At 37.4% G+C, this 55378-nt stretch carries 56 protein-coding genes, 3 tRNA genes and 2 rRNA genes; 5 read left to right on the top strand and 56 right to left on the bottom strand.

Features of this window, described 5'->3' with window-relative positions; translation table 11 throughout:
* Positions 1-645: 645 nt before the first annotated feature.
* The 18 genes from BFM98_RS18995 to BFM98_RS18910 all read right to left on the bottom strand — a co-directional run bounded on the left by BFM98_RS18995 (position 646) and on the right by BFM98_RS18910 (position 20461).
* Positions 646-927, bottom strand: coding sequence for a hypothetical protein (locus BFM98_RS18995; RefSeq protein WP_048395308.1), 282 nt, complete (start codon positions 925-927; stop codon positions 646-648).
* Between the two features lie 210 nt (positions 928-1137).
* The gene (gene lysS / locus BFM98_RS18990; protein WP_175400778.1) at positions 1138-2640 is read right to left on the bottom strand and encodes a lysine--tRNA ligase; all 1503 of its coding nucleotides are present in this window, start codon (positions 2638-2640) and stop codon (positions 1138-1140) included.
* A gap of 179 nt (positions 2641-2819) precedes the next feature.
* Complete coding sequence (dusB, locus tag BFM98_RS18985) at positions 2820-3860, bottom strand: tRNA dihydrouridine synthase DusB (RefSeq protein ID WP_048395312.1); 1041 nt, start codon at positions 3858-3860, stop codon at positions 2820-2822.
* An 87-nt stretch (positions 3861-3947) separates the two neighbouring features.
* A complete protein-coding gene (gene folK / locus BFM98_RS18980; RefSeq protein ID WP_054548584.1) occupies positions 3948-4460 on the bottom strand; it encodes a 2-amino-4-hydroxy-6-hydroxymethyldihydropteridine diphosphokinase in 513 nt (170 codons plus the stop codon).
* Positions 4460-4825, bottom strand: coding sequence for a dihydroneopterin aldolase (gene folB / locus BFM98_RS18975; RefSeq protein ID WP_004229125.1), 366 nt, complete (start codon positions 4823-4825; stop codon positions 4460-4462). The genes folK and folB overlap by 1 nt, the downstream gene beginning before the upstream one ends.
* Positions 4825-5679, bottom strand: coding sequence for a dihydropteroate synthase (gene folP / locus BFM98_RS18970; protein WP_004229126.1), 855 nt, complete (start codon positions 5677-5679; stop codon positions 4825-4827). The genes folB and folP overlap by 1 nt, the downstream gene beginning before the upstream one ends.
* A gap of 13 nt (positions 5680-5692) precedes the next feature.
* Complete coding sequence (pabC, locus tag BFM98_RS18965; RefSeq protein WP_066038168.1) at positions 5693-6532, bottom strand: aminodeoxychorismate lyase; 840 nt, start codon at positions 6530-6532, stop codon at positions 5693-5695.
* A complete protein-coding gene (pabA, locus tag BFM98_RS18960) occupies positions 6533-7114 on the bottom strand; it encodes an aminodeoxychorismate/anthranilate synthase component II (RefSeq protein ID WP_048395320.1) in 582 nt (193 codons plus the stop codon).
* The gene (gene pabB, locus BFM98_RS18955; RefSeq protein ID WP_066038167.1) at positions 7111-8520 is read right to left on the bottom strand and encodes an aminodeoxychorismate synthase, component I; all 1410 of its coding nucleotides are present in this window, start codon (positions 8518-8520) and stop codon (positions 7111-7113) included. Before pabB ends, pabA begins: the two co-directional genes overlap by 4 nt.
* A 150-nt stretch (positions 8521-8670) precedes the next feature.
* Positions 8671-9600 (bottom strand): cysteine synthase A, encoded by a 930-nt coding sequence (gene cysK / locus BFM98_RS18950; RefSeq protein ID WP_004229133.1) that lies wholly within the window; start codon positions 9598-9600, stop codon positions 8671-8673.
* Positions 9601-9848: 248 nt separating this feature from the next.
* The gene (locus BFM98_RS18945; RefSeq protein WP_048395323.1) at positions 9849-10820 is read right to left on the bottom strand and encodes a peptidyl-prolyl cis-trans isomerase; all 972 of its coding nucleotides are present in this window, start codon (positions 10818-10820) and stop codon (positions 9849-9851) included.
* Positions 10804-11685 (bottom strand): Hsp33 family molecular chaperone HslO, encoded by an 882-nt coding sequence (hslO, locus tag BFM98_RS18940; protein ID WP_009373570.1) that lies wholly within the window; start codon positions 11683-11685, stop codon positions 10804-10806. Before hslO ends, BFM98_RS18945 begins: the two co-directional genes overlap by 17 nt.
* 21 nt (positions 11686-11706) lie before the next feature.
* On the bottom strand, positions 11707-12474 hold the full coding sequence (locus tag BFM98_RS18935; protein WP_048395343.1) for a type III pantothenate kinase: 768 nt from the start codon (positions 12472-12474) through the stop codon (positions 11707-11709).
* 251 nt (positions 12475-12725) lie between these two features.
* A complete protein-coding gene (locus tag BFM98_RS18930; protein ID WP_083225412.1) occupies positions 12726-13559 on the bottom strand; it encodes an aldo/keto reductase in 834 nt (277 codons plus the stop codon).
* A gap of 153 nt (positions 13560-13712) precedes the next feature.
* Positions 13713-15740, bottom strand: a complete 2028-nt coding sequence (ftsH, locus tag BFM98_RS18925; RefSeq protein ID WP_048395325.1) for an ATP-dependent zinc metalloprotease FtsH — start codon at positions 15738-15740, stop codon at positions 13713-13715.
* A gap of 281 nt (positions 15741-16021) precedes the next feature.
* On the bottom strand, positions 16022-16564 hold the full coding sequence (hpt, locus tag BFM98_RS18920) for a hypoxanthine phosphoribosyltransferase (protein WP_004229145.1): 543 nt from the start codon (positions 16562-16564) through the stop codon (positions 16022-16024).
* 67 nt (positions 16565-16631) lie between these two features.
* A complete protein-coding gene (tilS, locus tag BFM98_RS18915) occupies positions 16632-18038 on the bottom strand; it encodes a tRNA lysidine(34) synthetase TilS (RefSeq protein WP_066038166.1) in 1407 nt (468 codons plus the stop codon).
* A 29-nt stretch (positions 18039-18067) separates the two neighbouring features.
* A complete protein-coding gene (locus tag BFM98_RS18910) occupies positions 18068-20461 on the bottom strand; it encodes a SpoIIE family protein phosphatase (RefSeq protein WP_066038165.1) in 2394 nt (797 codons plus the stop codon).
* A gap of 418 nt (positions 20462-20879) precedes the next feature.
* On the opposite strand from BFM98_RS18910, the gene BFM98_RS18905 reads away from it, so the two are divergent.
* From BFM98_RS18905 to BFM98_RS18890, 4 genes are all read left to right on the top strand, one after another.
* A tRNA-Gly gene (locus BFM98_RS18905) sits at positions 20880-20954 on the top strand.
* A gap of 11 nt (positions 20955-20965) precedes the next feature.
* A tRNA-Met gene (locus tag BFM98_RS18900) sits at positions 20966-21042 on the top strand.
* 4 nt (positions 21043-21046) lie between these two features.
* Positions 21047-21118, top strand: a tRNA-Glu gene (locus BFM98_RS18895).
* Positions 21119-21283: 165 nt separating this feature from the next.
* On the top strand, positions 21284-21535 hold the full coding sequence (locus tag BFM98_RS18890; RefSeq protein WP_048395329.1) for a hypothetical protein: 252 nt from the start codon (positions 21284-21286) through the stop codon (positions 21533-21535).
* A gap of 86 nt (positions 21536-21621) precedes the next feature.
* On the opposite strand, the gene BFM98_RS18885 is transcribed toward BFM98_RS18890, so the two are convergent.
* From BFM98_RS18885 to metG, 25 genes are all read right to left on the bottom strand, one after another.
* On the bottom strand, positions 21622-22059 hold the full coding sequence (locus BFM98_RS18885) for a S1 domain-containing RNA-binding protein (protein ID WP_048395331.1): 438 nt from the start codon (positions 22057-22059) through the stop codon (positions 21622-21624).
* Positions 22060-22193: 134 nt separating this feature from the next.
* Positions 22194-22598 carry an FtsB family cell division protein gene (locus tag BFM98_RS18880; protein WP_048395333.1) on the bottom strand — a complete coding sequence of 135 codons (405 nt, stop codon included), beginning with the start codon at positions 22596-22598 and terminating at the stop codon, positions 22194-22196.
* A gap of 17 nt (positions 22599-22615) precedes the next feature.
* Complete coding sequence (gene yabQ, locus BFM98_RS18875) at positions 22616-23107, bottom strand: spore cortex biosynthesis protein YabQ (protein WP_048395335.1); 492 nt, start codon at positions 23105-23107, stop codon at positions 22616-22618.
* The gene (gene yabP / locus BFM98_RS18870) at positions 23104-23403 is read right to left on the bottom strand and encodes a sporulation protein YabP (RefSeq protein WP_004229167.1); all 300 of its coding nucleotides are present in this window, start codon (positions 23401-23403) and stop codon (positions 23104-23106) included. Before yabP ends, yabQ begins: the two co-directional genes overlap by 4 nt.
* A gap of 147 nt (positions 23404-23550) precedes the next feature.
* Positions 23551-23841, bottom strand: a complete 291-nt coding sequence (locus BFM98_RS18865) for an RNA-binding S4 domain-containing protein (protein WP_048395337.1) — start codon at positions 23839-23841, stop codon at positions 23551-23553.
* A 4-nt stretch (positions 23842-23845) separates the two neighbouring features.
* Positions 23846-25306 carry a bifunctional methyltransferase/pyrophosphohydrolase YabN gene (yabN, locus tag BFM98_RS18860; protein WP_066038164.1) on the bottom strand — a complete coding sequence of 487 codons (1461 nt, stop codon included), beginning with the start codon at positions 25304-25306 and terminating at the stop codon, positions 23846-23848.
* Positions 25307-25314: 8 nt separating this feature from the next.
* The gene (locus BFM98_RS18855) at positions 25315-26937 is read right to left on the bottom strand and encodes a putative polysaccharide biosynthesis protein (RefSeq protein WP_066038163.1); all 1623 of its coding nucleotides are present in this window, start codon (positions 26935-26937) and stop codon (positions 25315-25317) included.
* 158 nt (positions 26938-27095) lie between these two features.
* Positions 27096-27632, bottom strand: a complete 537-nt coding sequence (gene spoVT / locus BFM98_RS18850) for a stage V sporulation protein T (protein ID WP_004229174.1) — start codon at positions 27630-27632, stop codon at positions 27096-27098.
* 315 nt (positions 27633-27947) lie between these two features.
* On the bottom strand, positions 27948-31460 hold the full coding sequence (gene mfd, locus BFM98_RS18845) for a transcription-repair coupling factor (RefSeq protein WP_066038162.1): 3513 nt from the start codon (positions 31458-31460) through the stop codon (positions 27948-27950).
* Between the two features lie 140 nt (positions 31461-31600).
* Entirely contained in the window at positions 31601-31828 is a 228-nt protein-coding gene (locus BFM98_RS18840) for an anti-sigma-F factor Fin (RefSeq protein WP_016993788.1), read from the bottom strand.
* Positions 31829-32069: 241 nt separating this feature from the next.
* Complete coding sequence (gene pth / locus BFM98_RS18835; protein WP_016993791.1) at positions 32070-32636, bottom strand: aminoacyl-tRNA hydrolase; 567 nt, start codon at positions 32634-32636, stop codon at positions 32070-32072.
* Between the two features lie 146 nt (positions 32637-32782).
* A complete protein-coding gene (locus BFM98_RS18830; RefSeq protein WP_066038161.1) occupies positions 32783-33379 on the bottom strand; it encodes a 50S ribosomal protein L25/general stress protein Ctc in 597 nt (198 codons plus the stop codon).
* 253 nt (positions 33380-33632) lie between these two features.
* Positions 33633-34592 (bottom strand): ribose-phosphate diphosphokinase, encoded by a 960-nt coding sequence (locus BFM98_RS18825; protein ID WP_004229183.1) that lies wholly within the window; start codon positions 34590-34592, stop codon positions 33633-33635.
* Positions 34593-34616: 24 nt separating this feature from the next.
* The gene (gene glmU / locus BFM98_RS18820; protein WP_066038160.1) at positions 34617-35987 is read right to left on the bottom strand and encodes a bifunctional UDP-N-acetylglucosamine diphosphorylase/glucosamine-1-phosphate N-acetyltransferase GlmU; all 1371 of its coding nucleotides are present in this window, start codon (positions 35985-35987) and stop codon (positions 34617-34619) included.
* Between the two features lie 261 nt (positions 35988-36248).
* Positions 36249-36551: a septation regulator SpoVG gene (gene spoVG, locus BFM98_RS18815; protein ID WP_066038159.1), complete on the bottom strand. Its 303-nt coding sequence runs from the start codon at positions 36549-36551 to the stop codon at positions 36249-36251.
* Positions 36552-36771: 220 nt separating this feature from the next.
* Positions 36772-37146: a RidA family protein gene (locus BFM98_RS18810; RefSeq protein ID WP_004229189.1), complete on the bottom strand. Its 375-nt coding sequence runs from the start codon at positions 37144-37146 to the stop codon at positions 36772-36774.
* On the bottom strand, positions 37143-37976 hold the full coding sequence (purR, locus tag BFM98_RS18805; RefSeq protein WP_004229190.1) for a pur operon repressor: 834 nt from the start codon (positions 37974-37976) through the stop codon (positions 37143-37145). Before purR ends, BFM98_RS18810 begins: the two co-directional genes overlap by 4 nt.
* Positions 37977-38032: 56 nt before the next feature.
* Positions 38033-38899, bottom strand: coding sequence for a 4-(cytidine 5'-diphospho)-2-C-methyl-D-erythritol kinase (ispE, locus tag BFM98_RS18800; protein ID WP_066038158.1), 867 nt, complete (start codon positions 38897-38899; stop codon positions 38033-38035).
* Between the two features lie 220 nt (positions 38900-39119).
* Complete coding sequence (locus BFM98_RS18795) at positions 39120-39299, bottom strand: small, acid-soluble spore protein, alpha/beta type (RefSeq protein ID WP_004229193.1); 180 nt, start codon at positions 39297-39299, stop codon at positions 39120-39122.
* A gap of 113 nt (positions 39300-39412) precedes the next feature.
* Positions 39413-39673, bottom strand: coding sequence for a biofilm formation stimulator Veg (gene veg / locus BFM98_RS18790; RefSeq protein ID WP_004229199.1), 261 nt, complete (start codon positions 39671-39673; stop codon positions 39413-39415).
* Positions 39674-39830: 157 nt separating this feature from the next.
* The gene (gene rsmA / locus BFM98_RS18785; RefSeq protein WP_048395444.1) at positions 39831-40712 is read right to left on the bottom strand and encodes a 16S rRNA (adenine(1518)-N(6)/adenine(1519)-N(6))-dimethyltransferase RsmA; all 882 of its coding nucleotides are present in this window, start codon (positions 40710-40712) and stop codon (positions 39831-39833) included.
* The gene (gene rnmV / locus BFM98_RS18780) at positions 40705-41271 is read right to left on the bottom strand and encodes a ribonuclease M5 (protein WP_048395443.1); all 567 of its coding nucleotides are present in this window, start codon (positions 41269-41271) and stop codon (positions 40705-40707) included. Before rnmV ends, rsmA begins: the two co-directional genes overlap by 8 nt.
* Before the next feature lie 220 nt (positions 41272-41491).
* Positions 41492-42703, bottom strand: coding sequence for a resuscitation-promoting factor (locus BFM98_RS18775; protein ID WP_066038157.1), 1212 nt, complete (start codon positions 42701-42703; stop codon positions 41492-41494).
* A 135-nt stretch (positions 42704-42838) separates the two neighbouring features.
* On the bottom strand, positions 42839-43609 hold the full coding sequence (locus BFM98_RS18770) for a TatD family hydrolase (protein ID WP_066038156.1): 771 nt from the start codon (positions 43607-43609) through the stop codon (positions 42839-42841).
* 253 nt (positions 43610-43862) lie between these two features.
* Entirely contained in the window at positions 43863-45854 is a 1992-nt protein-coding gene (gene metG / locus BFM98_RS18765) for a methionine--tRNA ligase (RefSeq protein ID WP_483306199.1), read from the bottom strand.
* Between the two features lie 334 nt (positions 45855-46188).
* On the opposite strand from metG, the gene BFM98_RS18760 reads away from it, so the two are divergent.
* Positions 46189-46467, top strand: coding sequence for a transition state genes transcriptional regulator AbrB (locus tag BFM98_RS18760; protein ID WP_004229214.1), 279 nt, complete (start codon positions 46189-46191; stop codon positions 46465-46467).
* Positions 46468-46697: 230 nt separating this feature from the next.
* Here the strand turns inward: BFM98_RS18760 and rsmI are convergent, their stop codons facing one another.
* From rsmI to BFM98_RS18695, 13 genes are all read right to left on the bottom strand, one after another.
* Positions 46698-47573 (bottom strand): 16S rRNA (cytidine(1402)-2'-O)-methyltransferase, encoded by an 876-nt coding sequence (gene rsmI / locus BFM98_RS18755; protein ID WP_048395435.1) that lies wholly within the window; start codon positions 47571-47573, stop codon positions 46698-46700.
* Entirely contained in the window at positions 47570-47833 is a 264-nt protein-coding gene (locus BFM98_RS18750) for a GIY-YIG nuclease family protein (RefSeq protein WP_004229219.1), read from the bottom strand. Before BFM98_RS18750 ends, rsmI begins: the two co-directional genes overlap by 4 nt.
* A complete protein-coding gene (locus BFM98_RS18745) occupies positions 47817-48566 on the bottom strand; it encodes a tRNA1(Val) (adenine(37)-N6)-methyltransferase (RefSeq protein ID WP_054548597.1) in 750 nt (249 codons plus the stop codon). The genes BFM98_RS18750 and BFM98_RS18745 overlap by 17 nt, the downstream gene beginning before the upstream one ends.
* A 63-nt stretch (positions 48567-48629) precedes the next feature.
* Positions 48630-48986, bottom strand: coding sequence for a DNA replication initiation control protein YabA (yabA, locus tag BFM98_RS18740; protein ID WP_004229222.1), 357 nt, complete (start codon positions 48984-48986; stop codon positions 48630-48632).
* 27 nt (positions 48987-49013) lie between these two features.
* On the bottom strand, positions 49014-49829 hold the full coding sequence (locus tag BFM98_RS18735; RefSeq protein WP_048395431.1) for a PSP1 domain-containing protein: 816 nt from the start codon (positions 49827-49829) through the stop codon (positions 49014-49016).
* Entirely contained in the window at positions 49822-50826 is a 1005-nt protein-coding gene (gene holB / locus BFM98_RS18730; protein WP_048395429.1) for a DNA polymerase III subunit delta', read from the bottom strand. The genes BFM98_RS18735 and holB overlap by 8 nt, the downstream gene beginning before the upstream one ends.
* Before the next feature lie 143 nt (positions 50827-50969).
* Entirely contained in the window at positions 50970-51410 is a 441-nt protein-coding gene (locus tag BFM98_RS18725) for a YaaR family protein (RefSeq protein WP_004229228.1), read from the bottom strand.
* 109 nt (positions 51411-51519) lie between these two features.
* Positions 51520-51849: a cyclic-di-AMP receptor gene (locus BFM98_RS18720; protein ID WP_004229230.1), complete on the bottom strand. Its 330-nt coding sequence runs from the start codon at positions 51847-51849 to the stop codon at positions 51520-51522.
* Positions 51850-52126: 277 nt separating this feature from the next.
* The gene (gene tmk, locus BFM98_RS18715) at positions 52127-52756 is read right to left on the bottom strand and encodes a dTMP kinase (RefSeq protein WP_066038154.1); all 630 of its coding nucleotides are present in this window, start codon (positions 52754-52756) and stop codon (positions 52127-52129) included.
* A 17-nt stretch (positions 52757-52773) separates the two neighbouring features.
* Complete coding sequence (locus tag BFM98_RS18710; protein ID WP_455709786.1) at positions 52774-54198, bottom strand: aminotransferase class I/II-fold pyridoxal phosphate-dependent enzyme; 1425 nt, start codon at positions 54196-54198, stop codon at positions 52774-52776.
* A 278-nt stretch (positions 54199-54476) separates the two neighbouring features.
* Positions 54477-54914 carry an SRPBCC domain-containing protein gene (locus tag BFM98_RS18705; protein ID WP_066038152.1) on the bottom strand — a complete coding sequence of 146 codons (438 nt, stop codon included), beginning with the start codon at positions 54912-54914 and terminating at the stop codon, positions 54477-54479.
* 105 nt (positions 54915-55019) lie between these two features.
* Positions 55020-55135: ribosomal RNA gene (gene rrf, locus BFM98_RS18700) — 5S ribosomal RNA — on the bottom strand.
* Positions 55136-55205: 70 nt separating this feature from the next.
* Positions 55206-55378, bottom strand: a 23S ribosomal RNA gene (locus BFM98_RS18695); the annotation flags it as partial.

The following is a 55378-nucleotide window of genomic DNA, read 5'->3' as shown; positions in this document are numbered from 1 at the left end:
AAATTGTGTTTCGTTCACTAGCAAAACTAGCTACTTAAAACTTTATTGATTACGTTTTGCTTGTTCAGTTTTCAAGGTTCATTTAGCAACCATCTCTCGACAGCAACTTTTAAATTATAACATTTCTTCACTTCGTTGTCAACACTTTTTTTAAAATGTTTTTTCAAATCAGCGGAGACAACTTTTAAATTATATTATAATCAATTATTCATGTCAACATCTTTTTTCAAATTGTTTTTGAAGTTCAATGTTGTTGATTGCATCGTCTTAACGACAAGTAATAATTTATCACGTTAGAAAAAACTTCGCAAGTATTTTTTATACAAAATCTAATTTAATTTAACAAACTTGCTTTAATAAGCAAATTTGTGTATTTACGAGAATCGTAAATCATAGTATCTTTCCTTATTTATTATTTGTTTTACTATACATCTCTTTCTATTAAATCTCAATATCTTAAATTAAAATACTACTTACTTTTCAAGTTAAACATAGCTCATAAAACTTAGTGTAAAATTACTTCCTAAATAAAACTACAAATCTAATTAGTTGTTTAGGTCAAAGAAGGTTTTTAAAAATTGCATTATGAAAATAAGCAGGCGCTAAAGTAGAAGTACTTTAGCGCCTGCTTATTTCTAATAGTCCCTATTTTATTTCATTACCTTGAGGGTCAACTATATTTAAGCACCACAAGAAGTTATCCCATGCAGAATACCAGCCACTAAAGATTTCAGAAGAATCGTCCCAACGAACATCAAATTTCTTATGGCCATCTATTTCTACTAAATATAAAGTAAGATTCTCGTCTTTTTTAGCAACGACTAATTTCATACCATGCTCGAGCTCTTCCTCCGTAAATGGAACATCAGAAACAGAACGTAATTGTGCCTGTTCAAATACTTGTTTGTTAATAATTTTGTAATTCATTATAAGCCCCCAATAAAATACTTCTTTTTATACTTATTGTATTTGATTTGAAAAACATAGAACTATAAAAGTATAACCTAAATATAATCTACGTTTAAACAACTTAATTTTTTCATTGAGCAAAAAGAAGAGAACTCACCTATCCTGTGAATTCTCCTCTTAATTCATTGAATGCTCTTTAGCAGCTCTATAAAGAGCCTACGCAGTAATTTATTTTGTAATATGACGCATTGTTGGGAACAATAATACATCACGAATTGATGGTGAATTTGTTAGTAGCATAATTAAACGGTCAATACCTATACCTAAACCACCTGTTGGAGGCATACCGTATTCTAATGCTTCAATGAAATCATTGTCCATTTCATGCGCCTCATCATTACCTGCTTCTTTTTCTGCTAATTGTGCTTCAAAGCGTTGGCGTTGGTCGATAGGGTCATTTAACTCCGTGAAGGCATTGGCGTGCTCACGACGAACGATAAATAACTCAAAGCGATCTGTAAAACGCTCGTCCTCTGGATTTTTCTTCGCAAGAGGTGAGATTTCTACAGGGTGACCATATACAAATGTAGGCTGTACAAGCGTCTCTTCTACTTTCTGTTCGAAGAATTCATTGATAATATGACCTACTTCGTGAACATCCTTCACTTCAACTCCATGCTCTTTAGCAAGTGCTTGTGCTTGTTCTTTTGTCATCGGCTGCCAGAAGTCTACACCTGTTGCCTCTTTTACAGCGTCAACCATATGAACTCGTTTCCAGCCTACAGCAAGGTTGATTTCATCTTCACCATATTGAACAGAAGTTGTACCGAGAACTTCTTGAGCAACATGTGCAATAAGGTTTTCAGTTAGAGACATGATATCTTGATAATCAGCATATGCTTCATATAGTTCAATCATTGTAAATTCAGGGTTGTGGCGTGTAGAAATTCCTTCATTACGGAACACACGTCCGATCTCGTAAACTTTCTCTAAACCACCAACTATTAAACGTTTTAAATGCAATTCGATGGCAATTCGCATATATAATTCCATATCAAGGGCATTGTGATGCGTAATAAATGGACGAGCTGCTGCGCCACCTGCAATTGTGTGAAGCATTGGTGTTTCTACTTCTAAGTATCCAGCATTATCTAAATAATTTCGGATTGCACGAATAATTTTCGAACGCGTGATAAATGTCTTTTTGCTATCTTCGTTTGTCATTAAATCTAGATAACGTTGACGATAACGTTGCTCAACATCCTGTAAGCCGTGGAATTTCTCTGGCATAGGACGTAGCGCTTTTGTAAGGAATGTGAATTCCTCAGCCTTTACAGAAAGTTCTCCCACTTGTGTACGGAACACGTTACCACGCACACCCACGATATCTCCTAAATCAGCTTGTTTAAATAATTCATACGCTTCTTCGCCTACATGATCTTGACGAACATAAATTTGAATTTGACCATTTAAATCTTGAATATGTGCAAAGCCAGCTTTTCCTTTACCACGTTTCGTCATAATACGGCCCGCAATAATTACCTCTTGAAGGTTTTCCTCAAGCTGTTCTTTTGTTTGATCTGCAAATTGATCACGTACTTCTGTTGATAAATGTGTACGCTCAAAACGGCTTCCAAATGGGTCTTGTCCATTTTCTAGTATCGTTGTCATCTTTTGGCGTCTCACCAATAGTTGATCATTTAATTCTTCTATATTTGACACTTGTTTCACTCCTTAAGTAAATTGTCCGCGTTTACGTCCATAATATTTCTATTGTACACAATTTTAGTGCTGTAATCATCTGTTTCAATTTATTTTCAATCCAACATAAAATAATTAATAATTCTAAAAATTAAAAGTGCTGCTGAAAAGGCGCCTCTATCAAATTATAGAGACGCCCATAATAAAAACTATATCATTAATTCTTTAACTTCTGGAACAATTAATTTAGATTCGCTTTCTTCATACTCCTGTACAAGACTATTTAATAGTACCCGAAGTTCTGCCGCAGTTTCTGTTTGGTTAATAGCGTTGCGGGCCTTACCATTACCTCGAATTCCTTTTAAATACCATGATGCATGCTTGCGCATTTCCCGTACTGCAATTCCTTCCCCTTTTAATTGAAGAAGTCGTTCAAAGTGCAGTAAACATACGTCCATTTTTTCTCGTACACTTGGCTCTTCTTTTAATTCACCAGTTGCTAGGTATTCAACCGTACGATAGATCATCCATGGATTACCTAAAGCAGCACGTCCAATCATTACTGCATCTACACCTGTAGTTTCCAGCATACGTTTAGCATCTTGGGGTGTTTCCACGTCACCGTTACCAAGCACAGGGATGCTGACATTTTCCTTTACTTGACGAATATAATCCCAGTTCGCTTTACCCTCATACATTTGTACACGTGTACGACCATGAACTGCTACTGCAGCTGCACCTGCACGCTCAACAGCTTGAGCGTTTTCAATCGCAAGGATATGTTCTTCATCCCAACCAATACGCATTTTTACGCTAACCGGCTTTTTAACAGCATCCACAACAGCCGCTACCATCTCATATACTTTATTAGGATCAAGTAGTAAACGTGCTCCCGCTTCACATTTTATAATTTTATTAACAGGACATCCCATGTTGATATCAATAATATCAGCAGTCGTATTTTCATCCACATATTTTGCTGCTTCCACTAAGGTTTCTTTATCTCCACCAAAGATTTGCAGTGAAAGAGGATTTTCACGTTCATCGATATAAAGCATACCTAATGTTTTTTCATTCTTTTGGACAATGCCCTTATCACTAATCATTTCAGCATATACGAGACCTGCCCCAAACTCCTTAACCGTTAATCGGAAAGCAGAGTTACAAATCCCAGCCATTGGCGCTAATACTACTCGGTTGTCCATGACAATATCGCCAATTTGAAATGGCTTCTCTGTTGACTGACTCAACGTTTTTCTTCCTCCTCTATAGGCTTTACCTATTTTCTCTATCTATCGTTAATGCTATACGCTGATAATTCATTCCTATACAAATACTTAATTCACCGCTGACGGCTCATTAAAGTGGTTCCAGAAGATTACGCCTTCCTTTTCACAATCCATTTGCTGTAACAGATCATGCGCTTGTTGTAGCTGTTCATCGAAAGGTGATGGCGTGATCTCTACAAGTGGTACTAGGACGAACGCTCGCTCGTACATTCTTGGATGAGGAACAATTAAGTTCTCCGTTTCAATATTCTCTTGATTGTAAAGTAAAATGTCAAGATCAATAACTCTTGGGCCCCAGCGGAATTCTCTTACACGCCCTAATTCCCGTTCGATTTCTTGGCAAATATTCAACATCTCAACAGACGATATAGCTGTTTTTAGATGAACAGCTATATTCAAAAAATCGGCCTGATCCGTATAACCTACAGCAGCTGTTTCAAAAACAGATGAAACACGAATCAACTCTAGTTCCTTCTTTTCTTTTAAAAGGTCTACTGCATGCTGAAGATTCTCATATCTCTCCCCCATATTTGTTCCGATAGATAAATAGACATCCTTCATTAGAAATCCCCCCTCGTAACCTCAACAGAGACTTCTTTATAATAACCATGAATAGGTGGGTCTGGTTTAATAAGCTCTACACGAACTCCTTTTACTTTATCAGGATAGGTTGCTAAAATCACATTTGCTATTTTCACAACAAGAGCCTCAATAAGCTTAAACGGTTCACCCTCTACAATATCCCGACATAACGCATATACCTCTGCATAATTTACGGTATAAGAAAGATCATCCGTTTCACCGGCTTTTGTCATGTCTACTGCAAGCGAAACATTTGCTCGAAAGCGTTGGCCTAGAGTGGTTTCAGCTGCTAATACACCATGATAACCATAAAACTGCATGTCCTTTAAATGAATATAATCCATCACGCTTCCTCCTTAAACAAACGTTTACCCACTAATACATCCGTCATATACGTTGCCCGCGCCATTTCCTTTACATCATGAACTCTTATCATATGACAACCCTTTTCAATTCCATAAACCACTGTGGCGCTTGTCCCTTCAAGACGCTCCTCAACAGGTAAGTTTAAGACATTACCAATCATTGATTTACGTGATGTTGCTAATAATACGGGATAGCCCATAGCCACTAAATCCGATAAGTGTTGCATCATAGCTATATTTTGTGCAGTATTTTTAGCAAAGCCGATACCTGGGTCTAAGATGATATGATGATCGGGAACTCCCGCTTGCTGTGCAATGGCAATACTTTTTTCTAAATCTGCCTTTGCAGTCGTCCAAAAATCAACACCATAATCCATATTTTCACGGTTATGCATTAAAATGATTGGAACATGTAAGTCTGCAGCAACCTGAGCAATTTCTGGTTCTGCCTTTGCTCCCCAAATATCATTGATGATATGTGCGCCGGCTTCAATTGCGGCACGCGCCACACTTGCTTTATACGTATCAACTGAAATAATGACCTTTACTTCTTGTGCTAACGCTCGAATAACAGGCACGATGCGTGCAATTTCATCTTCATCTGAAATTCGTTCGTACCCAGGACGTGTAGATTCTCCACCTACATCGATAATTTTTGCTCCTTCAGCCACCATTTTTTTTGCTTGAGTAACTGCAGCCTCCACATTGTTATACTTTCCTCCATCAGAGAAGGAGTCCGGTGTAACATTTAGAATCCCCATAACAAATGTTTCTTGTCTATAGTCTAATGTAATACCATTAATCGTTAATGGTTTCGTATATTTTTCTAGCATGTAAACGCTCCTTCTATCCTCGTTCCACTTCTTGAACAAATGCGCTATGCAAAATGGAATAAATAGGTCCTTTATTGCCTAAAAATCGCTGGTTCGCCAAGCTACTAATAGGCACAAGTTCTTGTACTGAATTGGTAATGAAGCATTCCGTACTTTGTAGTAAATCCTCTTTTGTATAAAAGCCTTCCTGTACGTCAAGGTTTAGCGCACTAGCATTTTCTATAACCCATGCACGAATAATTCCTGGTAAAATACCTGTCTCCAAAGAAGGCGTATATAGTATATCATTTTTTATCCAAAATATATTTGATGTCACACCTTCAGCTACATAGCCTGATTCTGTTAAAAAGAAACCTTCTTGTTGAGCCAGTGATGGCATTTCAAAGCGACCAAGCACGTTATTGCCGTAATGGTGCGATTTAACACGAAATGCTTGTTCAGGTGTATTACGTGGTATGGTAAGCCATTGTGCAAACTTTTCAGTACCACGCGGCGTGTCTTGAAGTTCCTTGCGAAAAATGATGATATTAGGTTGTCTATATTCTGTTGGCTGTAATCCAATATTATGTTCACCCGCAGATACATTTAAACGGAAGTAACCATCCTGACCGCCAGCAAGTTGATTTAGTTGTTGCACAGCCTCAAGTAATACACTTTCAGGATAGTTTAAATGAATGTGATATTGTGATAAAGCATGCTGTAATCTTTCCATATGTGCTTCCCAGTAAAATACCTGACCACCATATGTTCGGAACGTTTCAAAAAATCCTAATCCATATAAAAATCCATGATCAAATGGCGAAATTCTCAGATCCTGGGCCGCCATATAGTTTCCGTTCATCCAGCACTGCATCTATTTCACTCCTTCTATATACATTTCTATAAATTGACGAAGAAGTTGTTTCCCTTGCTCTGTCATAATGGATTCCGGATGATATTGTACACCCTCAATAGGATATTCCTTATGACGTAAACCCATAATTTCTCCTTCTTCTGTCCAAGCTGTTACTTCTAGACACGCTGGTAATGTCTCCTTTTCTACAATAAGAGAATGATAGCGAGTTGCTTGGAATGGATTTGGCATGCCTTTATGCAAACCCACTTCAGCATGCAGCACGGGTGATGTCTTCCCATGCATTAAACGTTCCGCTTGTATGACATGACCACCAAACACTTGTGCAAGCGCCTGATGTCCAAGACAAACTCCTAAAATCGGAATATTTCCCGCGAAATATTTAATAATGTTCAGGCTTTCCCCCGCCTCATTTGGACTACATGGCCCTGGAGAAATAACAATCATATCTGGCGAAAGTTGTTCTATTTCTTCTACTGTAATAACATCATTACGTTTTACTACTATGTCATGACCAAATTCACCCAAATATTGGACGATGTTATAAATAAATGAATCATAGTTATCGATCATCAAAATCATATTACTCGCTCCTCTGCCATTGCCTTTGCCTGCCACATTGCTTTCGCTTTATTTAAAGATTCCTGATACTCTCTTTCCGGAACAGAGTCAATGACAATGCCTGCTCCAGCTTGAATATGCGCAACCCCATCTTTTACAAACGCTGTACGGATTACAATATTAAACTCCATATCACCTGTAAAGCCTAGCCAGCCGATTGAGCCTGTATATAAACCACGTCGTACAGGCTCCAATTCTTCAATAATTTCCATAGTGCGGATTTTAGGCGCTCCTGTAATTGTCCCACCTGGGAACATCGCACGAATAACATCTGCATTCGTTTTACCTTCTGCTATTTCTCCACGCACATTCGAAACGATATGCATAACATGTGAATAGCGCTCAATGACCATAAACTCATCCACTTCCACTGTTCCATAGGTGGATACACGTCCTAAATCATTGCGCTCTAAATCCACTAACATCACATGCTCAGCACGCTCTTTATCATTATCAATTAATTCTTGAGCCAACGCTAAATCTTCCTCTTCAGACTTCCCTCTTGGTCGAGTGCCAGCGATTGGTCTCGTCGACAACTCATTGCCTTGACGCTTGACTAGTAACTCTGGCGATCCAGAAACAACAGAAAAATCAGGTGCTTCAATATAAGCCATATATGGCGACGGATTAAACGCTCGTAGTGCCTCATAGACATCTAGTGCATTTGCATTGAGTTTCTTAGACTGACGAACAGATAAATTCACCTGAAAGACATCGCCTTGTGCGATATACGTTTGGATTTTTTTAACTGCTGCCTCGAAATCGCCTCCTGCAAATGAAACAAGCAACTCATTTTCATCATTCTTAACTTCTATAGCAGTTGTTTTCTCAAATTTGCGCGCGTCTAATCCAGCCTGTGCAGCAACCTGCCAGATGTTAGCCCATTCTTCCAAGTTAACCTCATTCTCTTCTAACTTCATAAGTGTCACTGTATTCGTTTTCACATCATGTACGGCCCAGCAATCAAAGATATAATAATAGATATCAGGCACTTGTAAATCATCTGTTGCCGTATTAGGAAGCTCCTCGATTTTACGAGCATAATCATACGACACAAATCCAATAGCCCCTCCCTGAAAAACAGGTAGCTCTGCATTATAAGAAACCTGATATTCCGCCACAAGCTCTTCCAGTAAGTCGAGGGACTCCCCTTGTAAAACTTCCTGTCTACCATTTCTCCAATTTACGAAAAGCCCACCCTCTACTGATCGTGCGGTAGCTAATGGATTCCACGCAGCTATTGAAAAATGTCCACCACGTCCACTTTCTAAAAACACATGTGCTTGCTGCGTCTCTGTCTGCCTTTTATAGCTATAAAAAAATGAATCTGCATCCATCGTTAATGTTTTTGTAAGTATTGTTTTCAAGTTATTTTTCCCCTTTAAACATATGATGTGATTCCATCTTAACTTGATTATTACATAGAAGCGAATGTTTTTATAATTTTCATAGTGCCCTAGTTTTCACACTAAAAAAGGGCCCCCTTTATAAAGGAGCCCTTACATAAAAAAATTGAATTAGTCTTCAAATTGATATAAAGGTGTTGATAGATAACGCTCACCATTAGAAGGCACAATAGCAAGGACATTCGAACCCTTACCTAAACGTTTTGCCGCTTCAATTGCAGCATAGATTGCAGCACCAGATGAAATACCACATAGGATTCCTTCTTCACGTGCTACTTTACGTGCTACTTCAAAAGCAACCTCATTCTCAACAGGGAATACTGAAGAATAGACTTCTGTATCTAAAACTGCTGGTACAAATCCAGCGCCAATTCCTTGAATTTTATGAGGCCCTGGTTGACCACCAGAAAGAACTGGTGAATCCTTTGGTTCAACTGCAATGATTTCAATGTTTGGATACTTTTCTTTTAAGACCGCACCAGCACCAGTAATTGTACCACCAGTGCCAACACCAGCTACAAAAGCATCGAGTGTCAGGCCATCAAATGCTTCTACAATTTCTGGGCCTGTTGTTAAACGGTGAATTACCGCGTTCGCAGGATTTGTAAATTGTTGTGGTAGGAAGTAGCCATGTTCTTCAGATAGTTCTTCTGCTTTAGCAATTGCACCTTTCATACCTGCTGGACCAGGTGTTAATACAAGCTCTGCACCATAAGCACGTAATAAATTACGACGCTCTAAGCTCATAGTTTCTGGCATAACTAGAATGGCTTTATAACCTTTAGCAGCTGCAATCATTGCAAGACCAATACCTGTATTACCAGATGTCGGCTCAATAATCGTACCACCAGGTTTTAATGTCCCGTCTTTTTCCGCAGCTTCAATCATAGCTAAAGCTAGACGGTCTTTCACCGAGCTTCCCGGATTAAAATATTCTAATTTTACATACACAGTACCTTCATTTTCACTTGTTGCATGATTTAATTTTACAATTGGTGTTTTACCAACTAATTCAGCTACCGAGTTTGCTAATCTACTCATTTACTAATCCACTCCCAATCCCTACTATTTTTATAGGTTTTACTTATTTTGTATTTTATCAATTTTTCCATTCGATTGTCAATAAATAAAACTAATATTTTCAGAATATTTATCATTGCTATGAAAAGGAAAAATCTTATCCTCACTAAAGAAAAAGAACCTGCATTTATTGGGTAATTCACTACGAATGCCTGTAAGTTTGATCAGACTCATTTTACCCCGCAAAACCTGCAGACTCTCTTCATGTATTATTTTTCTTTTTTAGTCTCTCCATAATACCAAGTAGCATTAAATTCCGACCAAAATGCTTCTGGCGTAACAGATTGCGGTAATTGCTCTAAAGCTAATTCTCGCTCAATATGTTCTTTCACATCGTCATATGTAAAGGATTGTCCTTCTAATATCTCTTGTACTTGAACAATGCCATAATGACCATTATCTAACTTAAAGGCTTTACTTACCTCATCTGCCTTTAGTGATTTTACAGTATTAATAATTGCAGGGTCTACATTTTCCTGATTTTCTGTAAGGAAACCAATATCCCCTCCTAAACTCGCTGAAGCACTATCAACAGAAATTTCTCGTGCCAGCACTGTAAAATCAGAGCCATTTTTTAATTCACCCAGTGCCTCATCAGCAGCTTTTTTTGAATCGACCTCAATAAAATTCGTACGATAGCTTGTTTTTGTATTATATAAGCCTTGATTTTCCTCATAATACTTTTCAACGTTTTCTTCCTCTATCACTACATCTTTCGTGAGTACCTTATCCAATATAAGCTGTGATCGAATCTTTTGGCGTAGTTGCTCTGCCGAAAGATTTTGCATGGCTGTATCATACTTATCTTGAGCAGATCGCATTAACGCTAATTCAAGATCAATTTCTTTATCAGTAACTTTAATTTTATATGTTTTTGCGGCCTTTTCCATTACCGTTTCATTTACTAAATTTTGGAGTGTTTCTTTACCATATCGTTCTTCCATAGCAATCATCCACTCTTGGCGTGTGATAACATCCCCGTCAATGGCAGCGACTTGTTCGTCGCTACCAATTTCCTGACCTTTGTTAGGGATCAACCAACTAATGAACCATAATACATTTCCTAATAACAAAACGGCTATGACAGCTAAAGCAGGCTTTGTCTTTAAACGACGTTGCAATAAAGGAGTTTGGTTTGGTGTTACATTGGTTGAAGGTCGCCGATTACGCGTTGAGCTCATCGATAAACCCTTCTAGCTCATCTTTAGAAAAGCTATATGTCTCTAAGCAGAAGTGACATTGTGCCTCTGCACCGCCGTCCTCATCAATCATTTCTCTAATCTCTGCTGTTCCTAGACCTAAAATTGCCGCACCAAACCGCTCTTTTGAACATTGACATTTAAATTCAACTGGCATGGAATCTAAAATTTGTAGATGTCCATTTCCTAATACAGCTTCTAAAATTTGCTCTGGTGTAAAGCCTTTTTCAATCATTTTGGAAACAGGCTCTATTGTAGCAAGGTGTTGCTCAATTTCAGTTATCGTTTCTTCCTCACAACCTGGCATTAATTGAAGTATAAATCCGCCAGCTGCAAGAATAGTGTTGTCTGGATTAACTAATACGCCTAAACCTACAGATGATGGTACTTGCTCAGATGTAGCAAAATAATAAGTAAAATCTTCAGCAATTTCGCCTGAAACAATTGGTGTTTGTCCTGAAAACATATCTCTTAAACCAAGGTCTTTAACAATTGTAAGAGCACCTTCTGTTCCAACACCTGCTCGAACATCTAGCTTACCTTGCTCGTTTAAATCAAAGTGTACATGAGGGTTTGTCACAAATCCACGCACTTCTCCATGTGCATTACTATCAATTACCATTGGGCCAATTGGACCGTTGCCCTCAATTTTAATAGTGATTTTCTCTTCACCTTTTAGCATGGCTCCCATCATAACTGCCGCTGTCATTGAACGACCTAAAGCTGCTGATACAACTGGCCATGTATCGTGACGGCGTTGCACTTCTCCTACTGTGGCTGTTGTACGTGCTGCAAACACACGAACTTGTCCATTAAATCCTAAACCTCTTACTAAATAATCACTCATAAATGGAATGTCCCTCATTTCCTATTGGTTACGTTTATAGAGCTTATATAAACCCTTTAACGTTAAAAATGGATCTACAACATCTATAATTTGTGTCTCCCCTGCAATTAGATTTGCTAATCCACCTGTAGCAATAACTAATGGCTCCTCTTTACTTTGTGCTTTTATACGATTAACAATGCCCTCAACTTGCCCGACAAAGCCATAAAAAATTCCCGCCTGCATGGCAGAAACGGTCGTTTTCCCCACGATATGTGTAGGTCGAACGATTTCAATACGCGGCAATCTTGCAGCCTGTGTATAAAGAGCCTCTGTAGAAATAGTGATGCCTGGTGCAATAGCTCCACCCATGTAATCGCCCTTTTCGTTCAAATAACAATAGGTTGTTGCTGTCCCAAAATCAACTATGATACAAGGGGCCTTATATAAATCTAGAGCTGCTATGGCATTCACTATGCGATCAGACCCAACCTCACGAGGATTTTCGTATTTAATATTTAAACCCGTTTTCACACCTGGTCCTACTATCAATGGCTTTTTTCGAAAATACTTCTGGCACATCGCCTCTAGTGAAAACATAATTGGTGGCACAACTGAGGATATAATAATGCCTGTTATTTGTTCAAATGAAATGCCTGCATGATTAAAAAATGAAAGAACTTGCATGGCATATTCATCTTCTGTTTTATGAAGATCCGTCACCATACGCCAATGGAAGGCTAATTGATCGTTGTCATCATAGACACCTAATACAATATTGGAATTCCCTGCATCTAAAACTAAAATCAAGAATGACACCTCCCATGTCGTCATTGTAACTTTCACAATCCCCATATTACAATATTCTCTCTAACTGGAATGAGGATAAAACACTTTAGAAAATGATACCATACTTTTTATCTTGATTCAGCAGATGTTGTTTGTACTGTAGGGATAGTCTTAGGTACATCACCTTCTACTACAGGTGGAGATAAATACCTATACATGTTATCATCCTTCTTTAAAAAGAGGCCCCCTAAATATGGTAGCCTCTCTTACAATCATTTGAAATTAAATTTTTCTGGATCTGGACCACAACGTAGTCCATCGTTCATTGCATCTAACTGTGTCATTTCTTGCTCAGTTAACGTAAAATCAAAAACAGCTAGGTTTTCAGTCATACGTGCAGGTGTCATCGTTTTTGGAATCGTGACAACATCATGTTGCACATCATAGCGTAATACAATCTGTGCAGGCGTTTTGCCATATTTAGATGCTAGCTCTTGAATCAATGCCTCTTCAAGTAGAGAACCATTCATCAACGGAGACCATGCCTCTACCTGTATGCCCTTATCCTTACAGTAGGCACGTACTTCCTCCTGTATTAAATGCGGATGGAATTCAATTTGATTTATAACAGGGACGACAGTCGTTTCCTTCAAAAGGCTTTCCAAATGGTGTACATGGAAATTACTAACACCAATTGAACGTACTCGACCATCTTGATAAATCTTTTCTAGTGCTTTATAAACTTCAATATAATTTTGGTCTATTCCAGGCCAATGTACTAAATATAAATCTAAATAGTCTAATCCTATTTTTTCTAGACTGCTGTCATATGCCGCAAGTGTTTCTTCATAGGAAAGTCCATCGTTCCAAACTTTTGATGTGATAAATAATTCTTCACGAGTTACCAAGCCTTCTTCAATGGCTGCTCGTATTCCTCGTCCAACACTTTCTTCGTTTCGATATACTTGTGCTGTATCAATACTACGATAGCCTTTTGCTATAGCTGTTTTGACTGCTTCAGCTAGGTCATCTCCTTCGGGTACTCGAAAGACACCATATCCAACCAATGGCATTTTAAGACTATTATTCAATACAACATTTCCCACGCATATACACTCCTATCTTTTTTGGCTAACATCTCTCTAAATGGCAGAGTTGCATGCAGCTTGTCTTTTTTACTACTCTATCCTAATGCTTATTAGTAAGAAAAGGCAAAGAAAAAGACTGCTTACTGAACTAGTAAACAGTCTTCCCTATTTTTAATCACGTTTTTCATCGATACCCTTAGGTGCATCATTCGGTTCTTTACGTTCTTTTGCTAAATCCAAAGTTGTTGGATTTGACTCTTTACTTAGTAGCTCTTTTTCAACAACTGGTTCGCCAATAGTATCTAATGTAGGCTTTGCTTCAATCTTTGGAGTGTTCTCCTCAATTTTTTCTGCAGCCTCTGGTTCCGGTAACACACCGTGATCACGTAAATGCTCAATTTCTTGTGCATTTAATGTTTCTTTTTCCATTAGTGTATTGGCAATTAAATCAAGCAGGTGACGTTTTTCCGTAAGGATACGCTTAGTACGCTCATATTGTGTATCAATTATTTTTTGCATTTCTTTATCAATTTCATAGGCTATTGAATCAGAATAGTTCTGGTCAGAATTAAAGTCGCGGCCAAGGAATACATTACCACCTTGACTTGAACCAAATTGCATAGCTCCAAGATTCTCACTCATTCCGTATTCAGTAACCATAGCACGGGCAATGCTTGTAACCTTTTGGAAATCGTTATGTGCTCCAGTAGAAACTTCACCAAGAACAATTTCTTCAGCTACACGACCACCCAGAAGACCTGCAATACGATCTAAAAGCTCTTGCTTTGTCGTAAAGAAGCGCTCTTCCTTCGGTAACATAATCGCATATCCACCCGCTTGCCCACGAGGAACAATTGTTACTTTGTGTACTGTATCAGCCTCATCTAGCTCAAGACCAACGACTACGTGGCCGGCTTCATGGAAGGATACCAGTTTCTTCTCTTTCGCAGAATATACGCGACTGGCTTTTGCAGGACCAGCGATTACTCGGTCTGATGCTTCATCAATATCTGCCATATTTATAGTGCGCTTACTTTTTCGAGCCGCTACAAGCGCTGCTTCGTTTAGTAGATTTTCTAAATCCGCACCTGAGAAACCTGGCGTACGTTGAGCAACAGCTGCTAAATCAACTGTATCTGCTAAAGGCTTATTACGTGCATGTACTTTAAGAATTGCCTCACGTCCTTTTACATCAGGATGACCTACTGTAATTTGACGGTCAAAACGACCTGGACGTAATAGTGCTTTATCTAAAATATCCGGGCGGTTTGTTGCGGCAATGATAATAATCCCTTCATTAGCACCAAAACCATCCATTTCAACTAATAACTGGTTTAATGTTTGTTCACGCTCATCATGGCCTCCACCGAGACCAGCACCACGTTGACGACCTACTGCATCAATCTCATCGATAAAGATGATACATGGAGCATTTTTCTTAGCATTTTCAAATAGATCTCGGACACGAGAAGCACCAACACCGACAAACATTTCAACGAAGTCAGAACCTGAGATAGAGAAGAATGGAACACCTGCTTCACCTGCTACTGCTCGTGCAAGTAATGTTTTACCTGTACCTGGAGGACCTACAAGTAAGATACCCTTTGGAATACGGGCACCAATTTCAGTGAATTTGCGGTGGTCTTTTAAGAATTCTACCACTTCAACAAGTTCTGCTTTCTCTTCATCAGCACCTGCTACATCTGTAAAACGCACTTTTTTCTTTTGATCATCATACAGTTTAGCTTTACTTTTACCAAAGCTCATCACTTTATTACCGCCACCCTGAGATTGACTCATTAGGAAGAAGAATAAGAAAATGATGATAATGAAAGGAATAATTCCTGTAAAGAATTGAATCCATCCACTTGTTTCTGGTGCTGCTAAAAAACTAATATTACTATTTTTATCCTTAGCAGCCTCATCGATGCGGTCCATTAAAGATTGGTTTTCACGAGGGATGTTTGTAGTAAAACTTTCCCCTTTTTCATACCCCTTCAGTGTTCCTTCAACGACGTAAACTGATTTATCAGGTTGAATTGTAGCACTTGTTATTTCTTTCTTATCTAGAGCTTCTTGAAACTCATGATAAGTTAATTCTTTCGTTGGTGAATTTCCACCATTGAAAGTACCAAAAATACCGATAATCACTAGGAAAATCAGTAGATAGAATATGGTATATCGAAATATTCGATTCATCTCCAGCCTCCTCATTACAAACAGAAAAATTATAAGTAAAATCTTAACATATCATGATTTCATCATACAACGAAAAGCCCTACTTAAAAAATGTTTCGTTCACTTATTGCCGTTATCACAACAGTTTTTAGGCCATCTTTATATGTCCCAGCGTAATTGTACCTGTTCCTCGGGCTCGATATAGCTAAACATTGTGTCAAGATTTTGAATTATGTTAAACATAACTAAAAATACGTGACTTGCGCTGGAGACCTTTACTTTTTATAGCTGGTCTTTTGTTCTTAGAAAGAATATACCTCAGGCTTTAAAATACCAATATAAGGTAAGTTACGATATTTTTCAGCGTAATCTAAGCCATATCCTACAACAAAGCCATCTGGCACTTCGAAACCAACATAGTCAGCAGATAAATTTACTTTTCGACCTGATGGTTTATCAAGTAATGTAACAATTTTAATGGACTTTGCTTTGCGATATTTAAATAAATCTACTAGATAGCTTAAAGTTAAACCACTATCAATAATGTCCTCGATAATTAATACGTCACGTCCCTCAACGCTTGTATTCAAATCCTTTAAAATCTTCACTTCACCAGATGACACAGTAGCATTACCATAGCTAGACACATCCATAAAATCAAGTTCGATGAAAGAATCGAAACGTTTCATTAGGTCTGTCATAAATGGCATTGCCCCTTTAAGTACGCCAACAGCTAATGGAAATGCATCTTTGTATTCCTCTGTTAATTGCGCGCCTAAGTCTGCAATTCTTTCTTGCAATTGTTCTTCTGTAATCATAATTTTTTCGATGTCGTTTTGTAACATATCGATTCCTCCTCGTGATGTATCAAAAAATCTTCACCCTATTTCGGTGAAATATTTTACAAAGACCTTAGTCTACGATGAGCACTGTATCATCGTTTGGTTGCGGAGTGGTTGAAAAAAATATTCCCATACGCACACCAATTACCGCTACCACCTCATCAGATTGAGAAATCAGTAACGGCCAGCTATTTCGCTCATTTAAAGGAATCTTTTCATCTATAAAAAGGCGAGATAAGCGTTTTGGCTGATCCATTCCTTTTAACAGCATTCTATCTCCATCCCTGCGTGCCCGAACATAAAACGGTAGGTGGAGTTTGCTAGCGTTAAAATAAAAAAGTTGTGCAGTATCCGTCAGCAATTCAGACGATAAATCATGCAAATTGACTACGCGTAAGCGCTCACCATTTGTCAGTGTTGTCCAGCCATTAGCAGTCGAAATAACCTGTTTCTCAGGAGAAGCTAGGCCTTCTAACGGCTCCTTTTTCTGAATCGTTAAATTTCCATAACGGCGAACTGCTAGAAAATCTTCAGGTAAGTGAATTTCAGCATACCCTGCTGTTGTATCACAAAGCTTTAAAATTGAAGTCAATAAGGCATAACTTTGTATCGTATTTGAATCTTTGTAAAGATAGTTTAATAGTATTAAAATGAGCCTCCTTTGTAAAGCAAGTGGTACCAATTGAAATGCCTCAATTTCCATGCGATATGTATTTTCATTATTTCTTATGATGATTTGGGAAAATACATCTTGGGCCAATGTCATTAAAAAGGTATCGTCTTCTTGCAATTGCTTTGTGAAATGGGTCACCTGTTCAGTCACTCGCGGATTCTCTGCCTCCAATAAAGGCACCACATGATGTCTAAAACGATTACGTACATAGGTATCTTTAGAATTGCTAGCATCTTCTCGATAATCTAAACCTTTTCTAAGTAAATATTCCCCTATTTCAGACTTTGTAACCGTTAAAAACGGACGAATTAATGATTTTCCTCCAAAAATTCTTTGAGGACGTATGCCCTGCATGCTATTCATTGTTGCATTTTTTGTAAGGGCCATTAATACTGACTCCAGTTGGTCATCCGCATGATGTGCAGTTACAAGCTTATTAGCATTTGTTTTTTGCAGAACTTCTTTGAAAAATTGATACCTTTCCCTACGACATATTAACTGTGTATTACCATTTTCCTGTGCCAATATTGTAGGTATTGGAATTTCCTTGGCATGTAAGTAAACATCATTAGCGTCACAATATTTTTGAACAAAAGCCCTATCCTCAGCAGAAGCTTCTCCTCTCAACATATGATCAACATGTACGGCTTCCACCTGAATGTTCCAATGCTCCTGTGTTTGAATAAAGTAATGAAGTAAAGCCATAGAGTCTATCCCACCCGAAACGGCGATGAGAAGATGGTCGCCTTGCTGTAATAATTGCTCTTCTTCTATAAATGTTTTGACCTTTAATTCAAATGACAAACGCTTCTCCTCCCCTTTTCGTTGTTAGTTTAAGATGATTTACTCATTGAATACTGAGCTGGTCTAAAGACAGCCCATGTCGGTACAACATGTGTCACCTCTAACATTAATACTGTACAATCATCCTCTATTTCAAAATATCCTTGGAATGATTGCATAATGGTTGTTAGCTTTTCTTGAATCGTTTTATTTGTACTTGCTACCTGCTGTGCGAAAGCTAAAAATGTTTCCTCCTGTTCATCCCAATCAGCTACACTTGAGAAAAGTCCATCTGAATGCATTAAAATAACATCACCTGCCTTCAGTTTTCTTTTTTCAGCTTCGACTGCTGAAATAGATAAGAATCCTACAGGTGCTGCATTACTTTCTACTTTCAGTACCTCTTTTCCACGCAAAATGTAGGTTGACATTCCACCCGCTTTCCACGACCACAAATCTCCATGCTGTAAATCGACAAGTGCAAAATCAAGGGTTGCATACATATCATCTTGCTGTTTTAATGCCATGACATAATGGAGCGTATGCATCGCAGTTTCGGGATTCATATTGTAATTTAGACACTCTCTCATTAAATGAATCAATTTTCTACTTTCATGTTGTGCTTCTTTACTTTGCCCCATACCATCAGACAGCAATATCGCAAATAATCCTGGATGCAATTGGAAAAGGGCATGAGAATCACCGGAATATAATGTTGCATCTTTAGACATGCTATATATATCATACTCTACTTCAAAGCTAATAGCTGATCTAAAGCAAATTTGAACATGACGAAATGGTATTTCGCAGGCTACTACTTTTTCAATTTCAAAAGGTTCATCAAAAATTTCATAAAGAATCGGCAAAATCATACGTTCAGCTAATGTCGTATCTTTCTCCCAGTTGACACGTGCTGGTGCTAAGGCACAAACAATCTTTCTTGCCCCAGGCTTATTACTTAAGACATCAAGTTGAAAACATTCAATATTGGCTTCCTTTAAGCGCTCAACAATGTCCTTCTCAACACTTACAAAAGAAATTGTATCTTCCTTCATCTCAGCAATTAACTGATTTAAATGATTGCTCATATCTCGCAGTTGAAGGGCAATCATTTTTTTACCATGGAAATATTGCCCGTTAATTCGTTCTCTATAAAGTTCTGTATCTAATTCCTCAAAGATTTTCGTGGATTTCACACATTTATAGCGTATTTGTTCTTCAACACGATGAATAGCTGATTCCTTGCCTACTCCTTTCATATGAAACCAATCTGTCATCAGCTTGTCCATACCATTATTTTGCGCACCCCAGCAATGATCATAACGGAAACAACTTAAACAAGTATTCATTGGTGCTACTTCCTTTGCCGCTTCAACTGGTGCTGTCATAAAGCGATCAAACACAAGTTCCTTCATGAATTGCACAAAATGCTGAAAGTGCTCTAATTTATACGTTACATGTTCTGTTAACCAATTCTGTCGGGCTAGTAAAACCTCTTCTCGTTGTGGAAAGAGCTTGTCCCTTACCTTATCTGAATATTTCTTTGGAATGGTTAGAAATAAAATACTACCAATGGCAATTGAGGTAAAATAAACACTATCCAAGGGCAATGTGGCGTCATAAAATAAAAAAAATACACTAGGTAAAATACTACCAATAGCAACGCCAAATCTACCACCTTTCGCTCCCATACCCGCACATAATCCAGTTAAGGTAGCCACCGAAAGCATACCGGTAAACGAAAGCTTGGCCACACCAATAAGCGTCCCTAGCACTGCTCCAATGACAGTTGCTAAAGGAACACTTCCAACCAATGCGCCAAAACAGATAAAGAGCTGCAGTAAAAAAATAGGGAGTGAAAAATAGCTTATTACAACCGTTTGCATTCCAGTAAGCATGGCTGCAAAGACGACTAATCCTGAACCTAGCTTTTCATATGTCCAATGCGTCGTAAACCATTCATACGAATTAACAAATAATACTTGCATAAACAATGTCATAATAAGAGCTAAAGCTGCTTCACAGCCCACATAAAATTGTACAAGCACTGGTGGTAAGCCTTGATACATCACCCCTTGCCACATTATTTGTACCAGTAATACAGCTAAAGACACCGCAATACTTTGGGGCAGTTGCCAGTAACGAAAACGCATAATACATTCATACAGGATAATTTGTAAAGCGAGAATTAGGACTTGTCCAAAGCCCAGGAAAAAGCAACCCACTAAACTCCCAAATAATACGAATTTGGCATACTCCCTATATTTTGTTCGAATAATGGCCCAAAAAGGAACTGAGAACGGTACAGCCGCTTCAAATACAACAGATTGAGCCAAAAAAAAGGCGGTTAAAAAAAAGAGAGAGCCTATTAGGATCTGCTTCTTTTTCAAACCTATTTTTTGGTCATCTACATTCGTTGTATTATACCATTCAATACTTGTCATTTAACTATCCCCTTTCCGCACTTTTGGTTATTATAAAAAATTATGTGTGGAAAGATTGTCTGACGTTGACAGAAAAAAATATAAATATTTCGACTAATAGCTATTCATAAATACGAGAATTGGCAACAATTTCTATAGTAAAAGGCTTTTGATCAATAGAAATATTGGAAAATTCAATTATTGAATCAATATAATAATTATTTACTATTCATCTTAAAGCCTAATTTGAAGGGATTTTATGTACTATTAATGGTTTGATTCAACTATTCTCTAGGATATATTTCTACGTAAGAACAAAAAATCCGCTAAAATATTCTTCTATAGTTAAATGTCCTAAAATATCTTTAAATATTTTTTCAAACCTACTTGACACTAGCACGATTGGCTTGTATTATTTAACTTGTTGCTTAAACGACATGCGGAAGTAGTTCAGTGGTAGAACACCACCTTGCCAAGGTGGGGGTCGCGAGTTCGAACCTCGTCTTCCGCTCCATTTCTAAATTTGGCGGCCTAGCTCAGCTGGCTAGAGCGTACGGTTCATACCCGTAAGGTCGGGGGTTCGATCCCCTCGGCCGCCACCATATAGGCCCGTTGGTCAAGTGGTTAAGACACCGCCCTTTCACGGCGGTAACACGGGTTCGAATCCCGTACGGGTCATCTCAAATAGGTATCTCAGAACTAGATTCTGAGATACCTATTTTTAATTTATCCATCTATCTACTTCTTTGCAAATTCTATCCGTCCGCTCAAGTAAAGCTATGTGACAGAATATAAAAGTATGGCATACTAGTAAAAACAACGTTTTTAGGAGGTTTAATTCCCTTGAGTGCATTAACAAAAGCTGCTTTAATTTGTGGAAGTGGCTCAATGATTATTCTTATTTCAATTCTAATAAACTTACCGTTTTTTGTTCAAATAATCTTATTGCTTGGTGGACTAGCTGTGAGTGTATATGGTGTTGCTTTACTTGTTAAAATGGTTATCCATCCTGTGAAGAAAGAATCCATTGGTCTTACCGATGAAAAAACGATAACACCCACAAAAAAGAAAAAGAGACCTTCTTCTACTTTATAGGTATATTAAAAAAGGGAGTAGCTTTTTAAAAAGCCACTCCCAACTCTATTTCATACACTTTTTCTACGATTAAAACAGTCAGCAAACTACCCTCTTCTAGCTCCGCGACCTCCGCGTTTTGATTCTGTAGCACGTTTAAGTGTTGCTAGACGTTCATCACTATCTTTTAAGAAGCGTGCCATTTTTTGCTCAAAATTTTCTTTTGGCTGGTGGCGTTCGTTGCGATCATTGGAACGATTATCACGACGTGGACGTGCTGGACGCTCTGGTCGCTCTGGTCTTTCAGCTTGAGGCTTTGCTTTACGGATTGAAAGACCAATCTTTCCGTCCGCTTCAACATTCATCACTTTTACTTCAACTTCATCTCCAACTTTTAGATGCTCATTGATATCTTTTACATAATTGTCAGCAACTTCACTAATGTGAACTAAGCCTGTTTTGCCATCTGGCAGCTCAACGAATGCTCCAAAATTTGTGATTCCTGTTACTTTACCTTGTACCTTGCTGCCTACTTCAATTGACATAAAAAAAATGCTCCTCCTTAAAAATTAAGCGACTCTTTTGAGCCATGTAATCAATTTAATCAAACTTTTTACTGCAATAAGCTTCTCTTTTCATTATATATAACAATAAAAGAGTGTCAACAATACATAGCTTTTCAGTCGTCTTTTTTATCTTCCTTATCTGGAATGATGAAAATAATCTCACCTTTTTCCGATAAGTAGTACTCTTTTCTTAATAGCTTTGCGATATATTCATCATCCTGCAATTGTTTGATTTTAAGATTTAATGTATCTTGTTCTTCTTTCAATTCAGTGAGATGCCGATTCGCTTCTTCTTTGGATTTCTCTTTTGCTGCTAATGTTTCATTCTGATGTGACAGCACATTTAAGAGAAGAGCAATAATAATGACTGGTACAATCGCAAAAAAGACAATACGACGCATCTTACGTTTTCGAGCCTGTTGTTTGCGATTTATAGCTCTATCCGTGTTACGGACATAGTCATTATCAAGCTTAGTGAAGTTTTGGGATTCATCATTTGATGAATGACGTCTAGTCATGTCCGCACCTCCGATAATTATTGTTGCTTTTTATTATACTTCAAATATCGTAATTTTTTAAAAAAAGTGTAGGACAAATACGAATAAATTTTGACAAAAGGTCTTATAACAAACATAACAATATTTATTAATAATTGCAAAATTTGTCGAATAACCGTAATTATGAAACGCACAATGAACCAAAAGGGTCTCCATGTTATATTCACCAAAATTCTAGCAACGAAACGTAAAAAGGTTTGAAAAAATGATTGATACAAAAAAATTCCAGCTATTTGCGCTAGCGGGTCGTAAGCCCGCCAAGCGCCATCTTTTAGCCAAAATAATAAATAGTATGTCAACCCTCCAAGTAGAATCCAAGTTATTAACTCAACAACCATCATCCACTTTCGAAGGCTTGACCTTTTTGGAGTTGAAAAAACAATAAGCCTTATACTATCAATTATGAAACCAACTGCTATACCGCTCAAAACCATGACAATTAATTGATAAAATTGTTCACTGACAATCATCCAAATAACTTATGAAGGAAACCTTTCGAGAAGCCACTTTCCTCCTCGTCGTACTGTAAGGTTTTTACAGTTCCTTCAAGTGTCAATAATCCTTTGTCAACATCTAAATGAACGATATGCAGTTCCTCTCCACGGATTAACAAGTGCCCTTGGGACGTCTTAATGAAAAACTCTTCCTGATCAAAGCGTTCAATTGATTTTACAGAAGTCATGTCCATTCTTTTACGATTACGAATCGTTAAAATATGCTCTCCAGATGGAATTGTGTAACGATTACTTTCTTGATGTAGCGTCATTTTTTTCCTCCTTTAGTCGTCCTAGCTTCTGTTCACTTTATGCGGACAACCTTCAAAGCATGACAACTTTATTTAAGTTGTATCATACTTTCACCTACAAAAAGAAAGGCGGGACAACAATAGGAGGGCTAGAAAATAAATTTAGCTTTAATCCTCATCATCAATAAATTCAGGCTCAATCTTTTCAAGTCGTTCTTCTTTCAAAATGGTAAACATTTTTGCTGCATCTTCTTTTTTCACAGTATCACGTATTTCTTCTACACGTGCCGTTACTATTTTTTGACCAAAACGGATAGCAAGCTCATCACCAGCTTTCACTGTACTACTTGCTTTTGCAATCTTTTCATTGATTGTAATACGTCCTTGATCGGCCACTTCTTTGGCTAAAGTACGGCGTTTTATTAAACGGGATACTTTTAAAAACTTATCTAATCTCATAATCTTACTCCTTTTCTAGTTGCTTTGCTTCATTCCAAAATGCATCTAATTGTTCTAATGTAAAATCGGAAAATGGTTTTCCACTTGCTTTTACCTGTTGCTCAACATAGCCGAAACGTCTTGCAAATTTCTCATTTGCATGTAGCATGGCTTCTTCTGGTGATAATTTATAGAAACGTGCTAAGTTTACTAATGTGAACAATACATCGCCAAATTCATCAAGACGGGACGCATTAGAGCCTTTCGTCACCTCATGGCGAAATTCCTGCCATTCCTCGGTAAATTTATCCCATGCTCCCTCCACATCTGGCCAATCAAAGCCCACTTTTGCAGCTCTTTTTTGATAATTGTAGGCTGTCTGTAATGCCGAAGATGCTCTATATTCTTCGTCTAATAAAGGTTTGTCGCTAGTTTCTTTTTCCTCAGCTTTAATAGCCTCCCAATTAGTCACGACATCATCTGCATCTTCTACTGCAACATCCCCAAAAACGTGCGGATGGCGGCGAATCATTTTTTTACTAATCGAAGCTAACACATCTTCAAGTGTAAAATAACCTTGATCTTCTCCAATTTGTGCATGCAAAAATACTTGTAACAACACATCACCAAGTTCCTCAATCATAGCAAAATCATCCTCAGCATCGACCGCAGCCAAGTATTCATGTGCTTCCTCAAGTAAATATTTTTTCAACGACTCATGTGTTTGCTTTTGATCCCAAGGACAGCCATTTGGACCTCTCAGCGTTGCAATGATTTGACGGAATGTTGTCCAATCTCTTAATGACTCCTCCTGTGATTTTACAGGTGGTACATAGACTGTTGTTAAATTATTTACTTCTACACTTTGATCGAGTTCATAGAGTGGCACTGTGACAATCTGTTCCTGTGAAGATCCAGCCGCTGTCACAACTGTCACAGGATACTCATCATCATATTTCTCCATCAACGTTAGCTTCACTTCTGATGCACTGAATGTATCGTATACTTGAGCGATCAAGATATGCTGACGCATGTTAATGTCATGCATTGAAAAGCTAGTACCATCAAGTAATTGAAAGCCTTCAATTGGATCTATTTTTAACGCACCAAAAATGGGATCTAAGAAACTCTGACCACCCTCAATGACTAGCTCAATTTTCCCTTCATTTGCGGCTGCAATAAGTAATTGCACTGTTTGCTCTGCAACTAGTGGATGCCCTGGCACAGCATACATAACATCCTCAACAGCGGTAGCTTCTATAAGAGAATCAGCTATTTCTGCATACACAGGTTGAAATGTATCGTGTTTTTCATAAACGTCGTCAAAACTTTCAAATCCCACACCCTCTGCTGCTAATTCCTCTAAAACCGGGTGATCCACTGTTCGTACATATAATTTTTTAGCAGCCTTTAATTTTTTATAAACACCCATTTGCAGCTGATTAAAGTCACCTGCACCTAAACCAATAATTGTTAATGTATTCAATATTACACCTACTTCCTTGAATTTAGCCAAAGTTGGTAAACAGCCATTCTACGTCCAAACGGCAGTAAATACCATTCTTTTTCTATTAGTACTCTTTTCTTTGCAATAATTGTTAGCATAACAAACGCCCCAATAGATACTGCTGTCAAACCCGCCACCATGGCTATCATACGTGAAGACATCAAATGGTTTAACAAGGACGATACTAGCTGTAACCATATAAGAACGACGATTGTCATACTGAAGGAGGCTATACCTACTTTTTTATAAAATGCGCCTGAAGCTAATTGAATGCCAGTCAATGTTTTTAAATAAATAATCAGCAAGGTTGCTGTTAATAATAATCCTATATCATTTGCGATGGCAGCTCCTAGTACACCTAATCCACCAATTAAACGTACATTTAATATAATTTTTATTAGAAAACCAATTATGAGAAATAAAGCTGGTTTTTTTAATTTTCCATAGCCTTGTAAGATCGCTGTAAATGTAAGGATAATCGACAAAGGGACAATTTGAAATACATAGACAATCAATACTTCCGATAAGGAATTGGTTTTAAAAAGCATTTCATTTAAATAAGGCATAACTAGCATTAAGCCTAGTGCAGCAGACCAGCCGAACAGGACGGATGCTTTGTATGTTAATTGTATGAATGGTACTGCACTACGTCCCGCTTGTTTTTTCGACAAATGGGCGACAAGTGGCACAATGGCCAACGACAATGAGGATGCAATGACAACACCTAGTTGAACTAACGGTTGTCCTCGATCATAAATACCCTTCGTTTCCTTTGCAATTGTAGGAGTCATGCCATTATCAATTAATGAAGAATAGATTGTAAATGAATCGACCAATTGATAGCCAAGTAGTAGTAGACCACTCATACTGACACTCAAGCTGAGCCAAGTGACCTCTTTAATGATAGGTAAACTTGGATTACGTTGTAGATGTTGTTTAACTTGCAGTAGACCAAATCGTTTATATGAGATATAAGCAAGTAATAGCAAGGCTGTAATTTCTCCAATTACTGTACCGATAACAGCCATTTTTCCTGCACCATAAAGAGATTTAGTCGTTGTCATAATAAGAAAGGTACCTGCTAATATGACAGTTACTCTCACTGCTTGTTCAAGTACTTGGGCATAAGCAATAGGCTCCATAATTGCTCTAGATTGAAAGCTACCTTTTAAAATAGCCAGCGCCGGCATAACCAATACTACTAAGGAGCCTGTACGAATAAGTGGTGCTAATTGAATATCTCCCATTAAATGGGCAATCTTTTCAGCACCTCCAAATAAAATGGCAAAAAACAGTAGTGATAATACCGTTAAATACCTGAAAACTACCTGTGTTATAGTGCGACGTCTTTCATCACGTTCTATTGTATCAACAATACAATCATTGTCTGCAAGCATTTTAGAAATGGCTATAGCAAAGCCACTAGATGTCCAAACAACGAAGATTGAAATAACTGGATATACCTGTTGATAGATATAAAAGCCTTCATCACCTACTAGATTTTGAAAAGGCACACGGTAAATGGCACTAAGAACTTTTACAATAAGGGCTGCTATCGTCAATAAGGCGGCACCCTTCATGTAGCTTTTCATACCAAAACGTTGCGACATAAATTGCCCTCTTTCCTTCTTAACAATGCCAATAGTATAGCATATCTCAAAAGTTTGACGTGCAAGGTGGCACTACTGTTCCTATAATGATTCATCCTTATGTACGCAAAAAAGTTATTGTTCAGCCTTAAAGGTCATCGCAATAACTTTTCCATGCATTAACTATTCATTTGTTTTGCTAAGAAGTTTGCAGCTGTTTCCACTACTTTGACTTCTACCTCACCAACAAAGTGTACTTTAGACAAGACGATAATACAGCCTATTGGGTCACCATTCACCATAATAGGTGTCGCACAATATGATTTTACTTGCTCATATTGTCCAGGGACAATTTCAATCGTTGTCTCCATTTTTTCTATTTTTGTGGAGCGTTCGTCCATAAAGCTTTCCGCAAAGGACGTAATGCGACGATTTATATATTCCTTTTTCCCTATCCCTGCAACAGCGATTACTTCATCACGGTCAGTGACAAATGCTGGTGTGCCCATCGTTTCATAAAGTGTTTCAACATATTCTCTTGCAAATTCCCCCAAATCATTGATGGGAGAATATTTCTTTAAAATGACTTCGCCTTCACGGTCCGTATAAATTTCAAGCGGGTCGCCTTCACGAATACGTAGCGTCCTACGAATTTCTTTTGGAATAACTACACGCCCTAAATCATCAATACGACGAACAATTCCTGTTGCCTTCATTCTAATGCCTCGCTTTCGCTACAATGAAATTTTAATTCAATGATAGTATGGTTTTTATTTGAGCAATCTATGCAAAAACTGAAGAAAAAGGATTTCACAACCATCAATCAATTTTTTTCAAAAAACGGTATTACATCAATCAACTCTTTATTAGATTACCCAAGGAATAAGTTTCTATAATTAATTCATAAAAAATATTGGAAAAAAATCAATTATTCCTGTGAGCAAATATGTTAGAGATGATGATTACTGAAGCAACATGAAAAAGGCTAATCTTATCTTTTATGGTAAAAGATAAGATTAGCCTTTTAACTACTATTGCTGCTTTTTTGCTTTATCAATAATTTGCATTAGCTCTTCCAACATATCAAAGGGTTGATATTTCCCACTCTTGCGTTCATCTATTGTTAATTTTAACTGCATGCCATCCATACCAAAACCAACAGCACGCTCGAATTTCATCGATTCTTCAATAATCTTACTGCCATCGACACTTGCCGTCCCTTGTTCTGACAATAGTATTGTAATAAGTTTTTGCTTCTCCTTTACAGATACTACTCCCGCACCTAAGCCCCAAACTTTCATTCGTGCTATTCGAAGTAAACGCTCTGTTTCAATTGGAAGATCGCCAAATCGATCCTCTAATTCCTCCATGATTTCGTCATACTCCTCCACCTGATCCATGGCTTTAATTCGTTTATACATTTGGATCTTTTGATAACCATCTGGAATGTAAGCGTCTGGAATATAAGCATCAATACTCAGCAAAATTTCTATATCTGGCTTTTCTTCTTTTTTCACGCCTGTTTGACGTTCCGCGATGGCATCCTGAAGCATTTGTGAATATAAATCAAAGCCAACTGAATCAATAAAGCCATGTTGCTGCGCTCCAAGTAAGTTTCCTGCACCTCGAATAGATAAATCTCGCATCGCAATTTTAAAGCCTGAGCCAAGCTCTGTAAATTCTTTAATTGCTTGTAAACGTTGCTCTGCTACATCTGTCAGAACTTTGTCGCGTTGGTACATAAAATACGCATAGGCTACTCTGTTAGAACGTCCAACGCGACCGCGTAATTGGTAGAGCTGGGCTAAGCCCATACGATCAGCATCATGGACAATTAACGTATTTACATTCGGTATATCGACACCTGTCTCGATAATTGTTGTCGTGACAAGCACATCATAATCACCCTCTAAAAAGGCTAAAATCACTGATTCTAGCTCTGACTCAGTCATTTTTCCATGAGCAAAGCCTATACGTGCTTCAGGGACGAGTACTTGAATCTCCTCAACCCTTCGAGCCATATCCTCAACCCGATTATATAAATAAAATACTTGTCCGCCACGTGCCATTTCCCTCTCAATAGCTTCTCGTACTAATGCACCACTGTGCTCCATCACATATGTTTGAACTGGGAAGCGATTAGCAGGAGGCGTTTCAATAACAGATAAATCTCGGACCCCTACCATGGACATATGAAGAGTCCTTGGGATTGGTGTAGCCGTTAAAGTTAAGACATCGACATTTGTCTTTAACTGCTTAATTTTTTCCTTATGCGTCACACCAAAACGTTGCTCTTCATCCACAATTAGCAGACCAAGGTCTTGGAAAATTAAATCTTTAGATAAAATACGGTGTGTTCCAATAACTATATCGACTCGGCCTTCTTTTAAGCCTTTTAATGTGGCTGTTTGCTCTTTTTTCGAACGGAAGCGAGATAACAATCCAACATTAATGGCGAAATCCTGAAAGCGCTCACGAATTGTCTCATAGTGTTGCTGAGCCAAGATAGTAGTAGGGACAAGGAATGCCACTTGCTTTCCATCTTGAATAGCCTTAAATGCGGCACGAATGGCTACCTCTGTCTTACCATAGCCTACATCGCCACAGACTAAACGATCCATAGGGCGTTCACGTTCCATATCTCGTTTTACTTCAACAATTGAACGTAGCTGATCCTCTGTTTCCTCATAAGGGAACATCGCTTCAAAATTACGTTGGTCGTCGTTATCAGGTGTAAAAGCATGCCCTTTCTCTGCTTCACGCTTTGCATACAGCTTTATTAAATCATCTGCAATATCCTGTACAGCAGAGGATACCTTCGCTTTCGCCTTTTTCCACTCTGCTCCACCTAATTTATGTAGCTTTGGTTCACGATCCTCTGACGCCACATATTTTTGGATTAAGTCTATTTGCTCTACAGGGACATATAATTTATCGTCTGCACGATATCGAATATGCAGGTAATCCTTATGTGTACCATTAACCTCTAATGTCTCTACACCGATGTATTTACCAATCCCATGATGAACATGCACAACATAATCACCTGGCTTAATTTCCGTATAACTTTTAATACGTTCAGCATTAGTCATTTTTTGTGTACGTGCTTTTTTCTTTGCCTGCTGTTTAAAGAGCTCGTCTTCTGTTACAATTGCTAAACGCTGTAGAGGCAATTCAAAGCCACTCGACAAACCACCATCTACAATATAAATACCAGGTTCTGTCGGCTCACCTATCGCCGTATGAATATCGTACTCTTCAAGCATTTGCTGAACCCTTTTTACTCGTTCTTTATCCCTTGCTATGATTAGAACTGTAAATTTGCCAAGTAACCAGCGTTCAACCTCACTTTGAAGCAAGGACATTTGTCCATGAAATTGCTGCATTGGTTTGCAAGAAAAGTTAGTTGTTTTAGTAAACGTAATCCCTGCAAATGTTCGCGAAAATAATGAAAATGAAAGCTTTTGTTGTGACAACATCGCCAATATTTCTTTTAATGAGAAGGCGGGTTTGACATCATGAACCATTTTTCCCTCTTCGATTAAAGATAAAAACCATTCATCTTCTTCACGTTCCCATGCATCCATTACCTCTTGAATACGTCCAAGCTCGTCAAAAAGTACAATACTATCTTGTTCAAAGTAATCTCCCAAAAAGGCTGTTTTATCGTATAATAATGAGCCATATTTGTTTACATAATCAGGTAAATTTCCTTGCTGTAGCAATTCAATATCATATTGAATATGCTGATACAGAAGTTCCTTTGTCTCCTGCTTTTTTACCTTCTTTAGACTGGCTGCTAATGCCACTTCTAAACGGCCTGCTAATGCCTGTCTTTCTGATTTAGTAAGAATGACCTCTGAAGCAGGAAGAATACGAATTTTTTGTAATTTATCAATAGAACGTTGGTCATCTGCTGAAAATGTTCGTATGGAATCAACCTCTGTGTCAAATAATTCAATACGAATAGGTGATTCCAAATAAGGTGGATAAATATCTAAAATCCCCCCACGCAACGCAAACTCTCCAGGTGATGTCACCATTGAATTCCGTACATAGCCCATCTCTACTAATGTTTGTAACCACATCTCAATTTCAATATCTTCGCCTACGGCTGTTTGTAAAAAATAATGTAGCCAGTGTTCCTTAGGCTGCATTATTTTACGTAAACCAGCCACAGGTATTACATATATGGCTTTCTCACCTCTAGCTAAGCAATCAAGCGTCGCAATTCGCTCCGCGCGAAGTTCTGGTGAAGCTACAGAAAGATCGGCTGCAATAAATTCATCTGCTGGGTAATAATGAACATGTTCTTCACCTAACAATCCAGCAAGCTCATCAACCATTTTTTGTGCCTGCAATAGATTAGGAGAGATAATATAGATTGGCTTCTTTACATATTCAAATAACACATCGACCATTACGGGGCGTGCGCTTCCTGTTAAACCTGTAATAAGCTGTGATGCAGTTTGACCGCTCTGAATTTCCTTTAAAAATGATGTAATATGTTTATCTTGCGACACAAGCTGTCGTAAAACCTCCACAGTCAAAAGCTCCTTTCAGCATAAATTCTATATTTTTATTTCTATTATTCTAGTGTTATTTTACATTTCTCTATTAATGGCTGTTTTATGAAATGGAAAAAGCCTTGAACACACATAAGTGTGTCAAAGCATCCTTCCAATTATTGAATCCATTTATTGAGTGCGTGATAATCTGGATATTGTCTCAGCGAATCCTCACATTGCTCACAAATGCAGTGCACAGTCGTTTGACCATGTTGATCTTTCTCAACATAATCATCCGCTTCTCCCAATTCGAAAATATGCAGCTTTCGAATTGTATCATCTGCATCAAATGGTAGTGTCCCTATTTCTACTTCACAATGCCGACATCGATAGCGAACTGACATCTCCAAATCATCCTCCTTTAAGCAACTTTCTACTTAAAGTATAGACATTTATAAAAAGGATTATGCACTTTTCACTGTCATCCTCATTGCAATAACTTGAAAATTAGAGAATTAATTTTTACCTGTAGCTAAGACTATTCACTACAAATATTAGCTGTAATAATAGTGTAAGACAGTTCATTACTCACCTTACACCATGCCAATTATCCAAAAACTTTAACAGAAATTTTATTACTTCCATCTATTTGCTTGCGTTAAAGTGATTCATCACATCAAGAAACGGCTTTGAAAGAGATGCTTCAACAGCGTTTACAGAATTTACAATGGCGTCTTGCATAAGAACTTGGTCTTCCTTCGAAAATTTAGCTAACACATAGTCTGCTACCTTCATGCCCGCTGGTGGACGATTAATGCCCACTCGAATACGATTAAATTCCTGAGTGCCTAAATGTTGAATTAATGATTTAATGCCGTTATGACCACCTGCACTCCCTTTTTGTCGCAGACGTAATTTACCTGTCTCTAAATCCAAGTCATCATAAATGACAATTAAGTCTTCTACCTCTATGTCAAAATAGTCCATTAGGGGACCAACACATTCCCCTGATAAATTCATATATGTTAATGGTTTAACAAGTAGAACCTTTCCTTCTGGTCGATGTACAGTTGTGTACATCCCGTTAAATTTTGAATTTGTTAAAGGTGTTCCCCATTTTTCTGCTAACGCATCAATAACATCAAAGCCAATATTATGTCTTGTATGCTCATAAGGTTTACCTGGGTTTCCTAAACCAACGATAATTTTCATAAGTACCTCTCTTCTTTCAAATCTAATAGTCATTATTTTACCATATAGCATGCCTAGAAAGCATTTTGTACAATTGTTAAAAGACATAAAAAATAAGGCTAACAAGAAAGCTATAGCCTTCTTATTAGCCTTAAGCGTATTTACTTTTATACTGACTCTTGCCCTTCTTCATTTTCTGTAGTCTCTTCCTCTACAGAAACAGGCGCCACAATGGTTACTAACATATAATCATCTTCACTAATAATTTCAACAGGTGTAGCATCGCGAATATCTGCTACTGTTAAGGATTCCCCAATTTTCAACGATGAAATGTCCACATCAATTGATTCGGGTAACTCTGTTGGCTTTACTTTAACTTTTAATTCTAAGTTAGGCTGCATTAAAATACCGCCCTCACTCACACCAACTGACTGTCCAAGTAATTTAATCGGGACATCAGCTTCTAGCTCTTCCGCCATATTAATGGCTAAAAAGTCAATATGATTTACTTCATCTTTCAATGAACATTGCTGAATCTCTGACACAACAGCATTCACCTTTTTCCCCTCTAACTCTAGCGAAAACACACTATTTTGCCCATTTTTTTGAATGGACTTTTTAAAATCTTTTGCAGCAATAGAAATTGGGGTTGAATCTACTTTGTAGCCGTAAATAACTGCAGGAATGGCTCCCCCTTTTCTAAGTTGGGTTAATGTTGAACGATGCCCAGTTTCGCGCTTTGTAACACTTAATACTGTACTCATACTTCTTTATTCCCCTTCCAAGAAAATTATTTACGCCTCAACAATAATTCGTTGTAGGCTATGATAATACTTAGCTCTATTTGTTTAAGGTAGAGTAAATATTATTAAGACACATTATTATTATACCCCTTTGTGAGAAGGCTCACACATAAAACACTCATCTATTTCTTCGTCTTGATGAAATAGTGTCCAATTTATATAAAAAAGACCAATCTACTCAAAGAGTAGATTGGTCTTATACTTACAATATTTATTAATCAAATAGAGTACTTACAGATTTATTTTCATAAACGCGAGAAATAGCATCCGCCATTAATTTAGCTACAGAAAGCTCTGTAATTTTTGGAGATTTTTTCTCGTCTGAAAGCTGAATTGTATTTGTCACCACTAATTCTTTAATAGCAGAGTTTTCAATACGTTCAATTGCTGGACCAGATAATACAGGGTGTGAACAGCAAGCGTAAACTTCTTTTGCACCAGCAGCACGTAACGCATCTGCCCCAATTGTAATTGTACCTGCTGTATCAATAATATCATCAATCAAGATTGCCACTTTACCATCAACATTACCAACAATGTTCATCACTTCCGCAACGTTTGGTTTCGGACGACGTTTGTCAATAATTGCAATCGGTGCTTTTAATCGTTCAGCCATTTTACGAGCACGTGTTACCCCACCATGATCTGGTGAAACAATAACGATCTCATCTCCTGGAATACCTTTAGATTTGAAGTAATCAGATAGTAATGGTACTGCCATTAAGTGGTCGATTAGGATATCGAAGAAACCTTGGATTTGAGGTGCGTGTAAATCTAATACGATAACACGTGTTGCACCAGCAGTTTCAAGTAGGTTTGCCACTAATTTAGCTGTAATTGGCTCGCGCGCTTTTGCTTTACGATCTTGGCGTGCATAACCATAATAAGGCATTACAACGTTTACTGTACGAGCAGATGCACGTTTAACTGCATCTACCATAATTAAAAGCTCCATTAAATGTTCGTTTACAGGTGCAGAAGTAGACTGCACGATAAACACATCACAACCTCGAATACTTTCTTCAATGCTAATTTGAATCTCTCCATCACTGAAGTGCTTAACAGAAGATTTACCTAATTCTACGCCCATTTCCTGCGCAATTTCTTGAGCTAATGGATTATTAGAGTTAAGTGAAAATATTTTTAATTGTGAGTTTGCATAATGATACGGCATGATGGCCTCCTGTTTAGTTGATAATTATTTTGAATTTAATTTGCTTACATAATTCGGTTTGTTTTCTTGTCTTGCACGAGCTATGGCAAGTGCATCTTCAGGAACTTCTTTTGTAATTGTAGAACCTGCTGCAATAAATGAACCTTTTCCAACTTTCACTGGCGCTACTAAGTTAGTATTACATCCTACAAATACATCATCTTCAATAATTGTTTTGAACTTGTTTTTTCCATCATAGTTTACTGTAATGGAACCACAACCAATATTGACGTTACTACCGATCTCAGCATCGCCAATATAACTTAAATGTGAAACTTTCGAGCCGTTATCTAGCTTGCTTTTCTTCACTTCTACAAAGTTACCAATTTTGACATGACTACCTATGTCTGAAAGTGGTCGAATATGAGCAAATGGCCCAATAGCAGTATCCTCTGCAATAGAGCTTTCACGGACAACTGAAGAATGTATAGTTGTACGATCACCAACGCGGCTATCTATGATTTGAGTGTTTGGCCCGATAATGCAATCTTCACCGATCACAGTAGCACCTTCAATCATTGAGCCAGGTTGAATCACCGTATCACGCCCAATAACTGCATCTGCACTAATATGCGTTGTTTCAGGATGGATAATTGTTACACCATTCCGCATATGCTTCTCGTTGATTCTTCTACGCATTAAGGTCTCGGCTTGTGACAAAGCCACGCGATCGTTAACACCTAGTGTTTCTTCAAAATCATCAGTGACATATGCTTCAACAATATCACCTTGCTTTTGTAAAATTTCAATGACATCTGGTAAATAGTATTCACCTTGAGCATTATCATTTTTCACAAGCTTCAATGTTTCAAATAATAATTTGTTATCAAAGCAATATGTGCCTGTGTTTATTTCTTTTACTAATTGCTGCTCTGCTGAAGCATCCTTTTGTTCAACAATTTGCTCCACCTGTCCGTTACTGCCACGTAATATACGGCCATAGCCAGTTGGATTTTCAGCAATTGCAGTTAAAATAGTTGCTTTAGCATTCTTTTCTTGATGATGTTCGAATAGAGCTTGCATCGTTTCAGGACGAATTAGTGGTGTATCTCCACATACAACTAATGTTGTACCTTCTTCATTACCTAAAATGGCCTCTGCTTGTTGCACAGCGTGCGCTGTACCTAGTTGCTCAGCCTGCAGCACATACTCACTTTTATCACCAAGCTGTTGTTGCACTTTTTCAGCACCATGTCCGACAACCGTTACAATGCGATTCACATCTAACGTCTGAATATGATCCACCACATGTTGTACCATTGGTTTCCCACATACTGGATGGAGCACTTTATATAATTTGGACTTCATACGTGTACCTTGACCTGCAGCCAAAATGACAGCAAAAATATTGCTCATCTGTAAGTCCTCCAATACGCTCATTTTCTCTTATGACTATATAGCAAAATTCATCTATTTTCAAGGCATGTAGAGTTGACAAAAACATGAATTCCTAAATCCAATGCACCTTATGCTCGAATGTCATGAAGTATATCCTGAAATTGCTCATATTATCTTTTTATCAAAATAAAAAGAACCCTTCCAACTAGAAGAGTTCTTCCTATCTTTTTTACCGTAAGTTTGTAACATATCCTTAAAAAGTAAGTTATTTACTATTTATTACACACCGATTCCCTCTAATTCTTCTTCTTTACCAGTTTCCTCTATTTCACTAGAGTTATGATACTCGTTTAAAATGATCTCCTGAATTTTATTTCGAGTATCAGAATTAATTGGATGAGCAATATCTCTAAATTCCCCATCTGGTGTTCGTTTACTAGGCATAGCTACAAATAAACCAGTATTTCCATCAATGACACGAATATCGTGAACAACAAACTCATTATCAAGTGTAATGGAAGCAATCGCACGCATGCGACCATCCGTCTGTACCCGACGTAATCTCACATCAGTAACTTCCATTTTCTCACCACCTCTCTTCTTGGATGCCTAAATGAAAATATTATATTCTCAATTACCGAATATTTTCCTTTTCATAGTCTATCAAATTTTCTAAAAAATTTGAATACTTATTAGAATAATATTTTTTCTTATATACGTAATTTTTGACAATTGTTTGTCGGCGTAAAAAAACCCACTAAAAAGAATAAAGATTCTCTTTAGTGAGCTTAATAAGTTTTATTTATTTTACGATTGCGATTACTTCGATTTCTACTTTTACATCTTTCGGAAGACGGGCTACCTCTACAGCTGAACGAGCTGGTTTATGATCACCGAAATGATTTGCATAAACTTCATTCATCGCTACAAAGTCATTCATATCTTTCATAAAGACCGTTGTTTTTACAACATTATCTAAAGAAGTTCCAGCTTCCGCTAAAACAGCTTTTAAATTAGCAAATACTTGATTTGTTTGTACAGTTATATCGCCTTCCACTAAATCACCTGTAGCTGTTAATGGAATTTGACCAGAGCTATAAAACATTCCGTTAACAATAATACCTTGTGAATATGGTCCGATTGCTGCTGGTGCATTTGTTGTTGCTACTACTTTCATTTGTCATGTCCCCTTTTAGAAAAATAGTTACCTTCACTTAATGCAATTGTTCGATCTTTTTCATTAACTTCATGAAGCTTTACAAGTGAATAATAATCATCTACTAATGTTTCGTCCGCATGCTCAGCCTCCACAAGCACTGCAATGCCTGCTAGCTGACAGTCAAACTCCTCTAAGAGATTTTTCATGCCATTCATAGTACCGCCGACCTTCATAAAGTCGTCAGTAATTAATACACGTTGTCCACTCTTCATGCTTCTTTTTGATAATACCATTGTCTGAATTCTTCTGGAAGAACCAGATACATAGTTAATGCTTACTGTAGAACCTTCTGTTACTTTACTATCTCTTCTCACAACAACCACTGGTACATTTAAATGTCTTGCAATGGCATGAGCGATGGATATCCCTTTAGTTGCTACTGTCATTATGACATCGATTTGTTGATCTGCAAAGGCCGAAGCAAAGACCTTTCCTACACGATTAATTAAATCTGGGTTTCCAAGCAAGTCCGTCATAAATAAGTAACCACCTGGTAACAATCGATCTGAATGTTCTAGCTCTGCTTTTAAATCTTGAATCACTAAACGTACTTCAGCCTCGGACATTTTCGGAATATACTTTACTCCTCCTGCAGCACCCGGCACTGTCATCAATAACCCGATTCCTTTTTCTTCGAATGTTTCTTTTACAATCGTTAAATCTTCACTAATGGATGACTTAGCAGATTGATATAGTTCTGAAAAATAAGTTAGCGGGATCAGCTGATGTGGATGTTCTAGTAAGTAGTACGTCATATCAACTAGTCGTTCACTACGCTTCCATTTCATGCGACCCTCTCCTAAACACGAATATTTATAGGTAAAATTAACACAAATTTGCGTTTCTAAGCAAGCGTATTTCGCTCACCCAAAATTCGTACTGCATAAACTTCCTCACAAAAACCACGTAAACCATTATAAATGCGACTTACACGAGCTTCACTATCCACTAGCCCAAATACAGTTGGACCGCTTCCACTCATTAGCGTGGCATCTGCCCCAAAGCGCTTCATTTGTTCCTTTAACATCACAACTTCTGGGTGTAGCTTAAATGTTACAGTTTCCAAAACATTTCCTAATGAAGAACATAATAGCTCATAATCTTTTGTCTCTATAGCTTGTATCATCTGCTGTGTATTGGGGTGTTGCAGTCCTTCAACCTTAAGACCCCCATAAACTTCTGCTGTCGACACACCAATTTTAGGCTTAGCTAGTACAACCCAACAATTAGGTGGAGCTGGTAATTCCTTTATTTTTTCGCCTCGTCCTGTAGCGAATGCCGTGCCTCCGTAAACACAAAACGAAACATCCGAACCAATTTTAGCACCAAGTTCCGCTAATTCATCTATTGATAAACCTAAATCCCACAGTTCATTTAGCCCTTTTAATGTTGCAGCTGCATCACTACTACCTCCTGCGAGTCCTGCTGCTATAGGGATTTCCTTTTCAATCGTAATGGATACACCTTGTCTAATGCCATATGTATCTTTAATGAGACGCGCTGCCTGATAAGCAAAATTACGATGGTCATTTGGTACAAAATTATCTGTTGAAATTATTTGAATAACACCATCTTCTCGAGATTCAAGACTGATACGATCAGCTAAATCGACTGTTGTCATAACCATCTCCACTTCGTGAAAATTATCCGGTCTTTTATAAAGTACATCTAATGTTAAATTAATTTTTGCAGGCGCCTTTACATAAAGCATCTTTCTTCCTCCTTATAGCTACACGTATAAACAGTTCTTTTTTTCGCGCAAGATTATTCATTTTATTTTACCATATTGAGAATACGAAAATGGAAAAAAAGAACCGTTTACCCTATTCGGAGTAACGGCTCTCTCTCGTCAGTTGTATTTGTTGTGTCAGTAAGGATTTTCATCCCTGCTGAATGAAACTTTATAAGATGACTATTTTAGCAAAAACAGTCTACTTACGCTCTTGCTCACTACTTGCCCGTTCTGCCATTTCTATGGCGCGTTTGACCATATTACCAGCATCACGAGCTTTTATGCCGCCCCAGCCTTCCTTTTGCACAACATCATAAAATCCAAGTTCTTTTGCGATCTCTTCTTTTAAACGAGGTGACATGATACCTTTTCTAGGCATATAAACTCCTCCTTTAACAACTGACGAATTTAGTATGCCCGTGAAAACGCAAAACACTCATGTATTTTTAATATACATGAGTGTTTCTAAAATATAGAAATAAGTACTAGAAACTATTTTGCGACAGCAGCCTTTGCTTCGTCTAAAAATGTAATCTCTACTGCTTCAGTTAAAATATCTGTGTAGCTATACGATACGCGCTTGCACGTATTGTCTTCTTGATCGAGCTCTACTACAAAGATGGCGCGATATGTCTCACGTAGTATCCCTGCACACTCAACCGTTTTCTTGCGACCACCGTTTGCTTTTAATTGCAAACGTTTACCCAAATGACAATCCAACGACTTTTTAATGTCCGCTAAAGTTTTTGGCATTTTCGCTTACACCTCACTAATAACAAGTATAAGCTAATGGCCCAAAAATGTCAACAAAATATAATATTTTATCAGCCTCTTATAAATCTTGTCAACTCATTTTTTATAAAAAAATATATATTTTTTTACATATCCGAAAAATTGTTAACAAAAATTTTTACTTTGCAAATACAGGATGCAGTGCATCAGCTAATTTCCCAAACTCTTGAATTGAAAGTGTTTCTCCACGGCGAGTTGGCTCAATATTTGCTAACTCTAATGCCTGTAAAATTTGATCCTTTTGTGCCTTTCCATTAGGTAAACCAGATTGCAGGTTATTATAGATTGTTTTTCTTCGCTGTACGAATGAAGCACGCGTTACAACAAATAAAAAATCCTCATCTATTACTTTTACTGGTGGTTCCTCATGCTTAATAAGGCGAATTACTGCAGAGTCGACGTTAGGTTGCGGCATGAAAACGGTTTTTGGCACTGTCATCGCAATATCTGCTTTCACGTAATATTGTATTGCAATTGATAAAGAACCATATTCTTTCGTCCCTGGCTTAGCTGTTATACGGTCTGCTACCTCTTTCTGCATCATCACAACAAAACCACGGATCGGTAATCGGTCATTGAGTAACTTCAGTAAAATTGGGGTCGTTACATAATACGGTAAATTTGCTACAACCATAATATCATCAATACCTGGCATCTCATCTGCAATTACTTTCTCCACATCTGCCTTAAGTATGTCAGAGTGAATAATAGACACATTATTATATGGACTAAGCGTATCTTCTAGTACAGGTAATAAACGTTGGTCAATTTCAAAGGAAACTACCTTTTTAGCGCTTCTCGCCAAATGCTCAGTTAATGCCCCAATCCCAGGACCAACTTCAATTGCGCCACTATTCTCAGTTAAATTGGCGTGACTCACTATATTTCTTAAAATGTTCGGGTCAATTAAGAAGTTTTGACCTAAACTTTTTTTAAATGAAAAACCATACTTTTTTAATATTTCTTGTGTTCGAATTGGTGTAGCAATATCCTTATGCATCATTTTCCTCCTGATCTAACTGTGCGATAGCCGCACCAAATTGCTCCTCTGTAATCTGAAACATTTTCAATCTTTTATGAAGTTGTTTACCATTTGTAGCACCTATATTTAAAATTTCCCCTAGTCTATCACGACGCTGCTTTGATTGTGGATGTCCAATTAAACGAGCAGTCATTAAATCTTCCAGTGTAATTACCGCTTCGTTTAGCAACTCATGTGTAGGGGTATAGACATGTTGTAGTGCTTCACGTATATCCTCATCAGCAGCATGCTCAATCCCTAACCCTTTACCGTTTTTAGCGATCGTTTTCGCTTTTGGTAAAAAGGCATGCTTCACCCCTTTTACACGCTCCTCGATAATGGCGCGTATTCGACGTCCTGGATAGTCTGGATCAGTAAATACGATAACTCCACGTTTTTCTTGGGCGTGCTGAATTCGCTTTAACGTTTCTTCAGAAATTGCAGATCCATTCGTTTCTATAGTATCTGCTTGTACAGCACGTTTAATAGCTGTCGTATCATCTTTTCCTTCAACAACAATAATTTCTTTAATTTGCAAAAAGGCTCCTCTTTTCTATCTACCTTATCTTCTGACCATTTTACAACTGCTCTATACGATTTGTACAGGAATACAAGGTTCAGATGAGCTTATCTTATTCAACTTTCTCTCTACATACCTACAACATCATTTGCTAAAAAAATAATAAAGAAGCCTTCCCGCCAGTCAAAACAGGAAAGCTCCATTTGTGAAAAACATTTTGATTAATTTTACAATTTTTTTAATTTAATACTTTAACGCGCACTTTCTTACGTCCCCAGTTACGAGCTTGGGCATCTGTTTGTACAAGTATGTCAATCTTATTACCCTTAATTGACCCACCAGTATCCCCAGCTATAGCAGTTCCATAGCCTTCTACCCAAACCTTTGATCCTAACTTAATAACAGAAGGGTCAACTGCGATCACCTTCAAGCCAGAATTTGAACGTAGATTTATACCAGTTGCTGATGTACCAGTACAACCGTTGCAATATGGTGTATATGCTGTTGCCGTTACATAAAATTCTTTTCCGTTAGTAGGCTCTGCAGAACCACGTGACACAGTTGCTGCACTTGCAACAATTGTTTTTGTGCCTACAGCAACCACTTGCTTCTTCGGCTCTTTTAACACTTTCTCAGATTGTAGGTTTTTTGCCACAACCTTACCGTTTTCTTTGACAACCTCATACGTACGAGAAATCGAACCCTTCTCGCCCGTTGCTACTACTTTTTGTTTCCCCTTTTGCAATGAAGCATCCTGCTTCTTTTCAACTGCGAAATCTAAAGAGTCTTCCACTACATCGATAACCTTTTCTACGCGAACTACTGTGATTTTACTCTCCGGAGTAATAACGTTCTCCAGGTTATTTTCGACACGATCGAATTCATTTAGCTGAATTCCTTGTTGTTTTAAAAAGTTAGCGACCGTAGTCGAAGTGGACCATACTTGTCTTTTAGTTACGCCATCGACAAGCGCTACTTGAAACGCTTTTTGAATATCGATTTTGTTATCTGCTCCTAGTTCAGTATCTAGACCTTGCGCTAAAGAGTCATGTTCAGATACTTTAATATTTGCTTCCTTCAAAATGTCCTTCACAAGTGTTTCAGTTGTCCAAACTTTTGACTGATTTCCATCAACTGAAATAGTTACTTCTTTTGCCTGTTCCCATGTAATTGCTAATCCATTAACAATTTTGGTGTTCAGAGAGGGTGAAATTTTGTCATGCTCTGCTATATCTATATTTTGATTTTGTAATAATTGTTCTACAGTTTTGGCATGTGTTGATACTTCGATTGTTTCTCCATTTGCTTCAAGCTTAACGGATTTTTTCGTACCTTGATAAAGCACGAAAGAGATTACAGACACAAACAGGACAAGTGAGATAATTCTTATCACTGTTTGCTTACTCCTCAATGATCCTAAGAACAAGTTTTTCATGGAATTATTTGACATGAAAAAACGCCTCCTTAATACAAGGTTGGATTATACGGACTAGTTTTGGCACTGTCAACCCGAAAGTATTTCTCTGAAAATTGACTTCTTGTTTTTTGCCAACCACAAACCCTGTATTGGAGGCATCTAAGCTAGTTAATTGTCAATCCCAAAAAAATTTTTCGCATTGGTTGTAGTTGCTTGTGCAATTTCCTCAATTGTCAACCCTTTCAAACGTGCGATTTCCTCAGCAACTAAAGGCACGAAAGCGGGTTCATTGCGCTTACCTCGATGTGGATGTGGAGCTAAATAAGGAGCGTCTGTTTCAATCATCAAGTGTTCAAGAGCTATTTCTGTAGCTACTTCCTTTGGTAGACGTGCATTTTTAAATGTCACTGGTCCCCCAAGACTAATCATAAAATTCATTGCTATACATTCACGCGCTGTTTCTACACTTCCACTAAAGCAGTGCATAACACCCCCTACGGATGCAGCATTTTCTTCACGTAAAATTTGTACAACATCACCTGTTGCATCCCTATTATGAATAACGATTGGTAAATTGATCTTTTGAGCTAATTGAATTTGCTTGCGAAAAAGTTCCTGTTGAACGTCTTTTGGAGACTTATCCCAATAGTAGTCCAATCCCGTTTCACCAATGCCAACTATTTTTGGATGTGAAGCTAATTGCTCAATCCACTCTAAATCTTGTTGAGTACAATCAATAGCGTCTACTGGATGCCAGCCAATGACACCGTAAACAAAATCATATTGCTCTATTAATTGCATTGTTCTCTCAATGGTTTTACGGTCGAAACCAATAACTACCATTCGTTCTACTTTAGCTTCAAGAGCTCTATCAATCACTTCTTGAAGATCTTCCTCATACTGATCTGCGTTTAAATGTACGTGTGTATCTATAAACATCTTCATTCTCCTAACATTGATTTTATTAAAATTTATTATTTCATATTTTTCGTGATCATTACAATTTCATTACAAACTATTCGACATTGTGACATTCCACTTAATCGACATTACCTCAAGTAGTTCTTTAAACCCATAAAACCAAGTTTTTCACGCACCATAAATTATTTCAAAATAATTTAATCCCGATTTCTCTAACAGATTTGAAAAGCCTGCTGAATAATTCATATTCAGCAGGCCTTCCTTAAGTTCACTACTTTACTTTTGCACCATTTTCAAGTTTAGGATCAACTGATGCTAATTTTAAAATTCCATCTTTCTCACCAGCTAAAATCATTCCTTGTGATATTTCACCACGTAATTTTACTGGTTTTAAATTTGCTACGACAATCACTTTTTGACCTATTAAATCATCTGGTGTATAGAATTTCGCAATACCTGAAACTACTTGACGTTGCTCATATCCTAGATCAACTTGTAGCTTTAATAATTTATCTGCTTTCGGAACAGTTTCACATGCAGTCACAGTAGCTACACGCAAATCAACTTTCATAAAATCATCAATAGTAATTTCAGGAATTTCTGGATTTTCTTCAGGTTTTGCTACCTTTTTAATTTCTTCATCCTGTGGTGTTTTCACAGAGCCACGCATTTCCTCACGAATATAAGTAATCTCAACCTCATTTTCTAAGCGTGGGAAAATCGGTATCCCTTTTTCTACCACTTTAATGTTTGCTGGAATAGTATTGCCGAATGTTGCAATTGTATCCCATGCTAAGAATTTGTCATCTAATCCTAACTGATCGATCATACGTTTAGGAGTTGTTGTCATAAATGGTTGCAACATGACAGCGATTTGGTGTAAGCTTTCTGCCAAATTTCGCATAACTGCACCTAATTTTGGCTTGTCTGACTCTTCCTTTGCTAACACCCATGGTTGTGTCTCATCTATATACTTATTTGTGCGTGAAACAAGCGTCCATAAGTCAGCAAGAACGACACTAAATTGCATTTTTTCCATACTTTCTTCATATTTAATACGTACCGACTCAGCTTGCTCTTTTAAAGATGCATCAAATTCTGTCGGTTGAAGATTTTCTGTCGGAATAATACCATCAAAATATTTATTAATCATTGAAATTGTACGATTTAATAAGTTCCCTAAATCATTAGCCAGATCAAAGTTTGTACGTTCAATAAATGATTCTGGTGAAAATACCCCATCAGAGCCAAATGGTAATTCTCGTAATAGGAAATAACGTGTGGCATCTAGACCATAACGCTCGATTAACATTTCAGGATAAATTACATTGCCCTTTGATTTAGACATTTTACCGTCTTTCATCATAATAAAACCATGAGCAAATACCTTTTTCGGTAATGGCAAATCTAATGCCATTAAGAAGATTGGCCAATAAATCGTGTGGAAACGAACAATATCCTTGCCAACTACATGTACATCTGCTGGCCAATATTTATTGAATAATGATTCATCTTCTGATAGATAACCTAAGGCTGTAATATAATTCGTTAATGCATCAACCCATACATAAATAACATGCTTTGGATCTCCTGGTACTTTAATTCCCCAGTCGAAGGATGTTCTTGATACCGATAAATCCTCTAGCCCTGGTTTAATGAAGTTGTTGATCATTTCATTTTTTCGTGATTCTGGCTCAATGAATTCAAGGTTCTCTTCATAATAAGCTAATAAACGATCTGCATATTTCTTCATATTAAAGAAGTACGATTCCTCTTTAACCTTATGCACCGGACGACCACAATCAGGACAGTTCCCGTCAACTAATTGAGTCTCAGTAAAGAATGATTCACACGGTGTACAGTACCAGCCCTCATATTCACCTTTATAGATATCACCATTATCTAAAAACTTTTGGAAAATCTTTTCGACAGCTTTCGTATGTCGATCCTGCGTTGTTTGAATAAAGTCATCATAAGAAATATCCATTAAACCCCAAAGTTTTTTCGCAGCACCGGCAATTTCATTTACATAATCTTGAGGATATTTACCCGCTTCTGCTGCTTTTTCTTGAATTTTTTGGCCATGTTCGTCCATTCCTGTTAAAAAGCGTACATCATAACCTTTTAAACGTTTATAGCGTGCAATAGTATCAGATGCTACTGTTGTATATGCCGTACCAATATGAAATTTCCCACTTGGATAGTAAATGGGTGTTGTTATATAGAATGTTTTTTGTTGTTCACTCACAAGAACTGCCTCCATTGTTTTACAATATACTTTCTATTCTAACGAAGTACGAAATTCGTTTCAATGAAAGTTTATTAAACGCGAAAATTGTCGAATAATATATTTAATCCATTAAATGACTTAAATAAGAACCTTTTTTACTATTAACAAAAATATTTATTAAAAACCTTTTAAAAAAATTAAAATACCTGCATTCTTCTCAAAAATTTTTTTTAAAAACCATAATATTAGTGCATTAATTAATTGACGTTTATGGCATTACTTGGTATGATAACTATCAGACAAAGAAATAATGTCGAAATTTGACGAAATACCAATATAACTTTTATAAATTAGGAGGAAATCTATTATGAAATCAACAGGGATTGTTCGTAAAGTCGATGAGTTAGGTCGTGTAGTAATTCCTATCGAGTTACGCCGTACGCTAGGTATTGCTGAAAAGGACGCTTTAGAAATCTATGTGGATGATGATAAAATCATCTTAAAAAAATATATGCCTAATATGACATGTGCTGTTACTGGTGAAGTTTCAGATGATAACTTCCGTCTAGTTGGAGGCAAATTAATTTTAAGTCCAGAAGGCGCAGAAATGTTAGTTAAAGAAATTCAATCTAACTTAAAAAAATAATTAGTTACTCACCTAAATCAAAACAGTGATTTAGGTGTTTCTGTTTATTAATATAACCAATTTCTTAACCCCTTATAATGTCCATGTCAGACCTTTCTATTTAAGGTTACTATTATTTACAATTATTATCAATTTAAAATTGTGTCTCAAAATTATTACTTTTCAACTTATAAGTTTCGGCGTCATTTACTAAATAAAAAAGAGCTACCTAATAAGGTAACTCTTTACTATTATTCACTATGATATTCATTATAAACATCTCGCTTTGCCACTTGCCTTAACTTAGCTACTTCTTTAATGGCTTCTTTTGAAGATACATTCGATTGATTGATAATGAAATCAACATGTTCAACAATGGACATGTTTTGCCAATAGGCTTCTTCATGATCTTCCTCTTCTACACAGCTATTACCTTCAAGAACAATACAAAACTCTCCTCGTATTTCTTCAGTTTGTGACCATTCTACAGCTTCAGACAAAGTACCTCGTAAAAACTCTTCAAACTTCTTTGTCAGCTCTCGAGCTAAAACAATACGACGTTCCCCGAGTATAGCTTCCATATCTTTTAATGTATCCTTTAAGCGATGTGGTGCCTCATATAGTAAAATCGTTTCTTGGCGTTTTTTTAATTGTTCTAATTGCTGGCGACGTTCCTTTTTTCCGCGATTCAAAAATCCATAAAAGAAAAATGGCTGTGGCGATAACCCAGATGCAATTAATGCTGAAATTGCTGCATTAGGCCCTGGCACTGGTACAACAGAAAAGTTTTGGGCAATTGCTTTTTCCACTATATCTGCACCTGGATCAGAAATACAAGGTAAACCTGCATCACTTACTAATGCAATTGTTTTTCCTTCTTGTAGTAATGTTAATAATTTTTCTCCACCTACGGCTATATTATGCTCATGGTAGCTGATTAGTGGTGTGTCAATCTCAAAGTAGTTACACAGCTTTTTGGTGTTTCTAGTATCTTCTGCAGCGATAATATCTGCTTCTTTTAAAATGCGAAGTGCACGCACACTCATATCCTCTAAATTACCAATAGGTGTTCCTACCAGATATAAACAACCTGTCTGATCGTGTATTGTACTTTTTTGTGATTTCACGATTCACCCCTCCTTATATAATTAATTTTCTGTGTTCTTGTTAATTGCTTAAAGGCATATTCAGCACGCATTGCTTCTTGCTTTGTCTCGAATATTTCTTTGTAAATACATTTCACTGGACCTCTAGCTCTTGTATATTTTGCTCCTTTACCAGCGTTATGTACAGCAACACGTTTTTCTATATTATTTGTATACCCTGCATAAAGAGTTTGATCAGCACACTCTAACACATAAAAGTAGTGATTATTGCTCTTTTCCATAAAGAATTTCTCTCACTTCTGTCGTGTATTCATTATTGGCATCATAAACATACAACGGCGGCAGAATTTTTAAATCAGGCTTTCCATCTTTTATTCCTTCTATTAATAATGTATTAGCCTCTTTCCCTTCCTTCGGATAAATGAGCTGCATCCGTTTAGGCTCTAAGCGATTTGCTCGCATAGCTGTCACAATATCTAATAATCGCCCAGGTCGGTGAACAAATGCGGCCTTGCCCCCTTGCTTTAATAATTTACTTGCGGATTGAATCGCTTCTTCCAATGTTAAATACAATTCATGGCGTGCAATGGCATGATGCTCACTAAGATTTTTATCACTCGCTTCATGTGCTAAAAAATAGGGTGGATTACAGGTAACCACATCATACTTTTCAATCCCAAGTTGTTTTGGTATTTCTTTAACATCTCCAAGAATCATTTGAATTTGCTGTTCTAGCTGATTGTAACGGATACTTCTCTCTGCCATCTCAAATAAACGTGGCTGAATTTCTACGCCTGTTATCTGTCCCTTTGTACGTGCGCTTAAAAAAAGTGGAATCACACCATTTCCTGAGCATAAATCAACGATTTTTCCCTTATGATAAGGAATACTGACAAATTTCGAAAGCAATACTGCATCTAATGAGAACGAAAAGACAGAGGGACTTTGAATAATACGTAAATTCTCAGCCAACAAATAATCTAACCGCTCGTCACCTTTTAGCCATTTTTCCATGCTTACTCCTCCTACGCTACAAAACAAAAGACTGACACCACCGTAGCGGGAATCAGCCTTTTATTACACATTTTGTTTATTTAAAAATGATAGACAGAACAGACAATCCTCACCCTTACGTGAACTTCCAAAATGAACATGGCAAACATGGAAGCCCTCTTGGTAGAGGCGAGCTAAGTTATCATATCCCTCACCAATATCTAGCGGACTCTCTTTCTTTACTTCAGCAGCTTGTACGGAGTTTGTATTAGAAAGTAGTTCTTCTAGACGTGTACGTAGGTGATGATTTTCTGTTTCAAGCGCCTTATGCTCTTCCATCATTAACGCTACAAATTGTTTCAATGCACCAAATTGCTCCTGCATTGCTTCGAGCTGTTGTTCGAACTCCATAACGGTATCTAAGAAATTACGGTCCTTCACCCAAGCCACCTCGTTAAATTCTCTATCTTAAATAAGATTTTTTTCGCATGCTAGCAGTTCTTCTAGTGTATACTCAACTGTGCGTTCCTGCTCATGTAAATATACTTGAATAAGTCTTTCCAGCACATTTAGCCCTACTACTTTCCCACGGCCATCTGGTGTCATTGTTATCTCACCAACATCTGGCATGCCCTCTTTTGCTTCTTCATATTCATCATTTTCATACTTTAAGCAACACATTAAACGTCCACAAAGGCCAGATATTTTTGAAGGATTTAATGATAGGTTTTGATCTTTAGCCATTTTAATCGAAACGGGCTCAAAATCACCCAAAAATGTGGAACAACAAAGCATTCTACCACATGGACCGATACCACCTAAAAGCTTGGCTTCATCACGCACACCAATTTGACGAAGTTCAATACGTGTTCTAAAAACCGAGGCTAAATCTTTTACTAGATCCCTAAAATCAACTCGTCCTTCAGCTGTAAAGTAAAAAATAATTTTATTACGATCAAATGTATATTCAACATCTACAAGTTTCATTTCTAAATTATGCTCTATAATTTTAGTACTAGCGAGCTCAAATGCACGCTTTGATTCCGCTGCATTTTCCTCTACTTGTATACGATCACGATCATCTGCTGGTCTAAGTACTTGTTTTAGTGGTAATACAACATCATTATCACCCACAACTTTTTGAGGGACAACTACTTTTCCATACTCTACACCGCGGGCTGTCTCTACAATAACATATTGACTATCCTCTAGTAGAAATGATGCCGGATCAAAATAATATATTTTACCCGCCTTTTTAAAGCGGACTCCTACTACATTATACAAATGTATATCCCTCCTGCAGATTTAGCATTAACTGCTCCATCAATAACGTCCTATTCATGTTACGCTGTAAAGAGGCGCGTGCTTGTAAAATAGATTCCATCTGATTTGATAATCTTTCATAAGTGGAATATAACGCAACTTCTTTAAATAGTGGTAACATGTCTGGATAAGTACAAGCTGCCTCGGGATTAGCTTTTATTGACACTATATCACGGTAAGCAAATAGTAGTAAATCCAATGCTTGCTCCATCTCGCTTTTTTCTTTAAAGTGAGGCAACCACTCTTCATGCACAATAAGCAATGCTTCATGTACATTTTGCCGAATGGCCTCTACTAATTTTAACACTGTTTTTCGAGCGAGTGCAAACTGCTCATCATTTGCTAAAAATATCGCTGTTTCGAGCTCATTTGTCATCATGCTTACTGTTGAGGCCATTGAATGTGAAATATTATTTTCCTGTAAATGCTTCAACAAAACATGACGTGGCATTTTTTGAAATTTGATATGTTGACAACGAGAACGGATAGTTGGAAGAATTGACTGCATTTGCTCAGTTAGTAATATGGCAGTTACTTCTCCTTCTGGCTCCTCTAAAAATTTAAGTATCATATTTGCAGAGGCTGTATTAAGACGGTCTGCATGATGAAGCACATAAATCTTACGTCCTTCTTCTACACCCACCATTTTCATTTCTCCGATGAGTTCTCGCATCTGATCAATTTTTATGAATTGACCATCTGGATAAATTTGATGAATATTTGGATGATTTCCCGAATCTACACGTTTGCAATTTCGACATGTTTCACATGGAACATTTCCACTTGGTTGCTCACATAACATTAATTTGACAAAAAAGTGCATAATATCTGCCTTGCCTGTCCCTTTTTCGCCATCAAAAATATATGCATGTGCTAATCTATTCTTGTCAAATATTGTTTGAAGCTGCTTCATTACGACTGGTTGCAGTGTGAGTAGCTCTTCAACATTCTTGGCCATACATTTAAATTCCTTCCTGTCTCTACAACAAAAGGTGATACTTTCTTGCACTCTTGTAAAGATTACAGTTGTTTACTTTATGGCGAGTAGCCACATCAACATTTGAAAAAAGCCCGCGCCTAAATGAGAACGAGACACGGGTTTTACATATATAAATTAATTAGTAAGCCTTTAATTTCACCGATTTTATCAAGAAGATCTATTGCTTCTTTTTCTTCGTCTAAGAGATCCTGTGCAAGCTCGACAAGACGTGTATCAATGGTTTCAATGATTTTCAGACGTCTTCCTTCACCAAAACGATTCCAGGTATGTGATTGTTTTAACTCCATACCATGTTCTACTGTCTCTTGTAGAAATCGTTTAACAAGCATTTTAAACCTAGCAAGTTCTCGTAAATTACGTGATCTAGCTACTCGGTCCCCTGCAGTAGATATATCTCCTAACAAACGCGTGAGTTGTTCTGTTTGCAGCTTATTACCTTGCTTGACGACCATATCTCCAAATCGGTTATTTTGATTATTATTTTGTAGTGGCTCTTTGCGATTTGTATTTAACCCGACACGTATATCTTGATTAATCTTCAAGCTGGTTTCGCCCCCACAATTTTCATCTATTTCTCCTACGCATAATCGATTTTAAATAAAATGTTTAATAGTAACAAATAATCAATGATTTAGCTTCGGAGGCTACTTTTTAAAAATGATGGAATTGTTCAATCGGTAAAACAAATACGGTAGCTCCTCCCACCTCTACCTCCACAGGGTAAGGTATATAGGAATCAGCATTTCCTCCTAACGGAGAAACGGGTGCAACCATTTGCTCTCTTGCCCGACAATTATCCCGAATAATATCTAAAAGTTTGGGTATGAGAGAGTCTTCAGTTCCTATAAGAAATGTCGTATTTCCTGAACGTAAAAATCCTCCTGTGCTCGCTAATTTAGTTGCGCGAAACTGATTTTTCGTTAAAGCATTTGATAAGCGGCTGCTATCCTGATCTTGCACTACAGCTACGACTAACTTCATTCGCACTCACCCCTTTTATAAAATTCGCCTAGATAGATTTCAATTCTATACTTAATCTTAGTTCATCTGTTGAACTAGAGGAACATCATCATGTTGATACAAAAACTCTATAAGAAAGTTTTAAAAAAGACATCTACAAGGTTCCCTAAACACATAATGTATCTTACACGAAGGTGTGTCTGACCTAATAGGTACTTCGACAAATGTTGCCCTCCTAGTGAAGATAAATTAATGGATAGTATCATTATATCACATTGTTGTAGACAACTTCATGCATTTACTGCATTGCTTCCAATAATAATAACCATACATCTTCAACAACATTTTTAATATCTTGATCTGCATTGACTACACGTATTCGCTCTGGGTACTGCTCTACTAATTGTAAATATCCTTCACGTACCTTCTGATGAAACGGCAAGCTTTCAACATCTAAGCGGTTTACTTCTCGATTGCCAGTTGCATGAATACGCGCTAAGCCAACCTCTGGAGCAAGATCAAATAGTATGGTCACGTCAGGTAATTTCTTCCCAATAGCAAATTCATTAATAGAAAGCACCTCATTAACACCTATACCTCTTGCATATCCTTGATAAGCTAAAGAGGAATCGATAAAACGGTCACATATCACTAACTTCCCTGCATCTAAGGCAGGACGTACTTTCTCAAAATAATGCTGGCTTCTTGCTGCAGCATATAACAATGCTTCTGTTCGTTCATCCATAGCAGTATGTGCAGGATTCAAAATAATCGTTCTTATTTTTTCTGCAATCTCAATTCCACCTGGTTCTCTTGTTGCTAGAACTTCAATATTATTTTTTTTTAATCGCTCTGCTATCATTTGAATGACCGTTGTTTTTCCTGCTCCCTCTGGTCCTTCAAATGTAATAAATAAATTGCTATTCATGCTGTTATTGCCTCCAACTATTTAATAACCTGAATCTTTTTTTCTGCTAAACGATGATTCCCCTGGAATGTTGCACCTGCTGCTAGTAGCTCTTCCAATTGACTTAACTTAGCTACTGTTATTCTTTCTCCTGGTACTAATAATGGTATACCAGGTGGATAAGGAATGATCATATTCGCTGAAATTCGCCCCATTGTACGCATATATGGTAACCATTCTTTCTTTAATGATGCAACCTCATTAAAGGTATATATAGGCTCAGTAATCGGGACAAAATGATAGGCTGTTTGAGAAGCCGTTATGCTATCTGTTTTAGCTGTGTTTAATAGCGTTGTTATGGCCTCTTTTATACGAACCCTGATTTCAGCAAATGGGTAGGTATGTCCCTGCTTCAGCAAAGGTAACACAAATAAAACCTGATTGGCATCTGCAAGTTCCCCATATACATGCTTTGCCTCTAATGCCTCCTGTAATTGAAAGCCACTATAACCATTAACACGTAGCAATACTTTAAGTGGATCATCTACTTCAATTACTTCTAATGATCCAATTGCTCGTAATGCATCTACCCATTGATTCTTTTTTTCTATTATATATGCCCCATCACTCTCCATATATGTCTGTACATAATAGCGAGCATCATCTAATGATGCTAATAATAAGTAAGATGGACTACTAGATTGTAACATGCGTAAGTAATGATGTATTTTGTCAGCCTCTATCAATTCCGACTTAACATGCATAAAAGAGGCCATCGTCATAGCAGGTAAAGTTTTATGAGCTGATTGAACAACAACGTCTGCACCAAGTGTCAATGCGGATGGCTGAAATAGCGTACATGCATTAAAATGAGCGCCATGTGCTTCATCCACCAATACAGGTATTCCCTTCTCATGACAATAAGCAATTTGTTGCTGTATTTCATTCGAAGTCATCCCATAATAAGTAGGATATGTTAACACTACTGCTTTCGCCTCTGAATAATTTTCTACGGCTTCTTTTAAATCTCTATAAGTTACATGTGTCGCCGACATTGTCCGTTCATCCCACAGCGGCGACACAAAAATTGGCTTAGCCCCAACAAGTTCAATAGCATGGAAAATTGATTTATGTGCATTACGCTGAACTATAATGGTATCGTCTTTGTTACAAGTAGCATAAATCATTGCTAAATTTCCAACAGTAGACCCTCCTACCAAAAAGAAACTCTTCGTTGCTCCATATGTATCTGCCAATAAATTCTCGGCTTCTAATATCATTTCCTCAGGGTAATGTAGATCATCTAATCCAGATAATTCAGTTACATCATAACGCATAACATCTTTAAATGCTTGCGGAAGGTGAGACAGTTCACCATGCTTATGACCTGGGACATGAAAAGAAATATTTTGTTGCTGTCGAAAACGTTCTAACCCTTCTATAATTGGTTTTTTCTTATGCAAAACATACACCCATTTTCGTTAGATTCTCCTTTAATTATACGAAATTATAAGGAGAGAAAAAAGCTATCCCTCCGCATGGTAATCCACTTTTTATTTAGTAACAAACCTTTTCATCAAAGTTAATCACAGCTTGATGTCATTATCGTTGACGCCTCACTCAAAAAAAGAGTCATCTATACCTAAACCATCATTTTTGTAGCAATAAGAGTTGCTTATTAAAATAAAACCGATTATTGCTGTTATCTGTAATAATCGGTTCACCACTTATTTTCATATAACTAGTCTTGTAATGCTTGAATGGCCATTGCTTCCACTAATTGCTCAATCAACCCAGGTACAAAATTATCTAATACTGGATTCATCATTCCTGCTAAAAATCCACTTGCTTTCATTGTTAAATTACCAGTCAGTTGTGGTGATTCATTTTGATTTTGTATGATTTCAAAAGAACCATTACCATTTATAGGATCAGATAAACCCACTAAATCAAACTGTATTTGATGAGCATCTGAATTGTTTACTTTAAGTTTTACTTTAACAGCTTTCTGAATTATACCAAAGTCTCCTTGGAAGACCCAGATCATATCGTCTTCATTTAGTAATTCGTGATGTAAGTAACCTGGTATTAAAACAGCCCATTGTTCCTTATTATGAATAAAACCCTCTAATTTATTTTTCTGTATATTGATTACCTTACTATATTGTCCTGTTGCCATTCCATTGCACCCCTTTGAATATTTTGATCACTCTATTAAACTTTAACATTTTCTAGATTTCAAAACATACAAAAAAACCACTGATTTCTCAGTGGTTACTTTTCTGCCTAGCGACGTCCTACTCTCACAGGGGGAAGCCCCCAACTACCATCGGCGCTAAAGAGCTTAACTTCCGTGTTCGGTATGGGAACGGGTGTGACCTCTTTGCCATCATCACTAGACTTTGTATTTAATTGAAAGATTTATTCTTTCAAAACTGGATAAACGGTGCATTGAATGTTTCAAACTTTTTTGGTTAAGTCCTCGATCGATTAGTATTCGTCAGCTCCATGTGTCACCACACTTCCACCTCGAACCTATCTACCTCATCGTCTTTGAGGGATCTTACTTACTTGCGTAATGGGAAATCTCATCTTGAGGGGGGCTTCATGCTTAGATGCTTTCAGCACTTATCCCGTCCACAC

Source organism: Lysinibacillus sp. AR18-8 (assembly GCF_001705465.1).
GTDB lineage: Bacteria > Bacillota > Bacilli > Bacillales_A > Planococcaceae > Lysinibacillus > Lysinibacillus capsici.
This window is presented reverse-complemented; position numbering and strand designations above follow the sequence as displayed.

What these genes read in the sequence shown, in the direction of transcription:
- BFM98_RS18995 (WP_048395308.1), bottom strand. Translation starts at nt 927, where the DNA reads ATGAATTACAAAATTATTAACAAACAAGTATTTGAACAGGCACAATTA.
- ispE (WP_066038158.1), bottom strand. Translation starts at nt 38,899, where the DNA reads ATGCTTTATGTAAAGGCGCCTGCAAAAATTAATTTAACATTAGATGTA.
- spoVG (WP_066038159.1), bottom strand. Translation starts at nt 36,551, where the DNA reads ATGGAAGTTACTGATGTGAGATTACGTCGGGTACAGACGGATGGTCGC.
- BFM98_RS18945 (WP_048395323.1), bottom strand. Translation starts at nt 10,820, where the DNA reads ATGAGCTCAACGCGTAATCGGCGACCTTCAACCAATGTAACACCAAAC.
- BFM98_RS18865 (WP_048395337.1), bottom strand. Translation starts at nt 23,841, where the DNA reads ATGAGATTAGATAAGTTTTTAAAAGTATCCCGTTTAATAAAACGCCGT.
- glmU (WP_066038160.1), bottom strand. Translation starts at nt 35,987, where the DNA reads ATGAGCAATATTTTTGCTGTCATTTTGGCTGCAGGTCAAGGTACACGT.
- pabC (WP_066038168.1), bottom strand. Translation starts at nt 6,532, where the DNA reads ATGCAGTGCTGGATGAACGGAAACTATATGGCGGCCCAGGATCTGAGA.
- BFM98_RS18770 (WP_066038156.1), bottom strand. Translation starts at nt 43,609, where the DNA reads ATGTTTATAGATACACACGTACATTTAAACGCAGATCAGTATGAGGAA.
- folK (WP_054548584.1), bottom strand. Translation starts at nt 4,460, where the DNA reads ATGAAGGATGTCTATTTATCTATCGGAACAAATATGGGGGAGAGATAT.
- BFM98_RS18750 (WP_004229219.1), bottom strand. Translation starts at nt 47,833, where the DNA reads ATGGAAAAGAGCAATAATCACTACTTTTATGTGTTAGAGTGTGCTGAT.
- BFM98_RS18825 (WP_004229183.1), bottom strand. Translation starts at nt 34,592, where the DNA reads ATGCCGTATCATTATGCAAACTCACAATTAAAAATATTTTCACTTAAC.
- holB (WP_048395429.1), bottom strand. Translation starts at nt 50,826, where the DNA reads ATGGCCAAGAATGTTGAAGAGCTACTCACACTGCAACCAGTCGTAATG.
- rsmA (WP_048395444.1), bottom strand. Translation starts at nt 40,712, where the DNA reads ATGCATAAGGATATTGCTACACCAATTCGAACACAAGAAATATTAAAA.
- BFM98_RS18830 (WP_066038161.1), bottom strand. Translation starts at nt 33,379, where the DNA reads ATGAGTACAGTATTAAGTGTTACAAAGCGCGAAACTGGGCATCGTTCA.
- BFM98_RS18910 (WP_066038165.1), bottom strand. Translation starts at nt 20,461, where the DNA reads ATGACAAGTATTGAATGGTATAATACAACGAATGTAGATGACCAAAAA.
- BFM98_RS18885 (WP_048395331.1), bottom strand. Translation starts at nt 22,059, where the DNA reads ATGTCAATTGAAGTAGGCAGCAAGGTACAAGGTAAAGTAACAGGAATC.
- BFM98_RS18810 (WP_004229189.1), bottom strand. Translation starts at nt 37,146, where the DNA reads ATGAAAGTAGTAGCAACAACAAATGCACCAGCAGCAATCGGACCATAT.
- BFM98_RS18760 (WP_004229214.1), top strand. Translation starts at nt 46,189, where the DNA reads ATGAAATCAACAGGGATTGTTCGTAAAGTCGATGAGTTAGGTCGTGTA.
- pth (WP_016993791.1), bottom strand. Translation starts at nt 32,636, where the DNA reads ATGAAAATTATCGTTGGTTTAGGAAACCCAGGTAAACCTTATGAGCAT.
- BFM98_RS18720 (WP_004229230.1), bottom strand. Translation starts at nt 51,849, where the DNA reads ATGAAGTTAGTCGTAGCTGTAGTGCAAGATCAGGATAGCAGCCGCTTA.
- metG (WP_483306199.1), bottom strand. Translation starts at nt 45,854, where the DNA reads ATGGAGGCAGTTCTTGTGAGTGAACAACAAAAAACATTCTATATAACA.
- hslO (WP_009373570.1), bottom strand. Translation starts at nt 11,685, where the DNA reads ATGAGTGATTATTTAGTAAGAGGTTTAGGATTTAATGGACAAGTTCGT.
- BFM98_RS18775 (WP_066038157.1), bottom strand. Translation starts at nt 42,703, where the DNA reads ATGTCAAATAATTCCATGAAAAACTTGTTCTTAGGATCATTGAGGAGT.
- yabQ (WP_048395335.1), bottom strand. Translation starts at nt 23,107, where the DNA reads ATGATTGTCAGTGAACAATTTTATCAATTAATTGTCATGGTTTTGAGC.
- BFM98_RS18880 (WP_048395333.1), bottom strand. Translation starts at nt 22,598, where the DNA reads ATGACTAGACGTCATTCATCAAATGATGAATCCCAAAACTTCACTAAG.
- ftsH (WP_048395325.1), bottom strand. Translation starts at nt 15,740, where the DNA reads ATGAATCGAATATTTCGATATACCATATTCTATCTACTGATTTTCCTA.
- yabP (WP_004229167.1), bottom strand. Translation starts at nt 23,403, where the DNA reads ATGACGCTACATCAAGAAAGTAATCGTTACACAATTCCATCTGGAGAG.
- spoVT (WP_004229174.1), bottom strand. Translation starts at nt 27,632, where the DNA reads ATGAAGGCAACAGGAATTGTTCGTCGTATTGATGATTTAGGGCGTGTA.
- BFM98_RS18840 (WP_016993788.1), bottom strand. Translation starts at nt 31,828, where the DNA reads ATGTCAGTTCGCTATCGATGTCGGCATTGTGAAGTAGAAATAGGGACA.
- folB (WP_004229125.1), bottom strand. Translation starts at nt 4,825, where the DNA reads ATGGATTATATTCATTTAAAGGACATGCAGTTTTATGGTTATCATGGT.
- purR (WP_004229190.1), bottom strand. Translation starts at nt 37,976, where the DNA reads ATGAAATGGAAGCGTAGTGAACGACTAGTTGATATGACGTACTACTTA.
- cysK (WP_004229133.1), bottom strand. Translation starts at nt 9,600, where the DNA reads ATGAGTAGATTAGCAAACTCGGTAGCTGAATTAGTTGGTAAAACACCA.
- hpt (WP_004229145.1), bottom strand. Translation starts at nt 16,564, where the DNA reads ATGTTACAAAACGACATCGAAAAAATTATGATTACAGAAGAACAATTG.
- pabA (WP_048395320.1), bottom strand. Translation starts at nt 7,114, where the DNA reads ATGATTTTGATGATCGATAACTATGATTCATTTATTTATAACATCGTC.
- tmk (WP_066038154.1), bottom strand. Translation starts at nt 52,756, where the DNA reads ATGAATAGCAATTTATTTATTACATTTGAAGGACCAGAGGGAGCAGGA.
- BFM98_RS18795 (WP_004229193.1), bottom strand. Translation starts at nt 39,299, where the DNA reads ATGCCTAGAAAAGGTATCATGTCACCTCGTTTAAAAGAAGAGATCGCA.
- BFM98_RS18705 (WP_066038152.1), bottom strand. Translation starts at nt 54,914, where the DNA reads ATGGCAACAGGACAATATAGTAAGGTAATCAATATACAGAAAAATAAA.
- BFM98_RS18745 (WP_054548597.1), bottom strand. Translation starts at nt 48,566, where the DNA reads ATGGAAAAATGGCTAAAAGGTGACGAGCGGTTAGATTATTTGTTGGCT.
- BFM98_RS18855 (WP_066038163.1), bottom strand. Translation starts at nt 26,937, where the DNA reads ATGTCGCAACGTTTTGGTATGAAAAGCTACATGAAGGGTGCCGCCTTA.
- veg (WP_004229199.1), bottom strand. Translation starts at nt 39,673, where the DNA reads ATGCCAAAAACTTTAGCGGACATTAAAAAGTCGTTGGATTGTCATTTG.
- folP (WP_004229126.1), bottom strand. Translation starts at nt 5,679, where the DNA reads ATGCTAGAAAAATATACGAAACCATTAACGATTAATGGTATTACATTA.